The organism is Rhodococcus sp. P-2, assembly GCF_016598535.1.
Lineage (GTDB): Bacteria > Actinomycetota > Actinomycetes > Mycobacteriales > Mycobacteriaceae > Rhodococcus_F > Rhodococcus_F baikonurensis.
Genome location: NZ_CP066779.1, coordinates 1 through 57,671 on the forward strand (window position 1 = coordinate 1; position 57,671 = coordinate 57,671).

General features: G+C 61.8%; 52 protein-coding genes and 1 pseudogene. 20 read left to right on the forward strand and 33 right to left on the reverse strand.

Features of this window, described 5'->3' with window-relative positions:
* Positions 1 to 2: 2 nt before the first annotated feature.
* The 3 genes and pseudogenes from I7X09_RS00010 to I7X09_RS00020 form a co-directional block, all read left to right on the forward strand.
* Positions 3 to 665: pseudogene (locus I7X09_RS00010) on the forward strand (AAA family ATPase); the annotation flags it as partial.
* On the forward strand, positions 665 to 1,456 hold the full coding sequence (locus I7X09_RS00015) for an ABC transporter permease (RefSeq protein WP_095973611.1): 792 nt from the start codon (positions 665 to 667) through the stop codon (positions 1,454 to 1,456). The pseudogene I7X09_RS00010 and the gene I7X09_RS00015, both read left to right, overlap by 1 nt.
* Positions 1,457 to 1,590: 134 nt before the next feature.
* Positions 1,591 to 2,391 carry an alpha/beta fold hydrolase gene (locus I7X09_RS00020; RefSeq protein ID WP_200314953.1) on the forward strand — a complete coding sequence of 267 codons (801 nt, stop codon included), beginning with the start codon at positions 1,591 to 1,593 and terminating at the stop codon, positions 2,389 to 2,391.
* A gap of 9 nt (positions 2,392 to 2,400) precedes the next feature.
* Here the strand turns inward: I7X09_RS00020 and otsB are convergent, their stop codons facing one another.
* A complete protein-coding gene (otsB, locus tag I7X09_RS00025; RefSeq protein WP_234036753.1) occupies positions 2,401 to 3,189 on the reverse strand; it encodes a trehalose-phosphatase in 789 nt (262 codons plus the stop codon).
* 174 nt (positions 3,190 to 3,363) lie between these two features.
* Between otsB and I7X09_RS00030 the strand changes: the two genes are divergently transcribed.
* Positions 3,364 to 3,693, forward strand: coding sequence for a type VII secretion target (locus I7X09_RS00030; protein WP_200314964.1), 330 nt, complete (start codon positions 3,364 to 3,366; stop codon positions 3,691 to 3,693).
* Positions 3,690 to 4,919 (forward strand): hypothetical protein, encoded by a 1,230-nt coding sequence (locus I7X09_RS00035; RefSeq protein WP_234036754.1) that lies wholly within the window; start codon positions 3,690 to 3,692, stop codon positions 4,917 to 4,919. The genes I7X09_RS00030 and I7X09_RS00035 overlap by 4 nt, the downstream gene beginning before the upstream one ends.
* A 33-nt stretch (positions 4,920 to 4,952) precedes the next feature.
* On the opposite strand, the gene I7X09_RS00040 is transcribed toward I7X09_RS00035, so the two are convergent.
* From I7X09_RS00040 to I7X09_RS00055, 4 genes are all read right to left on the reverse strand, one after another.
* Positions 4,953 to 5,939: a malate dehydrogenase gene (locus tag I7X09_RS00040; RefSeq protein ID WP_200314966.1), complete on the reverse strand. Its 987-nt coding sequence runs from the start codon at positions 5,937 to 5,939 to the stop codon at positions 4,953 to 4,955.
* 66 nt (positions 5,940 to 6,005) lie between these two features.
* Entirely contained in the window at positions 6,006 to 6,635 is a 630-nt protein-coding gene (locus I7X09_RS00045) for a hypothetical protein (protein ID WP_200314968.1), read from the reverse strand.
* On the reverse strand, positions 6,625 to 7,896 hold the full coding sequence (gene hisS / locus I7X09_RS00050) for a histidine--tRNA ligase (protein WP_124569685.1): 1,272 nt from the start codon (positions 7,894 to 7,896) through the stop codon (positions 6,625 to 6,627). Before hisS ends, I7X09_RS00045 begins: the two co-directional genes overlap by 11 nt.
* Positions 7,897 to 7,911: 15 nt before the next feature.
* Positions 7,912 to 8,592: an MBL fold metallo-hydrolase gene (locus I7X09_RS00055; RefSeq protein WP_095973604.1), complete on the reverse strand. Its 681-nt coding sequence runs from the start codon at positions 8,590 to 8,592 to the stop codon at positions 7,912 to 7,914.
* Between the two features lie 194 nt (positions 8,593 to 8,786).
* Here I7X09_RS00055 and I7X09_RS00060 point away from each other — a divergent pair, with 194 nt between their 5' ends.
* A complete protein-coding gene (locus I7X09_RS00060) occupies positions 8,787 to 9,668 on the forward strand; it encodes a peptidylprolyl isomerase (protein WP_124569687.1) in 882 nt (293 codons plus the stop codon).
* The gene (locus tag I7X09_RS00065) at positions 9,668 to 10,480 is read left to right on the forward strand and encodes a peptidylprolyl isomerase (protein ID WP_435054181.1); all 813 of its coding nucleotides are present in this window, start codon (positions 9,668 to 9,670) and stop codon (positions 10,478 to 10,480) included. The genes I7X09_RS00060 and I7X09_RS00065 overlap by 1 nt, the downstream gene beginning before the upstream one ends.
* Positions 10,481 to 10,531: 51 nt before the next feature.
* Here the strand turns inward: I7X09_RS00065 and I7X09_RS00070 are convergent, their stop codons facing one another.
* The 10 genes from I7X09_RS00070 to I7X09_RS00115 form a co-directional block, all read right to left on the reverse strand.
* Entirely contained in the window at positions 10,532 to 12,943 is a 2,412-nt protein-coding gene (locus I7X09_RS00070; protein ID WP_124569688.1) for a RelA/SpoT family protein, read from the reverse strand.
* Between the two features lie 98 nt (positions 12,944 to 13,041).
* Complete coding sequence (locus tag I7X09_RS00075) at positions 13,042 to 13,620, reverse strand: adenine phosphoribosyltransferase (RefSeq protein ID WP_124569776.1); 579 nt, start codon at positions 13,618 to 13,620, stop codon at positions 13,042 to 13,044.
* Positions 13,617 to 15,347 carry an ABC transporter substrate-binding protein gene (locus tag I7X09_RS00080; RefSeq protein WP_200314970.1) on the reverse strand — a complete coding sequence of 577 codons (1,731 nt, stop codon included), beginning with the start codon at positions 15,345 to 15,347 and terminating at the stop codon, positions 13,617 to 13,619. Before I7X09_RS00080 ends, I7X09_RS00075 begins: the two co-directional genes overlap by 4 nt.
* Positions 15,348 to 15,349: 2 nt before the next feature.
* Positions 15,350 to 16,549, reverse strand: coding sequence for a protein translocase subunit SecF (gene secF, locus I7X09_RS00085; RefSeq protein WP_166809790.1), 1,200 nt, complete (start codon positions 16,547 to 16,549; stop codon positions 15,350 to 15,352).
* 20 nt (positions 16,550 to 16,569) lie between these two features.
* Positions 16,570 to 18,291: a protein translocase subunit SecD gene (gene secD, locus I7X09_RS00090; protein WP_095973599.1), complete on the reverse strand. Its 1,722-nt coding sequence runs from the start codon at positions 18,289 to 18,291 to the stop codon at positions 16,570 to 16,572.
* Positions 18,292 to 18,528: 237 nt separating this feature from the next.
* Positions 18,529 to 18,876 (reverse strand): preprotein translocase subunit YajC, encoded by a 348-nt coding sequence (gene yajC / locus I7X09_RS00095; protein ID WP_200314974.1) that lies wholly within the window; start codon positions 18,874 to 18,876, stop codon positions 18,529 to 18,531.
* A 138-nt stretch (positions 18,877 to 19,014) separates the two neighbouring features.
* The gene (gene ruvB / locus I7X09_RS00100) at positions 19,015 to 20,112 is read right to left on the reverse strand and encodes a Holliday junction branch migration DNA helicase RuvB (RefSeq protein WP_095973598.1); all 1,098 of its coding nucleotides are present in this window, start codon (positions 20,110 to 20,112) and stop codon (positions 19,015 to 19,017) included.
* A complete protein-coding gene (gene ruvA / locus I7X09_RS00105; protein WP_003943318.1) occupies positions 20,109 to 20,708 on the reverse strand; it encodes a Holliday junction branch migration protein RuvA in 600 nt (199 codons plus the stop codon). The genes ruvB and ruvA overlap by 4 nt, the downstream gene beginning before the upstream one ends.
* Positions 20,705 to 21,274, reverse strand: a complete 570-nt coding sequence (gene ruvC, locus I7X09_RS00110) for a crossover junction endodeoxyribonuclease RuvC (protein WP_003943325.1) — start codon at positions 21,272 to 21,274, stop codon at positions 20,705 to 20,707. Before ruvC ends, ruvA begins: the two co-directional genes overlap by 4 nt.
* Before the next feature lie 125 nt (positions 21,275 to 21,399).
* A complete protein-coding gene (locus I7X09_RS00115; RefSeq protein WP_007732951.1) occupies positions 21,400 to 22,152 on the reverse strand; it encodes a YebC/PmpR family DNA-binding transcriptional regulator in 753 nt (250 codons plus the stop codon).
* Between the two features lie 145 nt (positions 22,153 to 22,297).
* Here I7X09_RS00115 and I7X09_RS00120 point away from each other — a divergent pair, with 145 nt between their 5' ends.
* Positions 22,298 to 22,654 (forward strand): GntR family transcriptional regulator, encoded by a 357-nt coding sequence (locus I7X09_RS00120; RefSeq protein WP_030536855.1) that lies wholly within the window; start codon positions 22,298 to 22,300, stop codon positions 22,652 to 22,654.
* Positions 22,651 to 23,571 (forward strand): hypothetical protein, encoded by a 921-nt coding sequence (locus I7X09_RS00125; protein WP_200314976.1) that lies wholly within the window; start codon positions 22,651 to 22,653, stop codon positions 23,569 to 23,571. The genes I7X09_RS00120 and I7X09_RS00125 overlap by 4 nt, the downstream gene beginning before the upstream one ends.
* Positions 23,572 to 23,584: 13 nt before the next feature.
* Here I7X09_RS00125 and I7X09_RS00130 read toward each other — a convergent pair whose 3' ends face one another.
* Together I7X09_RS00130 and I7X09_RS00135 are read right to left on the reverse strand one after the other, a co-directional pair.
* Entirely contained in the window at positions 23,585 to 24,286 is a 702-nt protein-coding gene (locus I7X09_RS00130; protein ID WP_200314978.1) for a GAP family protein, read from the reverse strand.
* A gap of 1 nt (position 24,287) precedes the next feature.
* Entirely contained in the window at positions 24,288 to 24,488 is a 201-nt protein-coding gene (locus I7X09_RS00135) for a hypothetical protein (protein WP_003943331.1), read from the reverse strand.
* A 111-nt stretch (positions 24,489 to 24,599) separates the two neighbouring features.
* Between I7X09_RS00135 and I7X09_RS00140 the strand changes: the two genes are divergently transcribed.
* Together I7X09_RS00140 and I7X09_RS00145 are read left to right on the forward strand one after the other, a co-directional pair.
* Positions 24,600 to 25,826: a sensor histidine kinase gene (locus I7X09_RS00140; protein ID WP_234036755.1), complete on the forward strand. Its 1,227-nt coding sequence runs from the start codon at positions 24,600 to 24,602 to the stop codon at positions 25,824 to 25,826.
* Positions 25,781 to 26,458 (forward strand): response regulator, encoded by a 678-nt coding sequence (locus I7X09_RS00145; protein ID WP_200314981.1) that lies wholly within the window; start codon positions 25,781 to 25,783, stop codon positions 26,456 to 26,458. Before I7X09_RS00140 ends, I7X09_RS00145 begins: the two co-directional genes overlap by 46 nt.
* A gap of 26 nt (positions 26,459 to 26,484) precedes the next feature.
* Here the strand turns inward: I7X09_RS00145 and pdxT are convergent, their stop codons facing one another.
* Together pdxT and tesB are read right to left on the reverse strand one after the other, a co-directional pair.
* Positions 26,485 to 27,090, reverse strand: a complete 606-nt coding sequence (gene pdxT / locus I7X09_RS00150; RefSeq protein WP_200314983.1) for a pyridoxal 5'-phosphate synthase glutaminase subunit PdxT — start codon at positions 27,088 to 27,090, stop codon at positions 26,485 to 26,487.
* Entirely contained in the window at positions 27,090 to 27,959 is an 870-nt protein-coding gene (gene tesB / locus I7X09_RS00155) for an acyl-CoA thioesterase II (protein WP_007732935.1), read from the reverse strand. Before tesB ends, pdxT begins: the two co-directional genes overlap by 1 nt.
* Positions 27,960 to 27,996: 37 nt before the next feature.
* Here tesB and I7X09_RS00160 point away from each other — a divergent pair, with 37 nt between their 5' ends.
* Positions 27,997 to 28,662 (forward strand): hypothetical protein, encoded by a 666-nt coding sequence (locus I7X09_RS00160; RefSeq protein ID WP_234036756.1) that lies wholly within the window; start codon positions 27,997 to 27,999, stop codon positions 28,660 to 28,662.
* A 36-nt stretch (positions 28,663 to 28,698) separates the two neighbouring features.
* On the opposite strand, the gene I7X09_RS00165 is transcribed toward I7X09_RS00160, so the two are convergent.
* The 3 genes from I7X09_RS00165 to I7X09_RS00175 form a co-directional block, all read right to left on the reverse strand.
* Positions 28,699 to 29,520 (reverse strand): acyl-CoA thioesterase, encoded by an 822-nt coding sequence (locus I7X09_RS00165; RefSeq protein ID WP_019748291.1) that lies wholly within the window; start codon positions 29,518 to 29,520, stop codon positions 28,699 to 28,701.
* 113 nt (positions 29,521 to 29,633) lie between these two features.
* Positions 29,634 to 31,145 (reverse strand): HNH endonuclease signature motif containing protein, encoded by a 1,512-nt coding sequence (locus I7X09_RS00170; RefSeq protein ID WP_200314985.1) that lies wholly within the window; start codon positions 31,143 to 31,145, stop codon positions 29,634 to 29,636.
* A gap of 129 nt (positions 31,146 to 31,274) precedes the next feature.
* Entirely contained in the window at positions 31,275 to 31,697 is a 423-nt protein-coding gene (locus tag I7X09_RS00175; RefSeq protein ID WP_200314987.1) for an NUDIX domain-containing protein, read from the reverse strand.
* 162 nt (positions 31,698 to 31,859) lie between these two features.
* On the opposite strand from I7X09_RS00175, the gene I7X09_RS00180 reads away from it, so the two are divergent.
* Positions 31,860 to 32,336 (forward strand): RidA family protein, encoded by a 477-nt coding sequence (locus I7X09_RS00180; RefSeq protein ID WP_200314989.1) that lies wholly within the window; start codon positions 31,860 to 31,862, stop codon positions 32,334 to 32,336.
* Between the two features lie 102 nt (positions 32,337 to 32,438).
* Here I7X09_RS00180 and pdxS read toward each other — a convergent pair whose 3' ends face one another.
* The 8 genes from pdxS to I7X09_RS00220 form a co-directional block, all read right to left on the reverse strand.
* The gene (gene pdxS / locus I7X09_RS00185) at positions 32,439 to 33,347 is read right to left on the reverse strand and encodes a pyridoxal 5'-phosphate synthase lyase subunit PdxS (protein ID WP_124569700.1); all 909 of its coding nucleotides are present in this window, start codon (positions 33,345 to 33,347) and stop codon (positions 32,439 to 32,441) included.
* Positions 33,348 to 33,518: 171 nt separating this feature from the next.
* A complete protein-coding gene (locus tag I7X09_RS00190) occupies positions 33,519 to 34,541 on the reverse strand; it encodes an NUDIX hydrolase (protein WP_042951805.1) in 1,023 nt (340 codons plus the stop codon).
* Positions 34,538 to 35,665: a glycosyltransferase family 4 protein gene (locus tag I7X09_RS00195; protein WP_095970498.1), complete on the reverse strand. Its 1,128-nt coding sequence runs from the start codon at positions 35,663 to 35,665 to the stop codon at positions 34,538 to 34,540. Before I7X09_RS00195 ends, I7X09_RS00190 begins: the two co-directional genes overlap by 4 nt.
* Positions 35,662 to 36,564 (reverse strand): phosphatidylinositol mannoside acyltransferase, encoded by a 903-nt coding sequence (locus I7X09_RS00200; RefSeq protein ID WP_200314991.1) that lies wholly within the window; start codon positions 36,562 to 36,564, stop codon positions 35,662 to 35,664. Before I7X09_RS00200 ends, I7X09_RS00195 begins: the two co-directional genes overlap by 4 nt.
* Positions 36,561 to 37,256 (reverse strand): phosphatidylinositol phosphate synthase, encoded by a 696-nt coding sequence (gene pgsA / locus I7X09_RS00205; protein WP_325100596.1) that lies wholly within the window; start codon positions 37,254 to 37,256, stop codon positions 36,561 to 36,563. The genes I7X09_RS00200 and pgsA overlap by 4 nt, the downstream gene beginning before the upstream one ends.
* Before the next feature lie 81 nt (positions 37,257 to 37,337).
* Entirely contained in the window at positions 37,338 to 37,892 is a 555-nt protein-coding gene (locus I7X09_RS00210; RefSeq protein ID WP_095970499.1) for an HIT family protein, read from the reverse strand.
* Positions 37,889 to 39,946, reverse strand: a complete 2,058-nt coding sequence (gene thrS, locus I7X09_RS00215; protein ID WP_200314993.1) for a threonine--tRNA ligase — start codon at positions 39,944 to 39,946, stop codon at positions 37,889 to 37,891. Before thrS ends, I7X09_RS00210 begins: the two co-directional genes overlap by 4 nt.
* A gap of 131 nt (positions 39,947 to 40,077) precedes the next feature.
* Positions 40,078 to 40,530 carry a TIGR02611 family protein gene (locus tag I7X09_RS00220; protein ID WP_442800583.1) on the reverse strand — a complete coding sequence of 151 codons (453 nt, stop codon included), beginning with the start codon at positions 40,528 to 40,530 and terminating at the stop codon, positions 40,078 to 40,080.
* Between the two features lie 328 nt (positions 40,531 to 40,858).
* Here I7X09_RS00220 and I7X09_RS00225 point away from each other — a divergent pair, with 328 nt between their 5' ends.
* The 7 genes from I7X09_RS00225 to I7X09_RS00255 all read left to right on the forward strand — a co-directional run bounded on the left by I7X09_RS00225 (position 40,859) and on the right by I7X09_RS00255 (position 54,738).
* Positions 40,859 to 42,022 carry a tyrosine-type recombinase/integrase gene (locus I7X09_RS00225; RefSeq protein ID WP_200314995.1) on the forward strand — a complete coding sequence of 388 codons (1,164 nt, stop codon included), beginning with the start codon at positions 40,859 to 40,861 and terminating at the stop codon, positions 42,020 to 42,022.
* Positions 42,023 to 42,412: 390 nt separating this feature from the next.
* Positions 42,413 to 43,618, forward strand: coding sequence for a sigma-70 family RNA polymerase sigma factor (locus I7X09_RS00230; RefSeq protein WP_200314997.1), 1,206 nt, complete (start codon positions 42,413 to 42,415; stop codon positions 43,616 to 43,618).
* A gap of 293 nt (positions 43,619 to 43,911) precedes the next feature.
* Positions 43,912 to 44,598, forward strand: a complete 687-nt coding sequence (locus I7X09_RS00235; RefSeq protein ID WP_200314999.1) for a hypothetical protein — start codon at positions 43,912 to 43,914, stop codon at positions 44,596 to 44,598.
* 95 nt (positions 44,599 to 44,693) lie between these two features.
* On the forward strand, positions 44,694 to 45,707 hold the full coding sequence (locus I7X09_RS00240) for an ImmA/IrrE family metallo-endopeptidase (RefSeq protein ID WP_234036757.1): 1,014 nt from the start codon (positions 44,694 to 44,696) through the stop codon (positions 45,705 to 45,707).
* A gap of 1,228 nt (positions 45,708 to 46,935) precedes the next feature.
* Positions 46,936 to 50,082 (forward strand): Eco57I restriction-modification methylase domain-containing protein, encoded by a 3,147-nt coding sequence (locus I7X09_RS00245; RefSeq protein ID WP_200315003.1) that lies wholly within the window; start codon positions 46,936 to 46,938, stop codon positions 50,080 to 50,082.
* Between the two features lie 83 nt (positions 50,083 to 50,165).
* Entirely contained in the window at positions 50,166 to 53,684 is a 3,519-nt protein-coding gene (locus I7X09_RS00250; protein WP_234036987.1) for a helicase-related protein, read from the forward strand.
* Between the two features lie 67 nt (positions 53,685 to 53,751).
* Positions 53,752 to 54,738 carry a 5'-nucleotidase gene (locus tag I7X09_RS00255; protein ID WP_200315007.1) on the forward strand — a complete coding sequence of 329 codons (987 nt, stop codon included), beginning with the start codon at positions 53,752 to 53,754 and terminating at the stop codon, positions 54,736 to 54,738.
* Between the two features lie 428 nt (positions 54,739 to 55,166).
* On the opposite strand, the gene I7X09_RS00260 is transcribed toward I7X09_RS00255, so the two are convergent.
* From I7X09_RS00260 to I7X09_RS00270, 3 genes are all read right to left on the reverse strand, one after another.
* On the reverse strand, positions 55,167 to 56,129 hold the full coding sequence (locus I7X09_RS00260; RefSeq protein ID WP_200315009.1) for a hypothetical protein: 963 nt from the start codon (positions 56,127 to 56,129) through the stop codon (positions 55,167 to 55,169).
* 53 nt (positions 56,130 to 56,182) lie between these two features.
* Positions 56,183 to 56,683 carry a hypothetical protein gene (locus I7X09_RS00265; protein ID WP_200315011.1) on the reverse strand — a complete coding sequence of 167 codons (501 nt, stop codon included), beginning with the start codon at positions 56,681 to 56,683 and terminating at the stop codon, positions 56,183 to 56,185.
* A gap of 275 nt (positions 56,684 to 56,958) precedes the next feature.
* Positions 56,959 to 57,228: an LppP/LprE family lipoprotein gene (locus I7X09_RS00270; RefSeq protein ID WP_200315013.1), complete on the reverse strand. Its 270-nt coding sequence runs from the start codon at positions 57,226 to 57,228 to the stop codon at positions 56,959 to 56,961.
* Positions 57,229 to 57,671: the final 443 nt, after the last annotated feature.

Sequence of the window (57,671 nt, forward strand, 5' to 3'; positions counted from 1 at the left end):
CGAAGTCCCGGGTGGACGAGGTGCTCGGGTTGGTCGGGTTGTCCGAGGTGGCGGGCAAGAAGGCCGGCGGGTTCTCGTTGGGTATGTCGCAGCGTCTCGGGTTGGCGGGTGCGTTGTTGGGGGATCCGAAGGTGTTGTTGTTCGACGAGCCGGTCAACGGTCTCGATCCGGAGGGCATCGTCTGGATTCGTAAGTTCATGCAGCGGTTGGCGGCTGAGGGCCGCACAGTGTTGGTGTCGAGTCATCTTCTGTCGGAGATGGCGTTGACGGCGGAGCAGTTGGTGGTGATCGGTCGGGGTCGGTTGATTTCGGATTCGACGGTGGCGGAGTTCGTGGATCGTTCGTCGGAGTCGACGGTGCGCGTGCGTAGCCCACAACTCGACGCTCTCCATGCCGCATTGACTGCCCACGGACTGACTGTCCGCGAGGAGCATTCAGGATCGGAGCCGGTGTTGGTGGTCGTGGATTCGACCACCGATGTGATCGGTGGTCTGGCTGGCTCGCAGGGAATCGTGTTGCACGAGTTGGCGTCCCAGCAGGGATCGCTCGAGGACGCGTTCATGAAGTTGACCGGAGACGATGTCCAGTACCACGCATCCGGTGTCGATCCGGGTGCCGGAGCCCACCACGCAAACACACAGCACGCTATGGGAGGTGCACTGTAATGGCTGTTCTCAGTGCTGAACGAATCAAGATCACCACGACCAAGTCCCCGCTGTGGTGCACGATCACCATCATCGTCCTGGGGTTGGGCGTCGCCTGGATGATCGGGCGTTCGTCGAGTTCGAGCATTCAGGCGTACAACGACGAAGCCGCATCAGGAACTCCTGATTTCGAGAAATTCCTCCCCACGTTCAACGACGCGGGGCTTGGAGTTTCCGGCTTCGGCGTCATGGTCCTGATGATCATGGCGGCGCTCGCGATCACCAGCGAGTACCGCTTCGGCATCATCCGCACGACCTTCCAAGCCATCCCGAGTCGGGCGTCGGTTCTGATCGCGAAAGCCGGCCTGATCGGAGCCTTCGGAGCGGTGCTGTCCTTTGTCCTCATGCTCGGCGCAGTCTTCATCACCAAAGCTGCTGCAGGCACTGAAGGTTCCACCAACCTGGCACTCGACAACGCCGATGCCTGGCGCGCCGTCTACGGCGTACCGATCTTCGCGTTCCTTTGCGTCGTCCTCGCTATCGCCGTCGGAGCACTCCTCCGTCAATCTGCCGGAGCTATTGCACTACTGCTGCTGTGGCCGCTGCTCATCGAGAGCCTGTTCGGCATGTTCGGATCCTTCGGTAGAAACGTCACACCGTTCCTCCCGTTCGCCAACGCCGACCACTTCCTCTCTTCGGGTTCGAGCACCAATTTTCATTGGGGCCCTTGGGGAAGCCTGTTCTACTTCGCCGCATTTGTTCTGGTGGTTTTCGGAATCAGCATCGCCGTCGTCAACAAGCGCGACGCCTGACCGAACACCACGACTGGCCGCACCGGAGATGGTTCCGGTACGGCCAGTTTCTCGTTGCCACAACCGAAGTTCACATAACTTAGGATAGGCTCACTTCTATTCGATTCGGCAACGAACTGAGGCAACGGACAGCGATGCAGACTCTGACAACCCAGACGATTTCCACTCCGGGCACCGAGATGCGTGTGTGGCGCACGTCGGCGCTCGACCGGAAATGCGTGGTCTTCCTGCATGGCGCCGGAGTTGATCATCGAATGTTCGACGACCAGGTCGCGGAACTCGCGGGGGCCTATTCCCTGGTGCTACCCGATTTACGCGGTCAAGGGCTGTCCATCCTGAAGGAAGGCCACCGCGCCACTCTCGACACTGTGATCGACGACGTGAAGGTCATGTTCGACTCGCTCGGAATCGATCGGGCAAGCATCGTCGGACACTCGTTCGGCGGAAACATTGCGCAGGAGTTCACCCACCGCTATCCGGATCGAGTCGACAAGCTCGTCATGATCGGCAGCCCTGGACAGCACCGGGAAATGAGTGCCGCCGCTGCCTCGGCGATCAAGATCGGCACACATCTGTATCGACGAATTCCGTGGGGCCCCTTTGCCTTTTACAGTGGTCGGTGGTCGAGTCGAAATCCCGCAACTCGCAGATACGTTGCCGACTGCATGCTGGCCGCCGGACGGCAGACGTGGCTGGATTTGGGAACAAGCGGGTTCGCGTCACTCTGCCCGGTGGATACGGCACCCCGAAAGGAGACCCTCCTGATGCGGGGAGAGGTAGACATGGCGCGCCAACTCGATCGCATCTACGACGCGCTGAGTGAACAACTCCCCGACCTGACTCGCCGGGTGGTGATCAGCGGTGTCGGACATCAATGCACACAGGACAACCCGGAAGAGGTCAACCGCGCGCTGGCCGAGTTCCTGGCAGACTGACCCTACGTGTCAGCGTTCCAGTTGCGCGGCAAGCTCTTTCATCCACTCCAGAAACGCCTGCGGGCCGTCGAACTGGACGCCGTCGACAGCAGCCACCTCCGGTGCAATGTCATCGCCCTTGACCACCAACGCTTCTCCACCCGAGGCAAGGACAGCAGCAAAGGCGGGTAGGTCACCCCGGTCGTCGCCCGCATACGCGACGACGTCGACCCCTGCGGCTGCGATCGCGCGAAGGAGGCCTGTTCCCTTGTCCTCCTCAACGGGTGGGCGCAATTCCTCGACCAACTTGCCGGGCTCACGACGCAACCCGGTCCGGCTCGCGATTCCTGTTGTCGCCGCTTCCACCAGGCGCTGCGCGGCCACTCGATCCGCGGCCCGACGCCAATGCACTGCTACCGCAAGGCCTTTGCTCTCGACATGGATGCCAGGAACTGCCTGAGAGTCGAACAAGCGGCGCAGTTCGGCTTCTGCTTCGGTGACAGCATCGCTGAACGCCGCGACTGCCGGAAGCACTTGGATTCCGTCGTCCGTCCAGGTCTCGACGCCGTAGGAACCCATGAGCACAACGGAATTCAAGCTGAGCCGCTCTCGCAAGAACGACACCGGCCGTCCCGAGAGCAAGCCGACCACACAGAGGTGCTGCGCCAGGGTCGCGAGCACGTCTTCGGCGCCGGGCAGGAGTGCACTCGCCGACGGATCGTCGACGATGGGTGCAAGCACTCCGTCGAAATCCATCACCAGTCCCGCACGAGCTGGATCGGACGTGAGTCGGAGGATGACGTCCGAAGCGGTTCGCATGGTTCGAGTGTGCCAAATCGATCGCACTCGCAATACCAACACCGGAGCCGAATGTAATCTCTGCCACTTCGTCCAGGTTGTCCGGAACCGCTGAGTAGGTCGCGTCCTCTCCCTGCACATCCCCACATTGGTCCGCTAAAGTTCTCACGACGCTTACCAAACTGGGGGGTAATGATGAGCGAATTGACTGTCGTCACTGACGGCATCCGAAAGTACGGCTCGACGTCGACCGAAGCGGCAGGACGCATCGCGCAGGCCGCCGCCGTCGATCTGGGTGCAAACATCGCTGCAGTCGCACCGGCCGTGGGCCCCGCCGGGATCGAATTTCTCGAAGCATTCGCGCGCGCTCAGGCCACACACACCAAAGATGTTGCAGCACTCGCCACGTTCTACGCCGGCAACGCCGCAACGGCCGGTGCAGCCGCGCAGGCCTACGACACCACAGATCAAGCAATCGCAACAGATCTGACCGCTGCGGCTGGATCGACGGGCGCGACCGCGTGAGCACCGAAGACGACTCGACGACCGTCATCGAATTCCTTCACGGTGGTGCTCCGGCCCCGGTACTGCCGAACAACGCGGTCGAATCGATGCTCGCCGGCATACCGGTACCGGCGCTACCCGGAATCGAAGATCTGTTCGCGCCCTTGATCGAACTCGGGAAGAGTCTCGGCACAGGCACTTTTGCGGGCATCGATCCCGTCGGCATCTTCGATCAGGCGTCCACTCTCATCGACCACGCCATGGGACTGTCCCAAAGCGCGGTCGCCGAGGTGGGCCAGACCTGGAACAGCACCGGTAGTGAAGCCGCGACCGAACTGTCGCGATCCGCCCAGAACAGCGGCGCCGAATTGAGCGAACGCGGAACCGCGATATCGAAAACTGCTGCCGCCGCCGCGGAATCGGTGCAGCGAGGCAACGCGAATCTCGCGGCAATCGCGCAGTCCTTCGCCACCACGGTTGCAGCTGCTGCGCCGATCGCGTGGACACCGCCAGGACAGGCGATGTTGCTTGCCTCGGCAGCTGAACACATGCAGGCAGCCGTCGCGTCGGTGACTCGGACTCGTGGGGAGATGCTCGGGCACACCGCAGCCATGAACGCCCTTGCCGGGTCGATCCCAGTTCCGACTCCACCGACCAGTGAGGCACTGTCCAACCTGGTCACTCCGGAGGCAATCAACAACGCCGCCCGTCAGATCGCCCAACCTCTGTCTGCCTCAACCGATGCCGGTGACGCGTACTCCACCCACCAGGACTCCACTCAGCCAGGCACCGACGCAGTCCGGACCTCGGCGGCGCAGGCAGGCGCCGGACTTGCGACCGGCGTCGACAAGTTGTGGGGCGCGGGCAATTCGTCGACGTCACTCACAGCTGGCGGGTCGCCGTCACCCAGTGCGACGACGAGCTCCGGTGGAGCATGGGTGGGTGGAAGCGGCACTATCGGTGGAATTGCAAGGGGCGCAGCGGGAGTTACTGCGGCTCAACCGGTCCCGATAGCAACGCCCGGCCTGGGTGCACCATCGTCGGCGGCCGCCAGTGCTGGCATGTCGCCGGGCGGCATGTTGGGCGGTGGACCCCGCGGATCTCGGGACGACGAGTCGTCACGCACTACCCCGGGGTATCTCGTGACTGCCGGCGACGAGAATTCGATGGTCGACGACCTACCGATGGTGTCACCGCCCGTGCTCGGTGCCGAGAATCCCGATCAGTATCTGTTCCGAGATCTTTGATCGGGACTTCCCGGCCGGGGCGGCATTACAACCTCAGACGAAGCCCAACTCCCGTACCGCCGCGCGCTCCTGCTCCAATTCGCTGACGGACAGGTCAATCCGTTCGCGCGAGAAGTCGTCGATCGCGAGGTCGGGAACGATAGTGAATTCACCATCGGCGCAGGTCACCGGGAAAGACGAGATCAATCCTTCGGGCACTCCGTAGGAACCGTCCGAACACACGGCCATGGACACCCAGTCCTCGGCCGTTCCGATCACCCAGTCGCGGACGTGGTCGATAGACGCGCTGGCCGCACTTGCCGCCGAGGACGATCCACGCGCAGCGATGATGGCGGTGCCTCGTACCTGCACAGTCGGGATGAAATCGTTCTCCACCCAGTCGCGGTCGTTGATCACCGCGAGCGCAGGCTCACCCGCGACGGTCGCGTGGGACAGGTCCGGGTACTGCGTCGCCGAATGGTTTCCCCAGACGGACACCTTGCGCACCGACGACGCACGAACGCCGGTCTTCTTCACCACCTGCGCAATCGCTCGGTTGTGGTCGAGACGCGTCAACGCACTGAACCGAGTATCGGGTACATCCGGCGCGTTGTTCATCGCGATGAGAGCGTTGGTGTTGGCCGGGTTGCCGACGACCAGCACCTTGACGTCCGAGGCGGCGTTGTTGTTGATCGCCTTCCCGTGCGCTGTGAAAATCGCGCCGTTCGCGCTCAGCAAGTCGGCGCGCTCCATGCCCTTGCTCCGCGGACGCGCACCGACCAGCATGCCGACGTTCGCACCGGAGAAGGCAACATCGGGATCGTCGGTGATGTCGATGGAGCTCAGCAACGGAAATGCGCCGTCTTCGAGTTCCATCGCAACGCCTTCGGCAGCGGACACGGCGGCGGGAATCTCAAGCAGTCGAAGTTTGATCGGTACGTCAGCGCCGAGCATCTCCCCCGCAGCTATGCGGAAAAGCATTCCGTATGCGATCTGACCCGACGCTCCGGTCACCGTGACGGTTACGGGCGCAATACTCATTGCCGACTCCTCACCTGCCGTTTTCACGACTGTCCGTTCTACAACGCTGTAAGAACGGTTTCCACGCTAGTCGAGTAATCCGGCCACTTCGTGGTCTGTCAGTGTGGTTCTCGGCACTCGTCCCGCCGCCGTCACGAGTTCGACGGCGCGGTACAGCGGACGCTCGTCCAGCCCGGCGCCGCGGGCTTCGGCACGCAACTGTTCGATCAGGACCGAAGACAACGCGGCCGCCGGTACCAACTCGCTGGCTGCCAGGGCGTCGGCGAGTTTGCGGAGCGCAAGGATCTCCAACTCGCGCCCGCCACCCGCGGTATACAACGCGAGCGGGATTCGCACGGTGGACCGCCCGTCGCCGAGCGTCAGGCTGACCTCGCTGATCCGGCCGGATCGCACCGTCAGCGCCGCTGTGAGTACCTCGGCGACGTCGACGTCGTTGGTTCGGAAGCCGGCTTGAGCCCGAATCCTGTTGCCGTACAGGGTGATGTGTCGGCGCAACGTCATCAGAATGGCCAGCGACGTCGGCACCGCGATGACGGCACCGACGATCGCTCCCACGGTCGCCGTCGAGAAAACACTGACGATCAACCCGACGACAACACCGAACACCACCACGACGACAGCGAACTTCTTCAGCCGCGGCGCGATCAACGCCACGGGAACCAGATCGAGCGAAACCGGTTCGGCCTCAGTGCTCAACGAGATCCCCGAGCTTGTCGACGACCTGGTCGAGTGCCACCGACTCCTGCTCACCTGTCGCCAACTGTTTGACGACGATCACGCCTTCTTCGAGTTCACGCTCGCCGAGAACCAACGCGATTGCGGCACCCGAGCGGTCGGCCGCTTTCATCGAGCCCTTCACACCACGATTTCCGTAGGCGATGTCAACTCGAATTCCGTTGGCACGCAGCTGGTGAGCAATCTTCACCAGCGCTGCCTTCGCTTCGGTACCCATCGGCACACAGAACACATCGACACGTGCCGGTGGTGCTACCGACTTACCCTCGGCCTCGAGCGCGAGAACAGTGCGGTCGACGCCGATTCCGAATCCGATCCCCGAGAGCGGCTGTCCGCCCAGTTGTTCCATCAGACCGTCGTAGCGACCACCGCCACCGATTCCGGACTGCGCGCCCAGTCCGTCGTGCACGAACTCGAAGGTCGTCTTGGTGTAGTAGTCGAGGCCGCGAACCATGCGCGGGTTGACGACATAGGGAACACCCAAGGCGTCCAGGTGCGCGAGTACCTCGTCGAAGTGTGCCTTGCAGCTCTCCGACAGGTGATCGAGCATGAGCGGTGCGCCCGCAGTCATCTCACGCACATCCGGGCGCTTGTCGTCGAGCACGCGAAGCGGGTTGATCTCGGCGCGTCGACGCGTGTCCTCGTCGAGCGGGAGTGCAAAGAGAAACTCCTGCAGCAGTTCGCGGTACTGCGGTCGGCAGGTGTCGTCGCCGAGCGAGGTGATTTCGAGGCGGAAGCCGTCGAGCCCCAATGACCGGAATCCGGCGTCGGCGATCGCGATGACCTCTGCGTCGAGTGCGGGGTCGTCGATCCCGATGGCCTCGACGCCGACCTGCTGCAACTGGCGGTAACGACCGGCCTGCGGACGCTCGTAGCGGAAGAACGGGCCCGCGTAGCTGACCTTGACCGGCAGCTGTCCACGATCGAGGCTGTGCTCGATGACCGCACGCATCACACCGGCGGTTCCCTCGGGACGCAACGTCACCGAACGGTCGCCACGGTCGGCGAACGTGTACATCTCTTTGCTCACGACGTCGGTCGACTCGCCGACGCCGCGCGCGAACAATCCGGTGTCCTCGAAGATCGGCAATTCGATGTGGCCGTATCCGGCCAATCTGGCGGCGCGCGTCAAACCGTCACGAACGGCGACGAATTCGGCTGACTGCGGCGGAACGTAGTCCGGAATACCCTTGGGTGCAGAGAAGGTGCTGGCTTTACTCACGAGAGGTACTTTTCCTTATTCTTGTGCGCTGAGTCCAACGAGAAACGGGTTCGAGCTTCGCTCGGCGCCGATCGAACTGTTACCACCGTGCCCGGGCAGGACCACTGTCTCGTCGCCGAGTACCAGTAGCTTGCGGGCGATCGAGGCGAGCAACTGCTCGTGATTTCCGCCGGGCAGGTCGCTGCGTCCGATCGAACCCTGGAACAGCGTGTCACCGGTGAACGCCAAGTCCACGGGTCCGGTCTCCGTGTTCGCCTGGGTTCGGAACACCACGGATCCCTGCGTGTGCCCGGGTGTGTGGTCCACGAAAAAAGACATTCCGGCCTCGGTGATCTTGTCTCCATCGGCCAGTTCGATCACCTCGTCCGGCTCCACGAACGTCATACCCTGGATGAATTCCTTCATTGTCGGGCCGATTCCCCGTGCCGGATCACTGAGCATGTAGCGATCCTCGGGATGGATGTACGCGGGTACGGAGTACCGCTCACAGACCTCGCGGGCCGACCACACGTGATCGAGATGGCCGTGTGTCAACAGGACCGCGTTGACCGTCATGTCTTTGGAGTCGAGATATTCGAAGAGCGGCTCGGCCGCGTCCTGCCCTGGATCGACGACCACACATTCGCACGCGTCGTCCTGGGCGAGTATGTAGCAGTTGGTTTGGAACATCCCGGCCGGAAAACCAGTGACGAGCACGGGGGCAACTCCTCTTCGAAGGGTGGAAACGAACAACACGGTGTCGGTTACAGCCTAAGCTGCTGCCCCGCCAGTAAGTTCTCAGGTTGCAATGGGAGACTCTGACGACGAGTAGAGCCGCTTGCCGAAGCCGACCCCAGGGTGTCGCTCGGCCGGCCGACCACGATCCACCCGCGATACGGAGGACTACAGCAGTGCCGAGTAACGAGCAACGCCGCGAGGCGGCGAAACGCAAGCTCGAGCGTCAGCTCGAACGCCGCGCAGAACGTGCCCGCAAGCGCAAGCAGATGACGATCGCCGGAACTGCGCTCGGCGTGGTTGTCGTGGTCGGTGTCGTCGGTGGACTCATCTGGCTGAGCAACCGCAGTGACGACGACGCGAACACCACCAACACTGCTGCCGACGACTCGAGCCTCACGCCACAGACTGCGGGTGCCATGCCTGCCGGACTGTCGACGCCGCTCGCCGACACGGTGTCCTGCTCGTACCCGGCTGACGGCGCTACCGCGTCCAAGGCCAACAATCCGCCTCGTACCGACGGAATCCCCACCACCGCGCCCGACGCGACGCCGAGCATCAGCGTCGAGACCTCGCAGGGAAACATCGGGCTCACGCTCGACGGAACGAAGTCGCCGTGCACGGTCAACAGCTTCGTGAGCTTGGCGCAGCAGGACTACTTCAACGACACCACCTGCCACCGTATGACGACGAGCCCCTCGCTCCAGGTTCTGCAGTGCGGTGACCCGTCGGGCACCGGCACCGGCGGACCGGGCTACGGATTCGACAACGAGTTCCCCACCACGGCCTACGCCACCACCGACCCGGCAGCGCAAGAGCCCGTCACCTACGCGCGCGGCACGGTTGCGATGGCCAACACCGGGGCACCCGGTAGCAACGGCAGCCAGTTCTTCCTCGTCTACGGCGACTCACAACTCCCGCCGCAGTACACGGTTTTCGGCACGATCGACGAAACCGGGCTCGCCACTTTGGACAAGGTCGCGGCCGGCGGATCGACGCCAGAGGGCGACGGCAAGCCGAATCTGACCACCGACATCAAGACAGTAAGGCTCGACTGATGCGACGTAATCCCGTGATGCGCTTTCCTGTAGTCATTGCCGCTGCAAGCGCCGCCGCGCTGCTTCTGGCTGGTTGTTCCAGTGATTCCGGTAGCTCGGACTCGCCGTCCAGTACCTCCAAGGCGAAGACGACAACGGCTGCCATGCCGCCGCTCGACATGTCACAGTTCGACGCACTCCCGCCTGTCCCGACTCCGGCGTCGGCGACCGTCGACTGCTCGTACCCGAGCGCGGCGGGTGCAGCCAAAACCGTCAATCCGCCGAACTCCACGGGTGTGTCCACCGAGGGAACCGTCAACGTCGCGCTCACGACTACGGCCGGCCCGATCGGGATGGAACTGAACCGCGCAGCAGCCCCCTGCACTGTCAACAGCATCGAGAGCCTGACCGAGCAGAAATTCTTCGACGACACCCCGTGCCATCGACTTTCGACGATGCCAGGTCTGCAGATTCTCCAATGCGGCGACCCGTCGGGTAAGGGCACCGGTGGACCGGGGTACCAGTTTGCAAATGAGTACCCCACGACCACATACGCTGGGAACGACCCGGCGCTGTCGCTGCCGGTCGTCTACCCCCGCGGCACTCTGGCGATGGCTCATTCGTCCGTACCTGACAGCAACGGCAGCCAGTTCTTCCTCGTCTACGAGGATTCGATGCTGCCGCCTGACTACACGGTTTTCGGAAAGATCGACGACGCCGGCCTGGCGACGATCGAGAAAATCGCAGCCGACGGCGACGACGGTGGCATGGGCGCAACCGGCGGCGGTGCACCCAACACCCCGATCACCATCGAGACTGCAGTAGTCGCCTGACCCACTGTGCGCCTTTATTAACCGCCCGCGGTTAATAAAGGCGCACAGCAGTTACGAAGCAGAGGTCACGCGGTAGACGTCGTAAACGCCTTCCACATTGCGAACCACATTCAGCACATGACCCAGATGCTTCGGGTCGCCCATCTCGAAGGTGAACTTGCTGATTGCCACTCGGTCGCCGGACGTGGTGACCGAGGCGGACAGGATGTTCACCTTCTCGTCGGCCAACGCCTTGGTGACGTCGGAAAGCAACCGATGACGATCGAGCGCCTCGATCTGGATCGCGACCAGGAACACCGACGTCGCTGACGGTGCCCATTCGACGTCGATGATTCGCTCCGACTGATCGTGGAGCGAGTTGGCGTTGGTGCAGTCGGTACGGTGCACGCTGACCGCTCCGCCGCGCGTGACGAAGCCCAGAATCGAATCACCCGGAACCGGCGTGCAACACTTTGCCAGTTTGGCCACCGTGCCCGGCGCTCCGGGAACAAGAATTCCGGAGTCGCCCGTACTGCGGGTGCGTACCGGCATGGTCGACGGCGTCGAACGCTCGGCCAATTCCTCCTCGACGGCGCCGACGCCGCCCAGATGAGCAACGAGACGCTGCACGACGTGGTGCGCCGACACCTGGCTCTCGCCTACCGCCGTGTACAACGCCGAGACGTCGGGATAGCGAAGTTCGTGCGCGATCGTGCTCATCGATTCGGCATTCATCAACCGCTGCAACGGAAGTCCCACACGGCGGACTTCCTTCGCGATCTGATCCTTGCCGGACTCGAGCGCCTCTTCGCGGCGTTCCTTCGCGAACCACTGACGGATCTTCGCCTTGGCGCGCGGCGAGACGACGAACGTCTGCCAATCTCGGCTCGGCCCGGCGGTGGCAGCCTTCGACGTGAAGACCTCCACGACTTCGCCGTTCTCGAGAGTTCGTTCCAGTGCGACCAGTCGGCCGTTGACCCTGGCACCAATGCATCGGTGGCCGACCTCGGTATGCACCGCATACGCGAAATCAACGGGAGTCGATCCGGCAGGCAACGTGATGACGTCACCCTTCGGCGTGAAGACGAAGATCTCCTTGACGGCGAGGTCGTAACGCAACGATTCGAGGAACTCCCCCGGATCGGCCGCTTCACGTTGCCAGTCGAGTAGCTGACGCATCCACGCCATGTCGTCGACCTCGGCGATGTCGCCGGCGTGCTTGCCCTTGGTCTCCTTGTACCGCCAGTGCGCGGCGATACCGAACTCCGCGGTCCGGTGCATGTCCTGGGTCCGGATCTGGACCTCAAGGGGCTTGCCTTCCGGTCCCACGACGGTGGTGTGCAGCGACTGGTAGACGCCGTAGCGCGGCTGCGCGATGTAGTCCTTGAAGCGTCCGGCCATCGGCTGCCACAGCGAGTGGACAACGCCGACCGCGGCGTAACAGTCACGCACTTCTTCACACAGAATGCGCACGCCGACCAGATCGTGGATGTCGTCGAAATCGCGGCCCTTGACGATCATCTTCTGATAGATCGACCAGTAATGCTTGGGCCGGCCCTCGACGATGGCATTGATCCGCGAGGCGGACAGAGTCGAGTTGATCTCGGCGCGAACCTTGGCCAGATAGGTGTCTCGAGAAGGCGCGCGGTCAGCGACCAGTCGAACGATCTCGTCGTACTTCTTCGGGTGCAGGATTGCGAACGAGAGGTCCTCGAGTTCCCACTTGACGGTCGCCATTCCGAGCCGATGCGCAAGTGGCGCAATGACTTCGAGAGTCTCTCTGGCCTTACGTGCCTGCTTTTCGGGCGGAAGGAATCGCATCGTGCGCATGTTGTGCAGACGATCCGCAACCTTGATCACGAGCACGCGTGGGTCCCGCGCCATCGCGATGATCATCTTGCGGATGGTTTCGCCCTCGGCTGCGGTGCCCAGAACGACCTTGTCGAGTTTGGTGACTCCGTCGACGAGGTGAGCGACCTCGTCACCGAAGTCCTTGGTCAACTCTTCGAGCGAATAACCGGTGTCCTCGACGGTGTCGTGCAGAAGGGCTGCGACGAGGGTGGTGGTGTCCATACCCAACTCGGCCAAAATGCTCGCGACGGCCAACGGATGCGTGATGTACGGATCGCCGGACTTGCGCCGCTGGCTCGAATGTCTGTCCTCGGCGACGTCGTACGCACGCTGGAGCAGCGCGAGGTCGGCCTTCGGATACAGCTCACGGTGGAGGCTGACCAACGGCTCGAGTACCGGGCGGATGGTGGCATTGCGCTGACCGGTGATGCGCCGCGCAAGCCGGGCACGCACCCTACGGGAGGCCGAAGCGGGCACGGCCAGATTCTGCCCACCCCGATTGCCGGGAGTTTGCGCTGATCCCGAAACGTCAGGAACCGCGGACTTCGATGGTGTCGTCTCCGGAGCGGGAACTGCACCCGTCTCCTGCGACACTGCACCCGAGTTCTGTGATCGATCAAGATTCGACGTCATGTCGCCACCTCCTACCACCGAGTTGGATGAGGCAACCGCCCTGCATCGGGTAATTGCCCTGGAGGTCTAACTCGACCCCCAGGAGACAACTTTAATACTCAGACCTTCACCAGGGATGTCAGTGGGTACTTCAAGAAGCGATCACGGCCGCGCAATTCCTCGATCTCGAGCACCACTGCGACGCCGACGACGTTAGCTCCACCCAACTCAACCAACTGTACAGCCGCCTCGAGTGTCCCTCCGGTAGCCAGAACGTCGTCGATCACCAGAACATTCCGTCCGGTGAGATCGAAGCCGTTTGCCGGGATCTCGAGTGTCGACGATCCGTACTCGAGGCTGTACGAACGAGACAGCACGGGCGGCGGCAGTTTGCCGACCTTCCGCACGGCAACTACTCCCGCGCCCATCTTCGCGGCCGCGCCGGCACCGAGCAGGAAACCGCGAGCATCGACGGCGGCGATCGTGTCGGCGTCCGGAGCGCAGGCGACAAGGGCGTCGAGCACGGCTCCGAATCCCTCGGCGTCGGCGAACACCGGAGTCAGATCGGCGAACCGAACCCCGGGACCGGGAAAGTTGTCCGCCCAGCGGGTCAACCGAACAACGGCGTCTCCGGCAGCCCGGCGGATTGCGATCAATTCTTCAGTCGTGTGCAAGGCAACACCGTTCGAGACGCTCATCTGCGTAGTACCCATCTGTCCATGTTCCAGCCGGTAGCGGCCCGAGTCGGATTGACCAACACTGCCGACATGCCTGGGGCTACAGCGACAGTTCGTAGTTGATTGAACAGTGGAATCGTAGGCACCTGGGTCCACAGGATGTTCTCCGCCTCCACCGAGAGTCCCAATTGCGCACTGGTGCTCGCATCCACGTTCAACTGATCGATGATCTGATCGATCCTTGCGTTTCCGTACGTTCCGAGGTTTGCGCCGTTGCCCGATCGCAATGCTCCACGCGCGTCGATCATGCTCGCTGTGCCGCCTGCACCGACTTTGCCTGCCATGCCGGAAAGCACAGCGTCGACTCCCCCGGACTGCAGACTCGCCGGATCGAAGCTGTCGCTACTCGCGTCCTCGATCGTGATTCCCGCCGGAGCACACGCGGCTTTCGCCTCGGAGACGATCTGCGCCCGCACCGGGTCCGGTGCGAGGTACCCGACCCGGACGGTCAACTGATCGAGGTCGGCTTCCGACAACGACGTCTTCGCGGCCTCGACGTCGGCATTGGCGTACCGATCACCGTCGACCGCGGCGGCGTCGCCGTAGACCAGTGAATCCGGCGCCATCAGTCGTGAATCAACCACGCCGGAACCCAGACCGGCCTGCGGCGCATTCTCCGTCTGTCCGAACTTCTCGAAAAGTGTTGTCCGCGGAACACAATGCGCGAAGGCACGGCGCGCGGCCTCGTCCCCCAGCGCGCCCGAAGTCGCGAGAACGAACTGCTCGATCGACCGCGACGGAATCTGCTGGACATCGAACCCGGACGGAGTGCCGAGTTCGCCTGCCGACCCGGAAGCGACGTCGACGACCTCGATCGAGTTCTTGTCGAGGTCCTCGGTCAGATTCACACCACGTGGCCAGACGACGATGCGATCGGTCGCCGGCTTGTTACCCCACCACCGCTCGTTCGCGACCAGCACCAGACCGTCATCGGCACTGTACGAGTCGATTCGATACGGACCAGCGGAAGGCAGTACGGAGGTGTCCACTTGCCCGGGAGTCAGGTTCCACCCGGTGTTCCAGAAGTCCGCGATCTTCGACAACGCTTCGGTGTCACCGGCATTCACCGCACTCACGACGTCGCCGACGCCGGCGCGCTGCGTCACGATGTGTGAAGGCATCAATGCAGTCGCACCGAACAAAGATCGCCAATCGGTGAACGACCGCCCGGGTTTGAAGAAGACAGTCGCGTCCTTCGACCCGCTCTGGCAGTCGATCCGGTCGATGTCCGCATATCCGAGATTGTTCGCCGTGTCGAACATGGGCTTCACGACCCCATCGACGTCTTTGGTGAACTTGCCACTCGACGCCGCCCAGGTGAGGACCAGATCGTCACAGGACATCGGAATTCCGTCGGAGTACACGGACGCCGGATTGAGCTTGTACGAGACCGTGAGGACGTCACCGGGCAACTCCGACGCCGTTCCGATGTCGGTGTCCGACACCGGTGCCCCGGCCGGGCCCGTGAACGTGAAGCCGGGAAGCACCCGGCCGAACGCGGCCATCGCCCCGGACACCGATCCGGCTGTCGTCTTGGCGTTGTACGTGGAGATGGAGTTGTCGATGGCGTATCCGATGGAGGGAACCTGCTCGGAGCTTTCCGAGCAGGCCGCCAACGAACCCGCAGCCACCGCAGTGGCTGCAACGAACGTCATCGATCGAACCAGTGTGCGTGTCCTTGGGAGCATGTTCAGTGCCCCTTCTTGTTTCGCTTTCCGGTCGGCCGCGCACCCGGCTGCGGAGCAACCGGCGCACGACGTGCAACTGGTGCGCCGACGGCAACCGCCTGCGTACCCTTCTCGGCCAGCGTAGCCCGGCGAGCGAGCACCTTACGAGTGTGTGCGGCGACGGGTCCCCAGCGTTCCTTCATCGACACCAGGAGCGGCGTCGCGAAGAAGATCGAGGAGTACGCACCGACGATGATGCCGACGAGCTGAACGAGCGCAAGGTCCTTGAGCGTGCCGACGCCGAGCATCCATACCGCGACAACCATCAGCGCGATCACCGGAAGCACACTGATGACGGTCGTGTTGATCGATCGCATCAAGGTCTGATTCACCGCGAGGTTGGCCTGCTCGCCGTACGTACGACGCGTCAGATGCAGAACACCGCGGGTGTTCTCTTCGACCTTGTCGAACACCACCACTGTGTCGTACAGCGAGAAGCCGAGAATGGTGAGCAAACCGATCACCGTCGCGGGCGTCACCTCGAAACCGACAAGCGAATAGACGCCGGCAGTGACGATGATGTCGAAGAACAACGCGACGATGGCTGCTACCGCCATGTCGCGCTCGAAGCGGATGGCGATGTAGATACTCACGATCACCAGGAACACAATCAGCGCGATCAGCGCCTTCTTGGTGATCTGGCCGCCCCAGGTTTCACTCACGTCCGCGAAACTGATGGCTTGCGCCGACGGGTTCCCGTTCTTGTCCTTGGGCTGGAACTCGTCGAAGAGAGCAGACTGAAGATCGTTGATCTGCGTCGCGTTCAACGTCTCCGACCGGATCTGCACGGTGGCGCTGGCACCCGAGCCGACCGTCTGCACGCTGACGGGCTCGAAGCCGAGTGTGTCGGAGTACACGGTTTCCACCGCCGACGTCTCGACTCCACCCTCGGCCGGGAACTGAATGCGCGATCCGCCTTCGAAGTCGATACCGAAGGTGAAGCCGCGCAAAATGATGCTCAGCAACGCGATCGCGACCAGAGCGCCGGTCAGTCCGTAGTAGAAGCGACGCTTGCCGACGACCTCGAACGCACCCGTTCCGGTGTACAGACGCGAGAGCCAGCTGTGCTTGGGCATCGCGCCCTGGTCGACGCCGGAGTCGGTGATCTCCGATCGGGCTGCGGCATCGGAGGACGCGGCCGAGGAACTGTTGTCGGACCCCATCGGGGAGTTGTTGGACTCGCTCATGCTCGTGTCTCCTTAGCCGACGCAGCGGCGGCAACCTTACGTTCGCGGGCAACCTCTTGCACTGCGCCGAGACCGTTGACGCTGGGCTTGGACCAGAACGCCGAACGGGACGCCATGCTGACCAGTGGCCACGTCACGAGGAACACGACAATCACGTCGAGGATGGTGGTAAGACCCAAGGTGAAGGCGAATCCTCGCACCTGTCCGACCGCCAGTACGTACAGAACTGCAGCGGCGATGAAGCTCACCGCGTTGCCCGAAAGAATGGTTCGGCGCGCTCGCGCCCAACCGCGTGGCACCGCCGAGCGGAAGCTACGTCCCTCACGCATTTCGTCCTTGATGCGTTCGAAGAACACGACGAAGGAGTCGGCGGTCATACCGATACCGATGATCAGACCGGCCATGCCGGCCAAGTCGAGTGTGAAGCCTATGTATCTGCCGAGCAGAACCATGATCGCGTAGACCATGACTCCGGAGAGAATCAGCGACAACGCCGTCAGAACGCCGAGCATGCGGTAGTAGACGAGGCAGTACAGCAGCACGAGTACGAGACCGACTGCTCCGGCGATCAATGCCGCCTGCAGTGAGGCCAGGCCGAGCGTGGCCGAGACCGTCTCGGCTTCCGAGGCGGCGAACGAGAGCGGAAGCGAACCGTACTTCAGTGTATTGGCCAGCTCCTTGGCGCTTTCTGCAGTGAAGCTGCCGGTGATCGAAGTGGCGCTACCCGCAGGCGTTGCGCCTTGAATCGTGGGAGCGCTGACGACCTTCGAGTCGAGCGTGAACGCTGCCTGCTTGCCGATGTTGGCTGAGGTGAACTCGGCCCAGGTGTTGCTGCCGGTCGTCTTGAACGAGAGGCTGATCTCGTGGCGCGACTGCTGTGAGTTGAAGACCGACGACGCGTCGGCAATCTCCTGGCCGTCGATGATCGAGGGACCCAGAAGGTAGATGTTCAGTCCGTCTTGCGAGCACGCGACCAGCGGCAGGGTCGGGTCGTCGTTGCCACGAAGTGGATCTGCAACCGAGCAGTCGAGGTTGGCCAGTGCCTGCTGCTGCACGGTTTGGTCGGTGCTCTGTCGAAGGGCGCGCGCTGCGGCGATTTCCGCTGCGGCTGCGTCGCCTTCGTCGGTGCCGTCGCTCGGCGCGTCTCCGGTGGGAGCCGGCGTTGTCGTCTCCGGCGCCGGGGTGGCCTCCGGGGTAGTCGGGTCCTGAGCCAGGAACGGACGGTTCTGCGGAGTCTGGGTCCCGTCAGCGGGCGCTTCGGGAGCCGGAGCATCGGTGGCCGGAGTTTCGGCCGCCGGCGCCTCGGGCGTAGCTGTCCGATTCGCGTCACGGGTGGCGACATCGATCGAACCCGTCACCGGGCGGATGTACAGACGCGCGGTCTGGCCGAGCGAGCGAGCCTGCGCACTGTCGTCGCCGGGAACGGTGATGACGAGGTTGTCACCGTCGACGACGACCTCGGAGCCGGAAACGCCGAGACCGTTGACGCGGGTCTCGATGATTTCCTGAGCCTGCTTCAGACTGTCCTGACTGGGAGCGCTGCCGTCCGGGGTACGAGCGGTCAACGTGACGCGCGTTCCACCCTGCAGGTCGATACCGAGCTTCGGCGTAGTCGACTTGTCGCCAGTGAAGAACACCAGGGCATACAGTGCCACCACCAGGACCCCGAAAAGGGCCAGGTAGCGGACCGGATGCACCGTTCCGGTGGAAGGTGCCACGATCTTTAAGTCTCCTCAGTAGGTGCAGAGCTTCAGTAAATGCAGGGCTCGGGCGGTCGACAACCACCCGAGCTGCGGTGTTCGAACTGCAACGATTGATCAACGGGATGAACTGAGCTGCTGGTCAAAGAACGGCTCTGACGAAAGAACCATTCTCACGAAAGAACTACCACGGACAAACTGATCTGGACGTGTGTCCGAGTTCACAACTCTAGAACACGTACCAGGTCGACGAAGTCAGGACTCCTTGGTGAGCCGGATTTCGGTGTCGGCAGCAGACTCTTCGATCTCCGAAATCGAGTCGTCGTCGTACTCGTCGGTCTCGGCCGTCTCGACCACGCGCTCACGGATGACCAGACGCGACCAGGTGGTGATGACGCCGTCGGCGATCTCGAGGTCCACGGTGTCGTCGTCCAGAGAAGCAATCGTGGCATAGAGCCCGGCCGTGGTCTGCACTCGATCGCCGACCTGCAGCGAGTCCTGCATCTCGGAAGTGGCAGCCAAAGCCTTCTTCTGCTTGCGCATGCCCAGGAACATGGGCACCAGCAGTGCGAGGATCAAGAGTGGGAAAAGCAAACTCGACATGTGTTGATCAACCTCGGTTGTGTTGCACGTTTTACGCCGCGATGGTCCCGGATGGACCTACGCAATACACCAGTGTGCCATTAGTTGCTGAGGATTCCTGACAGATCGGCCGTTCAAGTAGGCCTTTCCAGTCGAAATTCACTCTCCGTTCGGATCGAACAACGTGGCCTGCGGTTCGTTGACACGAACCTCGATACCGCCCGCTGCGGCATCCGGCGGCGGTGTCATTCCGAGTTGTGTCCAGGCAGCGGCGGTAGCCACACGTCCTCGCGGCGTCCGGGCGATCATCCCGGCACGGACCAGGAACGGCTCGCACACTTCTTCCACCGTCGACGGTTCCTCGCCGACGGCCACCGCAAGCGTCGACACGCCGACAGGCCCGCCGCCGAACGACCGCACCAACGCACTCAGAACGGATCGGTCGAGACGGTCCAAGCCCAACTGGTCCACGTCGTAGACGGCCAAGGCTGCCTGAGCGACGTCCATGGTGACGATTCCGTCGGCGCGGACCTCGGCGAAGTCACGAACCCGGCGCAGCAAGCGGTTCGCGATACGCGGCGTCCCGCGCGAGCGTCGCGCGATTTCGGCCCCGGCGTCAACTTCGAGATTGACGCCCAGAATTCCGGCCGACCTCATCAGAATCTGTTGCAGCTCTTCGGGTTCGTAGAAATCCATGTGCGCGGTGAATCCGAAACGATCGCGCAACGGACCGGTCAGCGCACCGGATCGGGTAGTCGCACCGACCAGCGTGAACGGTGCAACCTCCAGTGGAATCGACGTGGCGCCCGGCCCCTTGCCGACGACGACGTCGACACGGAAGTCCTCCATCGCCAGGTACAACATCTCCTCCGCCGGACGCGCGATGCGGTGAATCTCGTCGATGAACAACACGTCGCCTTCGACGAGATTGCTCAGCATCGCGGCCAAGTCTCCAGCGCGTTCGAGTGCGGGCCCGGACGTCAGCCGCAGTGAAGAGCCCAACTCCCCCGCGATGATCATCGCCATCGACGTCTTACCCAGCCCGGGCGGACCGGACATCAGGATGTGATCAGGCGTGCTGCCACGAAGTTTTGCACCGGTGAGCACCAGCTGCAATTGCTCGCGAACACGAGGTTGCCCGATGAAGTCGTCGAGACTCTTGGGACGCAAACTCGCTTCGACGTCGCCGTCCCCTGCCACCAATTCGGCGGAGACCTGCGACTCGTCCTCGAAATCGTCGATCGGGTCGAAGTTCATCGAGTCTTACCGAGCAACGACAGTGCAGAACGCAGCGCGACCGACGTGGTGGCCTCGGGTGATTCCGCCAGAACCGAGTCCGTGGCCTGCTCGGCCTGCTTGATCGGGAAGCCCAGACCTTCCAGAGCCTCGACGATCTGATCGCGGATCGAACTGCCGGCGACCACACCGGAAGCCGCGCCGGCCGTCGTCGCGACCGCGTCGACCTTGTCGCGCAGTTCGACGACCATGCGCTCAGCGCCGCGTTTTCCGATACCGGGGACCCTCGTCAACGCCGTCAGGTTGCCTTCCGAAAGTGCCCGCCGCAATGCGTCGGGTTCGAGAACTGCGAGAGTTGCCATCGCCAGGCGCGGCCCGACACCCGAGACCGTTTGCAAAAGGCTGAACAGATCCTTCGACTCGGTATCGGAAAAGCCGTACAACGTCATCGAGTCTTCGCGAACGATCATCGTCGTGAACAGTCGTGCTTCGCTTCCCCGATGCAGCGCACCGAGGGTCACCGGGGTGGCATTGACCCGATAGCCGACGCCCGACGCTTCGATGACCGCATGGTCGAGCGCAATATCGAGTACCTCGCCGCGTACCGACGCGATCATCGTGAACCTGCCTTCTTCGTCTCGGCCAATTTTGCCTGATACTTACGCATTTGTTCAGCGGCCATCGCCTCGGCGCGGGCCATTCTCTCGATCATGGGAGCTCGCCAGCAGTGACAGATCGCCAGCGCCAGCGCGTCGGCGGCATCAGCAGGTTTCGGCGCAGTCTTCAAATTCAGGATTCGAGTCACCATCGCGGTGACCTGCGCCTTGTCTGCGTTACCGCTACCGGTGACGGCAGCCTTCACCTCACTGGGCGTGTGGAAACACACCGGGATTCCGCGCCTGGCTGCCGCGAGTGCCACAACACCGCCCGCTTGCGCCGTTCCCATCGCGGTACTGACGTTGTGCTGCGCGAACACTCGCTCGATCGCAACCACCTCGGGCTTGTACTGCTCGATCCACAGTTCGGCCGCATCGGAAATCCGCAGGAGCCGAGAACCGAGGTCCATCTCTGCCGGGGTCCGCACCACGTCGACTGCAATCGGGCGCACTTTCCTGCCGTTGCTCCCGTCGACCACGCCCAACCCGCAGCGAGTCAGCCCTGGGTCCACTCCGAGCACGCGCACTTTGTCACACCTCTCCATACCGAACAGCTGTTCGATAGCTTAGCGGTGTGCGGTACTACTACCCCGCATCAACACGCAACCCGGCCCAGACGCGGACGTCCGGGCCGGGTTGAGTTGAAAAGCAATCAGTCTTCGAGAGCCGCGAGAACCTCGTCGGACAGATCGATGTTGGTGTAGACGTTCTGCACGTCGTCGGAGTCCTCGAGCGCGTCGACGAGCTTGAAGATCTTGCGTGCGCCGTCGACATCCAGGGGAACCTCGACGGAAGCGCGGAAATCAGCTTCGGCTGAGTCGTAGTCGATGCCGGCTTCCTGCAGCGCCGAACGCACTGCAACCAGATCCTGTGGCTCACTGACGATTTCGAAGGTTTCACCGAGATCGGTGACCTCTTCGGCGCCGGCGTCGAGCACAGCCATCAGGACGTCGTCCTCCGACTGGCCGTTCTTCTCGAGCGTGACGACGCCCTTGCGAGCGAACAGGTAGGACACCGAACCCGGGTCTGCGAGGTTTCCACCGTTGCGGGTCATCGCGGTGCGAACTTCACCGGCTGCGCGGTTGCGGTTGTCAGTGAGGCACTCGATCAGAACGGCGACGCCGTTGGGTCCGTAACCCTCGTACATGATGGTCTGCCAGTCTGCGCCGCCCGCTTCTTCACCGGCGCCGCGCTTGCGCGCACGCTCGATGTTGTCATTGGGAACTGACGTCTTCTTCGCCTTCTGGATGGCGTCGTACAAGGTGGGGTTGCCCGTGGGATCGCCACCGCCGGTTCGTGCCGCCACCTCGATGTTCTTGATCAGCTTCGCGAAGGATTTGCCACGACGTGCGTCGATCACAGCCTTCTTGTGCTTGGTGGTGGCCCATTTTGAGTGGCCGCTCATGCGATTCAAGCCCCTTTCCTGCTGCGTTGCGCACGCCGAATGCGCGTCTTTCAGCTCTGCCGATGTTACCCGTCCCACGTCACAACTCGCTGCATCCCCCGACACGAATTAGTCAAACCTGGCATTGTTTGCATAGAATGCAAACATGTTGGTCCGAATAGATCACGCCTCCACAACTCCACTCGCGGAGCAGATTGCAGCCGGGGTTCGTGGCTCGGTCATCCGCGGTGAGATCGGTCCAGGTGACCGCCTGCCGTCCGCTCGCGCCCTTGCCGAGTCGATCGACGTCAATCTCCATACGGTTCTTCGTGCGTACGCAACACTGCGCGACGAAGGCCTGCTCGACCTCCGACGCGGACGTGGCGCCGTCATTCGCGCCGAATTCGACTCGGGAAGAACAGCTCTCAACGAATCTGCGCGCGAGTTCGTACGGCAAGCCCGAAATCTCGGACTCGACACCGCGCACATGCTCGACCTCATCAAGGAGACCAGCACACAATGACGACCAGCAAGATCCGACTCTGGACAGCAGCTTCGCTGACTCTGATCCCGACCCTGATCCTGGTTCTCGCACGCTTCGCGTGGGGTGACCGCCTACCCGAGACCGTCGCGAGCCATTGGTCCGGGTCGAACCCGGACGGGTTCAGCACCACGACGACCTTTTTCTCCATCGCGCTGGCGATATCACTGGTGGCAGTCGTTATCGCGTGTGTTGTCGCGGCCCGTTCGAGTGACAACGCCCCCCTGTTTCTCGCCGTCACCTCGATCTCGAGCGCAACGCTGGCGACGATCTGGATTCTGAGCGTTGCCCTGACGCTCGATGCCGGAACGCCGGCAGACGCACGTATCGGCTGGTGGATTCTTGCGCCGATCGCGGCGGTACTCGTGGGAGTTCTGGCATACGCGCTGCCTGACCAGCAACGAAACGGCCCGAAGTCGCCCCTGCCGACTCCGACGCTCGACACTCCACTGACGTCATCCGAACGTGCAGTGTGGATCGGGCAGGTCCGCAGCGTCTGGCCGTGGATCGCTACCGCCGGCCTCGTAGTTCTCGTGATCGCGACTGCCGCGTATTCGGATTGGTGGGTTGCCGTGATCCTGGGTGTATCCACCCTCGCCGTCACAGCATTCGCGTCGGTCACCGTGCGCGTCGACCGTCACGGTGTCGGCATCAGTTCCTGGGGCGTTCGATGGAAGAAGATCCCCATTTCGAAGGTGAAGTCCGCGTCGGTCGACGCGATACGTCCGGCCGAATGGGGTGGATGGGGGTACCGGATCACACCTCGTGGAACAGCCGTCACGCTCCGCTCGGGCGAGGCCATCGTGGTCACTCTCGAGAACGGACGACTGTTCGCCGTGACCGTCGATCACCCGGAAGACGGTGTGAAGCTGATCAATTCGCTGGTTCAGGCCGGTTGATTCACGAACGACGTCAATTTACGAACAACACGGCAGCGGCATTGCCGGCGAGGTAGAAGCCGGCAATGCCGAACACCCAACCCATTGCGCTGTCGCCGTGGTGAGAGATGAACGAATCCACTCGGCGCAGCGGCTTGTCGAGGCGGTGGCCGGCCACGACCCGCCCGAACAGAAGAAGGACCGCTGGCGCGGCCATGATCAGACAGTAACCGGCAAGTATCGACGCAGACGTGACTGCGGACAACCCAGCAGCGGTGATCATCGCGATTGCCGCCAAGTAAGGCAGCATCGTCACCAATTCAGCAGTCCCGGCAGCAATCGCCAGAAGTACAACACTTCTCGCGGAACTCGCCGAGCCCAGCACCCGCTCTCGCCAAACATGAGTTCGATCGGCCTGACCGGATGTGCGCCTCCTCTCGGAATCGAATCGAAAGCTCCACGCGAACAACGCGATACCGAGAATCAACTGCGCACCGCGGGCTGCGGGGGTTTCGAGCAGCGGGGCGACGACAGGCATGCCTGCCCGTGCCGTCGTCCAGACTGCCACCCCGACAACAAAATAGAACGTCGTGATGACCACCAGATAGATCAGCAGCCTGCGAACGTGCGGTCGTCCCGGCATCAACAACATCCAGACCGGGACGACCAACGTTCCGATGCTCGTACTGTCCAGCAGGGCGAGTCCGCCCAGGGTCACGAGTAGGACGAGGTCCACGTCAGTCGTTTCGGCGCTCGGGTATCGCCGTCTCCCTCGTTCGGACTGCATTCACGATGTCGAAAGCACCGATGATCGCGAGGATCACGCCGAGTGGCCCGCCGCGAAACCAGAAGAACTCGGCGTCACGCGCGAACAGCCACAGGCAGCCGCCACCGACGACCAAGAGAATGCCGATCATCAACTCGAATCGAATTTTCATGCCTCCAGCGTGTCTTCTCTCTCGAATCCGCACATCAGTCATCGGAACAACGCCGATCTCATCATTTGGTATGACAAGTCGAGCGCCCCGATGTGCTCTGATAAGTCTGTGGTGACCAGAAGTCGGAGTGTCGGCAAGTGGAACGATCCGCTCATCGCCTTCGGCTTGTTCGCGATCGGGGCGCTCCTCTACCTCGTCGGCTTGTACGAAATGTGGACCGATGTCGGAGCTGTCGCCGACGTCCCCGTCGGAGTCCGGATCGGGATGCTGGCTCTGCTGTGTGCAATCGACTCGTTCCGGCGGGTGCGCCCGGCCACGGCCCTGGCGGCGGGGACCGTCATCGTCGCGGTCGACGCCGCCCTTGGCCCCACTCTGCCGATGTGGCTGGTTCTCTCGGATCTCACCTACGCCGCAGTTCTGTACGGGACGGCTCGGCTGGGCCGCGTGGTGTGTTCTCTGACCGCGGTGACGGTTGCCGCGCTCGCCGCCCTCGTCTATCTGTCCACCCAGGACGTCCGCGCTGCAGCCGGGGCAGGCGTCGTGACCGCTCTGTTCTTCGGTACGCCGGTGTGGTGGGCACTGGTCATCCGTCGACAGGTCGAACTGACCGAGGCCGAACGTGAGCGTTCCCGAGTCCACGAAGCACTCGCCGTTCTGGACCGCGAGGCCGCAGTCGCTCACGAACGCGCGACCATGGCGCGCGATCTGCACGACGTGATCGCGAGCCACCTCTCCGCCATCGCAATCCACTCGGAGGCCGCACTGTCCACCGCAGCTCTCTCCGCTGAACGGGGTGAACCCGACGATGAACGACAAACTGGCTTGCGGGAGATGATCGGGGCGATCAGATCGAGCAGTCTCGCGGGCCTTTCCGAGATGCGGTCGATGATCGAACTGCTCCACGCCGGAGACGACGAGACCCCGGACCCGCGTTCCTCTCCCCCGAGGCTGACCGAGTTGCCCGTCGTCCTGGACGCAGTTCGGGCAGCCGGCGGCACTGTGCACGTTGCGATCGACATCGATGCTGCCGATCTGCCGAGCGTGGTCGATCATACGGCGTATCGAATCACCCAGGAGGCGTTGACCAATGCACTCAAGCATGCGCCCGGAGCGCCGATCTCGATGTCGATCTCTCTCCAGCACAATGCATTACAGATCGAGATCCGAAACCCCGTCGGTCACGACACATCCAATCCGCGGGTAGGAACGCATGGACTTGCAAACATGCGTCACCGCGCCGAGCTGCTGGGCGGTTCACTCGACGCACTTCCGGTCGACGGAGAATGGACGGTATGCGCGCAACTACCGGTCCCCGCACCGAGCGGAACGGATCGGTGATCACTGTCGCTCTGGTCGACGACCACGCCGCGATCCGTTCCGGCGTGTCGATGATCCTGCGGCAGCACGACGACATCGAAGTCGTCGCGGAGGCCGGTGACGGAGCGTCGGCGATCACGGTCACTCGGACACATCAACCCGACGTCGTGCTGATGGACATCCGGATGCCGGGCACCGACGGCATCGAAGCGACACGCCAGATCGTCGGAACTACCCGAAGCCACGTACTGGTGTTGACCACCTTCGATCTCGACGAATACGTCTTCGCGGCCCTGCGCGCTGGTGCGTCGGGATTCCTGGTCAAGACTGCGACCGCAGACGAGCTGACCAGTGCTATCCGCAATGTCGCAGCCGGAGATGCAGTGCTCGCTCCTCGCGCGGCGCGTGCACTGATCGGCGAGTTCGTCCAGCGTGCACCCAAACCCACCGAACCGATGGGATTGAGCGAGCTCACCGACCGTGAACGTGAGGTGCTCGCGCTGCTGGGGACCGGTCTGTCGAATGCCGAACTGTCGCGGGAACTCGGTGTCGGTGCTCCGACGGTGAAGTCGCATGTGTCGCGAGTTCTGTCGAAGTTGCACCTCACCTCACGCGTCCAGGCGGCGATCCTTGCCCGCGAACTGGAGCTGTAGGTTCGGCCGAGGCTGAGTGTGCATCGTTATCCGCGCACCAGATCGACGAACATCTCGTGCACCCGACGGTCACCGGTCACCTCGGGATGGAATGACGTGGCGATCACCGAGCCCTGCCGAACCGCGACGATCCGGCCCGCGGCCTCCCCCGCAGCGGCGGGAACCTGCGCAAGGACCTGAACGCCCGGACCGACTCGCTCCACCCACGGGGCGCGGATGAAGACGGCGCGGATGGGATCACCGATGATGCCCTCGAACTCCAGGTCGGACTCGAAAGAATCGACCTGCCTGCCGAAAGCGTTGCGGCGCACCGTCATGTCGATGGCGCCGAGATGTTCGGCGTCCGGCCGGGTGTCGAGTACCTCGCTGGCGAGCAGAATCATGCCGGCACACGAACCGTAGGCCGGCAGCCCGCCGCGGAGTCGCTCACGAAGCGGTTCCAACAGTTCGAACACCTGCAGAAGCCGGCTCATGGTGGTGGATTCGCCACCCGGAATCACGATTCCGTCTACCTTGTCCAACTCCTCCGGCCGACGGACACCCACGGCATCGGCACCCGAATCATCAAGTGCGGCAAGGTGCTCGCGAACATCACCCTGGAGAGCGAGTACACCGATCAAAGGACGCGTCATCACACAGTTCCTGTCTTGTTCTCACGGCTGTTCTTGCTCTCATGGCTGTCGGGTTCGCGTTCCAGACGCGTCAAACCCTCCTGAACCACCGCTGCCACCATGTTGCCATCGCGATCGTAGATACGCCCCTGAGTGAGCGCGCGACCGAAACCTGCCGACGGTGACGTCTGGTCGTAGAGCAACCACTCGTCCGCCCGGAACGGACGCAGGAACCACATCGCATGATCGAGCGAAGCAGTCTGCGTCTTCACGCCCCGGTGCGGGACTTTCGAAGTTCCGAGCAGGGTCATGTCACTGAGGTACGCAAGCGTGCAGATGTGCAGCAGCGGACGATCCGGCAGAGCCTCGCGGTAGCGCATCCACACGCGTTGTTGCGCGGCGAGATCCGGCGCTGACGCGCTCTGCTCAGCGGGCACAATTCTGATGTCCCAGTTCTTCCACTCCTGGTAGAACTGCGATTCAGCCAATTTGGGAACAGTCTGCGCGTCCGGCAAATCCTCCGGCGCCGGAACGGAGGGCATCCGATCCTGGTGCTCGATACCTTCGTCGTCGACGTGGAACGAGGCCGACATCGTGAAGATCGTCTTGCCGTCCTGGACTGCGTTCACCCGGCGGGTGCAGAACGAGCGTCCGTCGCGGATGCGGTCCACCAGGTAGACCGTCGGAATCTTCGGGTTGCCCGGACGCAGAAAGTATCCGTGCAACGAGTGCACGTGGTAGCTCTCGTCAACGGTGCTCACGGCAGAAACCAACGACTGCCCGGCAACCTGCCCGCCGAACGTCCGTTGAAGCGCGGTGGGATGGACCGCACCACGGAAGATGTCCTTCTCCAGGTGTTCGAGCGCGAGGATCTCCTCGATACCAACCATGAGTCCTCCGAAAACATAGACCGCCACACTGGGCGCGATGACGGTTCACAATATCGCCTCGGCGAGCGGGCACGGCACCATGGTGGGCGTGAGTACATTCATCCCGTCCACTCCCCTCGCCCTGGCCGAGCAGATTGCAAGGCTGAGCGGATCCCTTCCGTCGGTGGCGGTAGTAGCGATCGACGGACCTGATTGTGCGCAGCCGTCTCGGCTCGCGGAACTGGTCGGCGCCGCGGTCGAGTCGCACAACAGACCGAGTGCTGTTGTGTCACTGCACGACTACGTGCGACCGGCCTCGCTGCGATACGAGTTCGGCCACGAGGATGGGTTGAGTTACCGCACCATCTGGTTCGACTATCCGGCACTCGATCGCGAAGTGATCACCGCGGCCCGCACCAAACGAACGCTGTTGCCGAAACTCTGGGACGAACCCACCGATCGATCGGCTCGCTCGATCCGTATCCCCGTCCATGAGCGCGCGGTCATCGTGATCGCCGGTCCGATGTTGCTCGGGCGTGGGCTGGAGTTCGACGTCAGCGTCCGCCTGGACATGAGCGAGGCTGCCATGCGGCGGCACACACCGGAGGCGGATCTGTGGACCGTCGACGCACTCCTCGAACACCGATCAGAGGTGTACGAGGAGGTCGATTTCGAGGTCAGGTACGACCATCCAGCTCGGCCTGCGGTGCGGTCTCGCCCCTGAAGGGTCTCACTGCGATGGGTCTCACTTCAGGCGACGTCACTTCGGCCGATAGAGCCTGGTCAGGCCTTCCTGGACGACTGCAGCAACCATATTTCCTCGGCTGTCGAAGATTCGTCCCTGCGTCAGTGCGCGACCGAAGCCCGCTGACGGCGACGTCTGGTCGTACAACAGCCACTCGTCGGCCCGGAACGGACGCAGGAACCACATGGCGTGATCGAGCGACGCGCTTTGCATGGCGACGTCCATGTGAGGGCCGCGGGAAGATCCGAGCAGCGTCATGTCGCTCATGTACGCAAGCGTGCACACGTGAAATACCGGGTCGTCCGGGAGAGCCTCGCGGGAACGGAACCACACTTGCTGCTGCGCGGCAGCGCCTGGACGTTTGTTGATATCGGCCTTCGGCACCATTCGCAGGTCCCAGTCGGACCACTCGCGCGCCAACCACGCAGTTTCTGGGTCTTCCGAATCCTGGGCGATGGCCAAGGTCTCGGGGTCGGGGACCGGTGGCATCTCGTCCTGGTGCTCGATGCCTTCGTCCTGGACGTGGAAGGATGCCGACATCGTGAAAATGGCTTGTCCGTCTTGGATTCCGGTGACGAGTCGGGTCGCGAACGATCGACCGTCTCGAACTCGATCCACCAGAAAGACCGTCGGTTCCATCGGATTGCCCGGACGCAGGAAGTACCCGTGCAGCGAATGTACCGAGTAGGCCGGATCGACTGTGCGTACCGCCGATACCAATGCCTGTCCGGCGACCTGGCCGCCGAAAGTGCGGGTCAGGGTGGTCTCCGCGATGATTCCTCGAAAGATGTCCCGCTCGAGGCGTTCCAACTCCAGAATTTCTTCGATCCTCGCCATCGATGCTCCACATCTTCCCGTGTACCGACGTCTACCGACCTTCACACAATGCCTGACGCACCCCCCGCCACCAAAGTGGGCATCCAAAATCAAGGAGTGACACGCCGATCTACTCAGAATGGTGGTGGATCGTCTCCGTGATCGACGGTCTTCCGTCGGCCCCTCTTCTTCATTCGCAGGTGCATTCGTAACCGCTGCCGCCGGCGTTCACCTTTGACGCGCACAGCCTTGTTTTCCAGACGTGTGCGCCGACGCCGACCGCCCTCGGGCGGTACTGGCTCGAGCATTCCCGACATCAGACCTGACGGCCTCGTTCGGTAGCAATGTCCGGTCGGCGAGGTCAGCATGACGCTGCGGTCCGGGTTCGAGGTGTGCATCCACTGACCGGAATGCTTGAGGCGGTGATGGTTTCGACAGTAAGCACTCATATTCGACGCCACGGTCTTTCCACCACGAGTGGGATCACGATGATCAAAAGGTTCAGTGTGATCGAGATCTGAATTCCATGCCGCGACATCGCAGTGCAACCACTGGCAGCTTCCTGCGATCACCCGCAACCAGGTGTCGAGGAACGCGCCCGGGCGGTACACGAACGCCGAAGGGGTTACGGGCGAAGGTGCTTGCTCGCTCGCACCGGCAGACTCACGCTCCGCGTCGGCTGGAACCTTCACCTTCCGAATCACCGCACCCGCAGCGATGTCACGCGCATGCTCCGCACTGATCACTCCGTACCCGTCGAGGTGAGCGGGTTCGTCTGCGCCTGGTGCTTCACCACCTTGAAGCGCGGACTCAAGCACGACCACATGAACCAACGGCCGACGCACCACAACAATCCCGCTTCGACGTTGTGGGCAGTCGGCCCGGCCGCAATCACACGGCAGAATCGTCGACCCGGCTACCAACGCTCCCAATGCGTCGGCTCGTCGCTGCTCGTACTTACGGGAATCATGTCGACACACTGACAGTGCCAACTCCCGCAACCGACCGTCGAAAGCCCGTGCGTTCTCCGCCGGAATACTCCCCAAGATCCGGGCCATTCCGTCCTCGGCAGCGCTCACACCCACAAACCGATCGGCCAGGGCGCGGCGTCGACGTTCCCTCATTCCCTCGGGATCCACCACGGCGACGATCCGGTCGATAGCCGCCGTCAATCGGCGACCGGTCAGGCCCGTACCGCCGTGAATCGGTGGGGCCGAAATCTTCTCGAGGAGTTGCCGTTCCACCTCGTCGATCACATCGTCGGCGACGTTGGCCGTTGCGGAGTCGATCAAGCCCACTCGATAGAGATCGAGTTCTCCACGCGCCATAGCGGCACGCGTGCGGTGGAGGCGAGTCTTGAGAGAAAAGCCGAGACCGATCAACTTTCCCGCCGCGGCACGACCCATGGTCAACGCCGCGCCGAGCTCTGCCTCAGCCAGTTCGTGAGCGGTGGACGACCACGCGCCGGCATCGGAGTGGTCAGCGCTGCGACGCTCGAAGAACTCGGCAATGGCGGCGAGTTTCCGTTCCACGAGCATCGATTCACGCGCATGCAGGTCGGCGATGAGATCGATGAGGGCGCAGTCGGATTCGGCACCGGGCAGCTGCGCTGCGGTACCTGAACTTCCTACTCCGTCATCGAACATTCCTCAACCATATTCGAAACTCTGTTCGAATCGCTATGGTTTCCGGAAATCAGTCCGAAGAATCCCGATTGACCGAAAATTGTTGCGGAGCAACATTTGCGGCCACTCTTGTTTCGGCAACGGATTCCACTACTGAATCAGGGCGTCGATAATGCGAGCGACTCCGGCCGGGTAGATGGGGCGGTCGGACACACCTGTCAGTACCCAGTGGACTGGACTACCTTCGTCGAGGACTCGGAGTTGCACGTCGAGCGGAATCGCATCGATGTCAGCCGAGTCGACTGCAAAGACATGGACAATCTCATGCCCAAGTCGCCCCTCGAACTCGAAGATGTTCTCGACGACCTCGAGCAACTCGGCGCTCCCCAACGTGACGCCGAGTTCCTCCGCGAACTCGCGTCGCAGCGCTGCCTCGGCCGTCTCACCGAACTCGATACCGCCACCGATCAATCGATGGAAGTTCTCCCCCGTGACAGAGTCCGTGCCGTCGAGCATGAGTACGTGACCGGAACGGACAGGTAGCCCCAGCGAGATGTTGCGAATTGACGACATACAACAAAGCTTAGGTGGCCGAATCGAACACCATTTTGAATCCGACGACAGTGAGTATCACCAAAAGTGATGGGGTGGGCGCAAATACGACTTGGACTTGCAGACACCGCCGATGACAGACTCGAACACCATTCCCGGACAAAAGACCCCATTGAGGAACCGATGAACGACGCAAGTACCTGGACCGCACGACTCGCCGCGCTCGACCTGACCCTCCCGCCGGTTGCCGCCCCCGCAGGTTCTTATCTCCCTGCCGTTCAGACGGGGTCATACGTTTACACGTCGGGGCAATTGCCTCTCGTCGACGGCACCACGACGTGCATCGGCAAGTTGGGCGAAGGCGTGTCCGTCGAAGACGCAGCCCTGGCGACGCGGTTGTGCACTCTGAACGGACTCGCAGCCGTCGATGCATTGGTCGGGCTCGACCGCATCGTTCGCGTCGTCAAAGTCGTTGGATTTGTCGCTTCGGGATCAGGATTCTCGCAGCAGCCCCAGGTGATCAACGGCGCATCCGACCTGTTGGCCGAGATCTTCGGTACGGCCGGACAACATGCCCGCTCTGCGATCGGTGTGGCCGAACTCCCCCGAAACAGTGCCGTCGAGGTCGAGTTCGTGTTCGAGGTATCGGACAGCATCTGACCCGGTCTGCCATACGCCGAAGGGGCGGCGGTTGCCAATGCAACCGCCGCCCCTTCGTCTGTGAAGACCTTCAGGCGTTGAGCCCGGTCATCGAGCCTGGTGTCACCAGCCGCGCTCTGCGAGGCGATGCCCGACGGGCAGGTCGTCGACGTTGATGCCGACCATTGCCTCACCGAGTCCGCGTGAGACCTTGGCGAGCACGTCCGGGTCGTCGTAGAACGTGGTGGCCTTGACGATGGCCTCGGCGCGCTGCTTCGGGTTGCCGGACTTGAAGATGCCCGATCCGACGAACACGCCTTCGGCGCCGAGCTGCATCATCATCGCAGCATCTGCCGGGGTGGCGATGCCGCCGGCGGTGAACATGGTGACAGGCAGCTTGCCGGCCTTGGCGACCTCGACGACCAGTTCGTACGGGGCCTGCAGTTCCTTGGCGGCCACGTACAGTTCGTCCTCGCTGAGCGAGGTCAACCGGCGGATCTCGCCGCGGATAGTGCGCATATGGGTGGTGGCGTTGGAGACGTCGCCGGTGCCGGCTTCACCCTTCGAGCGGATCATGGCCGCGCCTTCGTTGATGCGACGCAGCGCTTCGCCGAGGTTGGTGGCGCCACAGACGAAGGGAGCGGTGAACTTCCACTTGTCGATGTGGTTGGCGTAGTCGGCCGGGGTCAGGACCTCGGACTCGTCGATGTAGTCCACGCCGAGGCTCTGCAGGATCTGCGCTTCGACGAAGTGACCGATGCGTGCCTTCGCCATGACGGGGATGCTGACGGTGGAGATGATGCTGTCGATCATGTCCGGGTCGCTCATGCGGGAGACGCCGCCCTGCGCGCGAATGTCCGCGGGGACCCGCTCGAGTGCCATGACGGCGACGGCGCCTGCGTCTTCGGCGATCTTGGCCTGCTCAGCGGTGACCACATCCATGATCACACCGCCCTTGAGCATTTCAGCCATGCCGCGCTTGACGCGTGCGGTGCCGACGGCGGTGGTGGGGGCAGAGTCGGGGGTGCTCACAGCAAACTCCTGCAGTAGTGGCGTGACAAAAGAAACGAGGCACGGCGAACACACGAGTTCGTTCGCTCGGAGGCCTCTGGCCAGAACTCTAGGACTAACCGGCCTTCGATTCCGTATCCAATTTGGCATTGCTGGCCTTAAACGGCCGCGACCGCTGAACGGCCGACCGGTTCAACGGATGGAACGCACTTCCGGATCCTCGGAACCGTCCGCGATCGTCGCCGCCTCCACCAGGAGGTTTGCCAGATCCAACGGGTAGACGGGCTCACCGGACTTGGCCAGTCGGCGGATCTCGTCGGCGCTGCACCAGCGATGGCCGGTGATCGCGCGCTGCTCCAATTCCGTGTGGCCTTGGAAGACCGGCTCGAAGCCGTGAGTGCGTGTGGCGAAGAACAGCTCTTCCGAACGGATCAGCTCACCGTCGAACGGGAAAATCGCCACGCGACGCCAGAGCGGACCTCGCAGGTTCTCCGGCGCTACCTTGAACCCCGTTTCCTCCTCGATCTCACGAACCGCGGCCGCTCGCAGATGTTCGCCGCGTTCGAGCCCGCCACCGACGGTGAACCAGAAGTAAGTGTTCGGGATCTTGGGATCGTGGCCGCGCAACAGCAGCACCCGATCCTCCTCGTCCAGCATGACCACGCGGGCGGAGGTCCGCGAGGTGTCGACGGTGATGCCCTCGGGCACCGCCGCCGCGGTCGTGCGCTCCGATATCTCGAAATACTGAGGCAGCGGTGCTGTTCCCCCGAGGTGCAGCCAGCGCACAAGTCGACGCGTACGCAACGCGAGAGTGTCGCGCACCGCGTCGTTGTGGAACCGCCGAGCGATCAGCACCCTCGCCTCTGCATCGGCCAACTCGGCCACCAGTTGAGGTCGCAGCGACGTCGTGCCATAGGCGGCAAGAGCGTTGGAGAGCCTGTTTTCGGCCAGTTCGCGATCCTGACGATCCGCTCGTTCGGCAGCGTCCGCCAAGGTGACGAATCTGCGGGCGTCGTCGGCGCTCATGTCCACCGCCGCAGCGCGGACAACCGCGGCACGACGGGACAGTGCCGCATCGAGCGCCAGCCACGACTGATCCGAACGTACATGCAGCCGATCGAGTCGGTTCGCCGTCCCGTACGCCCACAGTCCGACGACCAGGACGACGGCAGCGACGAGCCCGAGAATGAAGATCGTCAGAGCGGAGAAGGTCATGAACCCACCACGCGTACGCCGGTGCCGCCAACCGTGACGGTCTCGTAGACACGCAGGATCTGTTCGGCCACCACCGGCCAGTCGTATTCGGCAACAACACTTGTCGCGGTGTTGACCAGCGCGCGTCGTCGATCCGGGTCACCGAGAACGGAATCGATTGCCTCGGCCAAGGCATCGGAGTTCCCGATGGGGACCAGCAAGCCTGCCTGACCGTCGCGAAGAACACGGCGGAAAGCGTCCAACTCACTCGCCACGACGGCAGTGCCCGCCGCCATGGCCTCGACCAGCACGATCCCGAAGCTCTCACCACCGAGATTGGGCGCGCAGTAGACGTCCGCACTGCGAAGCGCCGACGCTTTCTCCTCATCGCTGACCTGCCCGAGCAGGCGGAGATGCTTGAAGTACTTGCCCGCCTCTTTGCGGAGTTTTTCCTCGTCGCCGCGTCCGACCACGATCACTTCGAGATCCGGATGACGCTCGACCAACTCCGGCAGCGCACCGAGGAGGACAGCCATCCCCTTCCGCGGTTCGTCGTAGCGACCGAGGAACAGAATGGTTCCACCTTCGCGCGGGTAACCGGGCAACATGTCGGCCTCGGCAAACGCTGAGACGTCGACGCCGTTGGGAATTTCGACCGCGTCGGATCCGAGGGACTCGACCTGCCAACGACGCGCCAACTCCGAGACTGCGATCCGGCCGCTGATCTTCTCGAGATACGGAGCCAAGACACCCTGAAAAGTGCTCAGCACCAAGGACTTCGTGGTCGACGTGTGGAAGGTGGCGACGATCGGGCCTTCCGCGATACGCAACGCGAGCATGGACAGACTCGGCGCATTGGGTTCGTGGATATGCAGAACGTCGAAGTCACCTTCCGCGATGAACTTGCGGAGGCGGGCGTTCGCCGTCGGGCCGAAGGACAACCGCGCAACAGAACCGTTGTAGGGAATCGCGACGGCTTTACCGGCGGAAACCACAAAATCCGGCAACTCGTCGTCGTCGGACGACGGCGCCAGCACACTCACTTTGTGGCCACGTTCGATCAGCACCTCGGCCAGATCCACCACGTGCGCCTGCACGCCGCCGGGGACGTCGAAGGAGTACGGGCAGATCATGCCGATTTTCATTCACCCTCCATGCGGGCGAGCCGCGATTCGGAGAGGTCCGAGCGCCACAGAGGTTGAAGCATGTGCCAGTCAGCGGGGTGCGCTGCGATGTTGACCGCGAAACGGTCGGCGAGTGCCTGTGTGGCCGGGCCGACGCCGCCGGAAACGTCGATCGGTGGGTCGATCTTGAAACCCCATCCGTCGGGAGTGAACCAGCAGTGAACCGGTAGCAGCGGCGCGCCGGTGTCGATCGCGAGCTTCGCCGGGCCGGCGGGCATGCGAGTCGGTTCTCCGAAGAACGTGACCGGTACACCCTTCTTCGCCAGATCGCGCTCCCCCAACAGGCACACGATCTTGTTCTCTCGCAGGTGCTTGGAGAGTTCGACGAACGGAGGATGCTCCCCGCCGCTGAGCGGGAAAATCTCGAAGCCGAGACTCTCGCGATAGTCGACGAACCGTTCGTAGAGGGATTCGGGCTTGAGCCGCTCGGCAACGGAGGTCAACCCACCCCATTGCTGAACACACCACACCCCGGCCATGTCCCAGTTGCCACTGTGCGGCAACGCCAGCACTGCGCCATGACCTGCCGCCATCGCTTTTTCCAGATGTTCCTGGCCTTCGACCAGTGCATGCAGCGCTTTACCGGTGGCGACCAGGTCCATCGACGGAAGTCGGAACGCCTCACGCCAGTACCGGGCGTACGAGCGCATCGAATCCTTGATCAACTGATCCGGAACTTGCTCCGGTGTCGTGCCCAGAACTCTCGCGAGGTTCTTCCTGAGTTGTTCGGGACCGCCTTTGCGTGCCGCGAAATCCGCTCCGGCGTCGAACAGCTTGACCGCCACCGATTCCGGCAGGCTTCGCACCAGACGCCAACCCGCGGCGTATCCCAGATCGGTTGCACGCTCGGCAAAGCTCATTTCTCTGCCTCGCCGTCCGTTTTAGGCTCGCCGTCGGTGTTCGGCGTGCCTTCGACCGTCGATGCGGCCGGGGCGATCGGCAGAAGCTCCCGGGCGCCAGGGGAATTGCGCACCGCGAGCACTCGCTGGAAGACCGTCACGATGCTTCCGGCGGCAAGTACCCACATCGCGATGTGGATCGCCCACGGTAGACCCATACCCGTCAGGCCAGATCCGACCAGCACGATGATCAGTCGGTCCGGGCGCTCGATCCACCCGCCGTCCGCAGTCAGCCCGCTCGCCTCCGCGCGCGCCTTCGCGTACGAGATGACCTGCGAGGTGACGAGGCAGATGAGCGTCGCGACGAGCAGCCACTTGCTGTTCTCGTGGTAGACCGCCCACCAGGCGAGGCCGGCAAAAATCGCGCCGTCGGCCACGCGGTCGCAGGTCGCGTCCAGTACCGCCCCGTACCGCGTTCCGCCGCCGCGAGCACGAGCCATTGCGCCGTCGAGCATGTCGAACATGACGAAGAACCAGATGAACATGGTTCCCCAGAACAGATGTCCGGACGGAAACAGCGTCACCGCACCGGCGACGCTTGCCACCGTGCCGATCACTGTCACCGAGTCCGGCGTCAGACCGGTCTTGACCAGCGCTTTCCCCATAGGTGCCGTCACCTTGGACACCGATGCGCGCCCGAAGAAGCTCAACACCGCAGGAACCCTCCCCGTCGTGAGTTCCGGTTCGGAACTCGTTGCAGCAATGCATCCTGCCATGAAGCCGGATGCGTCAACCTATTGTTGCCAGGCACCGGCGAGTAGTCCCCTGGTCTCCCGCAGCAATTGCGGCATCACCTTGACCCCACCGAGCACGGTGATGAAGTTGGCGTCGCCGCCCCAACGTGGCACTACGTGTTGGTGAAGGTGCTCGGACAGCGAACCGCCCGCAGCCGCACCGAGATTCAGGCCCACGTTGAATCCGTGAGGATTCGACACGCTCTTGATCACCCGCAACGCCTGCTGGGTGAACGCCATCAACTCGGCGCTCTCCTCCGGCGTCAGGTCTTCGAGCGCCGCGACCTTGCGGTACGGAACCACCATCAGGTGCCCCGGGTTGTACGGGTACAGGTTCAGAACCGCATAGACATGCTCACCGCGCGCAACGATGAGCCCTTCTTCGTCCGACATCTTCGGAATGTCGATGAACGGTTCACCCGTCGTACCCGGGGTGTTGGGCGCCTCGGTGATGTACGACATCCGATGCGGCGACCAGATGCGCTGCAAATGGTCAGGGTCGCCGACACCGTGGTCGATCAGCGAACCTGGACCCTCGTCACCGGGGGCGCTCACTGCGCCACACTTGGCTGCACCAGTTCGGCTGTCGGCGAGGCGTTCTCGCGGCGGCCGATCCACTCGGTGATGATCCGGACGGCGTCGTCGACGGGAATTCCGTTGATCTGCGTGCCGTCACGGAAACGGAAGCTGACCGCGCCGGCCTCCACGTCACGCTCGCCCGCGAGGAGCATGAAGGGGACCTTCTGCGTGGTGTGGTTACGGATCTTCTTCTGCATACGGTCGTCGCTGAAGTCGACTTCGGCACGCACACCGGCTGCCTTGAGCTTCTTCGTGACGTCGAACAGGTGATCGGCGAACGCCTCGGCCACCGGAATTCCGACGACCTGCACCGGTGCCAGCCACGCTGGGAAAGCTCCGGCGTAGTGCTCGGTCAGCACACCGAAGAACCGTTCGATCGAGCCGAACAGCGCGCGGTGGATCATGACCGGACGAGTCTTGACGCCGTCGCTGCCGGTGTACTCGAGTTCGAACCGTTCCGGCAGGTTGAAGTCGAGTTGGATGGTCGACATCTGCCAGGTGCGGCCGAGGGCGTCCTTGACCTGAACGGAGATCTTGGGACCGTAGAACGCGGCTCCGCCCGGATCCGGAACCAGGGTCAGACCCGAAGCTTCGCCGACCTCGGCGAGCGTCGCGGTCGCCTCTTCCCAGACGTCTTCGCTACCGACGAACTTGTCCGGGTTCTTGGTGGACAGCTCGAGGTAGAAGTCGTCGAGGCCGTAGTCCTTGAGTAGGTTCAGCACGAACTGCAGCGTGGTGGTCAGCTCGTCGCGCATCTGCTCACGGGTGCAGTAGATGTGAGCATCGTCCTGAGTCATGCCACGCACACGGGTCAGCCCGTGGATGACGCCGGACTTCTCGTAGCGGTAGACCGAGCCGAACTCGAAGAGCCGCAACGGCAATTCACGGTACGAACGTCCGCGAGCACGGAAGATCAGGTTGTGCATCGGGCAGTTCATCGGCTTGAGGTAGTAGTCCTGGCCCGGCTTGCGCACGGTGCCGTCCTCGTTGAGCTCCTCGTCGACGTGCATCGCCGGGAACATGCCGTCGCGGTACCAGTCGAGGTGACCGGAGACCTCGTACAGATGCCCCTTGGTGATGTGCGGAGTGTTGACGAACTCGTAACCCGCCTCGATGTGGCGGCTGCGCGAGTAGTTCTCCATCTCCGTGCGGATGATGCCGCCCTTGGGATGGAACACCGGCAGACCCGAACCGAGCTCGTCGGGGAAGCTGAAGAGGTCCAGTTCCGTACCGAGCTTGCGGTGATCACGACGCTCTGCCTCGGCAAGCAGTTCGAGGTACTCGTCCTGAGCCTCGGTGGACTCCCACGCGGTGCCGTAGACACGCTGAAGATCGGCGTTGTCCTGGTTGCCACGCCAGTAGGCGGCGGAGCTTCGGGTCAACTTGAAGGCCGGGATGTGCTTGGTGGTCGGAATATGCGGGCCGCGGCACAGATCGGACCAGATCTTGTCGCCGGTACGAGGATCGAGATTGTCGTAGATGGTCAGCTCGTTGCCACCCACCTCCATGATCTCGGGATCGTCGATACCGGACTTGTCGTCGATGAGTTCGAGCTTGAAAGGTTCGTCGGCCAACTCGACCCGAGCGTCCTCGATCGAATCGACCACTCGACGCGAGAAACGCTGCGATCCCTTGATGATCTGCTTCATACGCTTTTCGAGCTTGGCCAGATCCTCCGGAGTGAACGGACGATCCACCGCGAAGTCGTAGTAGAAGCCGTCCTTGATCGGCGGACCGATCCCGAGCTTCGCGTCGGGGAATTCTTTCTGGACCGCCTGCGCCAGGACGTGGGCCGCGGAGTGCCGGATGACGCTGCGTCCGTCTTCGGTGGAAGCCGCCACCGGCTCGACGTCGACATCGACCTCAGGTGTCCACGACAGATCCTTGAGCGTTCCCTCGCCATCCCGGACAACGACGATCACGTCGGGCCCCTTCGTGGGGTATCCGGCTTCACGCACTGCAGTCCCGGCGGTCGTCCCCGCGGGCACCCGGAGTGGGGCGGCTGAGTGCTCTGGCGCGGGACTGGTCACGGCGATGTGCTCCTAAGGTATTGCGACAAGTAAGACAGGCGTCGTACCCACTGCGAGCACGCGCACGATCATGTTATCGGCCCTACCGACATGTCGAGACAACCGAGTGAAGGAAACCGGCCTCGTTCAGCTCACAGTGGCGATTCGAGCCACGAGTAGTCCAGGCCCACCCGTGTCCCGATCAGGCCGAAGGTGCCGAGCACCCACAAAGTCGCCAGGACGATCACTGTGGTGAACAGAACGCCCAATCCTTTGACGAACAACGACTGCTTGCCGAACCATTCCATGAACCGGTCGTATCGAGCCTTCGCGAAATGAAGGAGTCGATGTGCCCACGCGAACTCCGACGCCAGGATGCCGAGGCCGGCGAAGACGATGAGCCAACCGGGCCCCGGGTACGGAATAGCCACGATGCCGGCGGCGAACACGATCGCGCCCACGACTCCGACGCCGATGCGGTACGCAAGATTGAGTGTGGGCCGCGCGGCGATTCCAGCACGCCACCGCTCCCAACGGGACTCTGCCTCTTGAAAGACGGACAGGTCTGAATCGTCGACGGAAGAATCGACCTTTTCGGTACTCAAGTCAGTCACCTTTTCGGTCGCGAAATGTCTCTTCGACCAGGCTACCGAAATCATCGCCCGGCGACCTGCGACGACGGTCTGCATGCCGAAACAACCGGGCCCTCGAACAGCTGTGCTCTCAAACGACTGAAGGCGTCCCCGATAATCGGGAACGCCTTCAGTATTTTTCTGTGGTCCCGGCTGGGATCGAACCAGATGTGATATATCTGCTCGGAGCAGCTAACTATATGGTCAGAGGCACCACGGAGTGCCACGCCGTGCCAAGATATGCCAACTTCTGACACTCTAGGGCCCACGTAGGGCCCACGAAATCAAGGAAAACAGCTGAATGGCCAGAAAAGTATTCGGACGCATTGAAAAGTTGCCGTCAGGCCGGTACCGAGCCCGCCACCCCGACCCCACTCCGGGGAGCACGGAGCGCATCCCGGCACCCAGCACGTTTAGCACCAAGGGCGCTGCACAGACCTGGCTGAACACGCAGCAGGACGCAATCGCCGGGGGCACCTGGGTACACCCAGATGACGCTGCCGTGGCACAGCAAGCCACCAAGGCCGAGAAGGCACGTAAAGCTGTCGCGTTCGGTGTGTACGCCGAGAAATGGGTCGCCACCAGGACCAATAGCAAGGGTGAGCCGCTACGCCCCCGCACCCGCAAGGAATACGAGCGGATGCTTGGCACAACCGGATCGCTATTCCATTGGGCGGCAACACCTATCAACGAAATACGTGCCGATGCAGTGCGCGAGTGGCGATCTGAACTACTCGCATCCGGCAAGGCCACAGCCACCGCGAGGGCCTACGACTTAATGAAGTCGATATTGAAAACAGCCGTAGAAGACGGCCTGATCAGCGCAAACCCGTGCAAAATCAAGGGTGGCTCGCTGACTACCACGGGGAAGTCCACAACGCCGCCGACCGAGGTCGAACTGGACATCGTCATCGAAAAGATCGTGCCGAAGTACAAACCATTCGTGATCATCGCCGCCGCCGGCGGCCTACGATTCGGCGAAGTCATCGGCCTGACTAGCGACGATGTGGCCGTTGAGCGCGATGGCGACGGCGATGTGGATGCGGTGCGGATCGCTGTCGTGCGCAGCATCGTCGAAGGCAATGGCATCGCCAAGGTAGCCGGACCTCCGAAGAGCGCCGCAGGGCGACGAATCATCGCAATTTTCGGCCACGACGCCCGGATCGTGGCCGCCCACGTCGAATCCGTGAAACCGGGCGCACTGCTGTGGACAGACCGTAGCGGTGGTTATGTGTCACAAAGCACAGTGAATAACCACTGGCGAAAGGCTCGGGCAGCAGCAGGCCGCTCCGACTTGGCGTTTCACTCGCTGCGCCACTATGCGGGAACTCGCTACGCGCAAACCGGCGCAACGGTGGCCGAAACTATGGCGCGGCTGGGACACAGCAGCGTGAAAGCCGCAATGCGCTATCAACATGCCGGTACCCGTGACGACGAGCTCGCCAGGCGCGCTTCGCGCCGGTGACACCGGCCACCACCCCGTATGGGGTTCTCAAGACAAAAGCAATGGAGGATCGTGCCCAGATGACCGATCATGAATTGTCGAAAACACTATGCCGCACGTGCAATCCGACGTAGAATTTCGACTCGGGTTATCGACAGCTCCAACCTGTGATCAACTTGCGTAAATGCGGTGGTCGCTCGAGCCTCGTAAACCGATCTAATTTCGACACACAGTTCGGGTGACAGTAATACTGGCTCGCCACCAGTGCTCATTACGCTGGCAAGGTTCAACTCCCTATCGACCAGCGTGAACGCGGACCAACAATAGCCGAGCCGAATTGAGAACGAATCGGACGACTCTTGTCGTGGTGTAAGTATGAAACAAATTTGCGACGACACATTGGATCAAGACGTGACCGAAGACCGTGAGCCGACCGCAGCTGAGATCGAGGCTTGGCAGCGTGAAGAGCTGTTCATACCTGCAGATGAGACGACTGTTGGTACCTATCCCCGGATCTCGAATATGTCAGCCGGATTCATCTACAACGGCATCATCAGACCGGAACAGCCGGAAACCCCGGAATACGTCACAATCCCGATGAAATCCAGCTCAGTGGAACTGGACGTCGCGGTCAGCCGCTGGAACATGTTGTGGGAGTCTGCTCAGTTCCGCCGCCGGTTCTTCGACTCCGACGAGCTTCCAGGCAAGTTGGGTGAACTCGCCGAACTTGGCGATGTCAATCTGCTCTTGGTGCCCCGTACTGCAACCCGATACTTCGAGTACGCGCCGCTCCTGCACCTTCTATCGAGACGGACTCTCGAGCATTTCGGACTCCCACTTCTCCGAATGGGACAGTGGCCGTTCCTTATCGAACGGGCGAATATCGACAAGTACCTACCCCATGACTTTGAGCGGCGCTTATCCCGTGCGTGGGCGTGGGAGGTTTGGCCACACCTGAACTCTGGATCCGGGTTGCGTGCCTTCTCGGAGGATGATCCGATCCGGCTTCTTGCCCATAATCTCGATTTCTGGGTACCTCCGGTCACTTCTATCATCCAGGGCATTCTGCGCGAGTTTCCTGAAGTCGACAAAGGCGTACTTCCAGGACCAGTCCCGTTGATAGACGGCGGATTCCTCGAAGGCGCGGTCACTGGGAATCCACGCATGGGCGGGGACATCTGGTGCGGTGAGCGGGAAGCTGCTGACGTACTCAAACAGACTGTGAATGAAGGCGATTCGACAGGTCGATTGCGCGAAATTCTCGATGCCGTCCGTTCGAACCGACTCGAAGACGATTTCTCAGATCGGTGGTCCTACGCACGCGAGGATTTCGAACGCAAGCTTTACAACAAGCGCGCGAAAGTATCGGTTCGGTTCGTCGAGCTGACCGACACGATTCCGGTGCAAGGACCCGAGAGTGAGGTGCTCGGCAACATGGTGACCAATGATTTCCTCGCTCTGCTCGATGAGCAGCAGCGCCAGGTCGTCATCCTGCTCAACAGTGGATGGACCAAGCAAAAGGAGATCGCCGAGCGTCTCGGCTATGCCAACCACAGCCCGATTTCGAAGCGTCTGACCGACATTAGGAAGACAGCAGAAAAGTTCTTCGGCGAGTGAAGAGTCCAGCGCGCATACAGAGCAATACGTCGACCACATCAACGATTCCGGTGCCCAACCCCAGAAAGGCTCTTATGCGCAAGTCGGGTACCTCACTAGACACTTTGCGAGGCACTTCTAACCTCATTCACACCGTGCAATCGCTTTTCTGGGGCCATCCCTTCGGTGGCGCCGACGATGTAGAGCCCAAACCAGTTGGCAATCAAACTCGGAGTGATCGGCTGATCGCTCGTGCTACGGCGTTCGACATACCACCGATGTCCATATTTACTACCTCAAATGAGGTACGGTAAGTGGACACCCTGAAGGAAGGTAGCCAAATGGAGGCCCTACGGCTTGCTGGACTGCCGGAATCCGACGCCCGTCTCGCACAGTTCGATCTCTCTGTGGCCGAGATCCACAATCAAGTCATTTTCCCTGCGCTGCAGTCGGCTGCCAATGTCAGTCCGCTCGCGCCCAAGGGTGCAAGCGGAAGAAGTATGTACGACACCGGCGTTCAATCGCTCCGCTCGCTGTTGCTGCCCAAAGGGTGGTCAATTGCCGAGGCGGACAACGTCGCTCGCACCGTCCAACGCGATCGCGGAATTGCGATCGTGTTTTCGAAGGGTAATGCGTCTACGGGCCTTCACGGACTGACAGGCAGCTTGACGACCGGATGGCCGAAGGGTTCGGCCGCGTTCTCGAACGCTCGCGCTACCCCTCCAAGTGGGCTCGAGTCGGTCGATCCTTCTGGCTTCAACTGGTTCCCCAAGAAGGGCGACCGGGACGAATGGGACTTGTGGTACTTGATGTACTACCCAACCGAGTCCGAGATCCGGCTGGAGCTCAGTGCGCCAACATGGCAGGACAACACCGGGTATCCACGGGGATGGAACGACAACGACCGCATTCTCCTCCCACCCATTCCGACAAATCCGAACTCCGAGATCGACGACGAGGAAGACTCCCCCATCCCAGACGTTCCCGTCGAGGAATTGTGACCGCACACGTCAAGTCCGAGTTCCTACCGTCGCGGCTCGAATTCGCGCGCCGGCGACGGGGACTCCCTCGAACCAAGTTGGCCCAACAGGTCGACGTGGCATCAAAGACACTTCAGAGGTGGGAATGCGGCGACGTCGAGCCGAGCCCAGAGCAACAGGACGCACTGGCGCGCACACTCGGTGTGCTCCCGAGCTTCTTTCACGCGGACGAGATCGACCCACTGCCTGATGGGTCGGTGAGTTTTCGTGCATTAAGCAAGATGACCGCGGGTGAACGTGGAAGCGCAACCGCGGCAGGCCGACTTGGCGTCGAATTTATGCAGTGGATTGAGACCCGATTCAAGCTGCCAGGAAATGGCGTGCCGATTCTTACCGGTTTGGATCCAGAGACTGCGGCCGAAGGTGTGCGCGCACAATGGGGTCTGGGTGCCAAGCCTATTGCTCAGCTGGTACCGACACTCGAGATGCACGGCATCCGGGTACTGAGCTTGGCGCCGGACTACCGAAATGTGGACGCATTCAGTTTCTATCGCGATGGCACTCCTTATGTGTTCCTCGATACAAGCAAAACCGCGGAACGTCTGCGATTTGATGCGGCCCACGAACTTGGTCATCTGGTGTTGCACGGTGAACACGTTCATCCGCAAGGCAGGGAAGTCGAATCGGAAGCGAACCAGTTCGCGAGCTCTTTCCTCATGCCGAAGGACAGCATTTTGGCGGCCAACTTGTATGGTGCGAACGCCGACCAAATCATTCGAGCCAAGCGGAAGTGGCGTGTATCTGCAATGGCGCTTGCGCACCGATTGAACGGGTTGAACCTATTGTCCGAGTGGGGATATCGATCCGTCTGTGTCGATCTCAGCAAACGAGGCTTTCGTCGCAGCGAGCCAGGATCTGACATGGTCCGAGAGTCTTCTCAGCTGCTCAGCAAGGTTATGAATGTGCTTCGTAACCGTGGCATGTCTCACAAGGAGATCGCGAAACAGCTCGGACTCCCCCCGGAAGAGCTTGCCAGCTATCTGTTCGGGCTAACCGTAACCCCCCTCCCCGGCGAAAGCCAAGGAGGAGGAAACCGGTCAATGGCAGCACTGACGCTGGTTCGAGAGTGACAACGAGCAAACCAAGAGCGCCTCATCAGCGAACTTCAATGACCGGCCCGCGGATCTCCAACTGCCTATCCGTGATTGTGGGAGACGTCGTGACCCAAACCGATCAACTAACTACCTAACCGTTCTGCCATCGCAGACCAGGCTCATTCTGGGGAACCAGCGCAGCAGCCAACTCCACGCCAGCATGACCCGCAGAGAATGAGGAACTACACAGATGCCAATCGCCAGCGCGGACGGTAACGCCAACAACTTGGTGCCAGAGTGGGACGACTGGTTGAAGTGGGAACGTAAGTCCGGACCGATCATCGCGACAAAGGTTCTGCGCGGGAGTGTGGAGACTAACCTCGCAGTCATCCTCGCATCTGCTCCGTCGATTCCGACGAAGTCCGATCTCCAATTCATGTGGCGGGACAGGTCACATGGCGGGGTCAACCCGGTATTGGTCACGGTCACCTACGAAGCCCAGAAAGTCCCGCTGGTCGCCTTGCTCGGCCTCGATGATGACGCGGTACCAGTGATGGGCCTCGCACCCGAACTAGCTGATCAACTAGTTCGGGATGCGTTGGAGATGTCCAGTCTCAGTGCACTCCACAGCGAGGTCCGTCGCCGGCTGGGTACCCTCGCCGCCGGGGTCGCCTCTGGGGTCAGGAACGAAGGCCTGTTCGCCTCGCACGTGCTCGAACAACAACCACAAACCGCCGCCTGGATAGGTCTGTGCGAATCGGCGAAACCTCTGCTCGCCAAGCGAGGCGAGGGCCTTCTGAACGGTCTCGGTTACACGGTGGAACCCGTGCCGGAAGGTCGCGTACTGCGCGATACGAGCGGATCGGTACGCAGTGCAGCTGCGGTACTGCTTGCCGATGGGGAGTCCTTCGATAATCCGCTTGGTCGATTACATGGCAGCAATGCCGTAAGTCATGGGCTCGCTCTCGCTCGACGAGAGCACCTGGATTGGCTGGTCGTACTCGGTGGTTCGGTTATCCGCCTGTATCCGGTCGATCCGGACGTGGGTGTCGGCCGCAAGGGGCAGACACAGACCTTCGTCGAACTGGACCTGTCGTTTCTCACTGCCGGCCAGGCAGGCTTCCTGACACTGTTGCTTTCTCCGGACTCTCTTCGGGACAAAGGCACGATCACGCAGTTGCTCAGCGACTCGGTCCGGTTTGCTGCCGGACTCTCTGAACGGCTTCGCGATCGCATCTACAGCGACGTCATCCCGCCGCTCGCTGTGGCCGTCGCGGCCAAGCTCGGTGTTGCTGATCTGCCGCAGGATGAACAGAAGTCTGCCCTTGACGAGGCATACCACCAGTCGATGATCATCCTATTCCGCCTGCTGTTCGTCGCGTACGCCGAGGACAGGAAACTGCTGCCCTACGAGGTCAGTGATCGATACACGCGCAATGCGCTCAAGACGCTCGCGTTGGATATCCTCACCGACCCAGAACAGCTGTTCGACAAAAACTCGACCACTCTCTGGGATGATCTGACCCAGGTATGGAAGGTTATCGACACTGGTGACCTGCACGGTTGGGGTGTCCCTGCGTACAACGGGGGACTCTTCACTCACGACAAGGTCAAGAACCCTGCCGGCGCATCGACCTATGAACTAGAGCTAACAAACAGCACGATCGGGCCCGTCCTGCGCGGTCTCCTCATCGACGACACCCGCGATGGCACCCTCGGCGCAGTCGACTTCCGGTCGCTATCAGTTCGCGAATTCGGCACCATCTACGAAGGACTCCTCGAATCCGGTCTCGGCATCGCAGAAGCCGACCTCACCCTCGACGAGAACGACACCTATGTCCCTGCCCAGAGCGGCAACAGGGCAGTCGTGTCGGCGGGCGAAGTGTATTTTCACTCTCGTAGCGGATCCCGCAAAGCAACAGGCTCCTACTTCACTAAGCCTTTCGCAGTCGAACATCTCCTTGATACGGCATTGGAGCCGGCACTAGACACCCACCTCGACCGCATTGCGGGTCTCCTCACGGCAGGCGCAACCAAATCCGCGGCCGAGGCGTTATTCGACTTCCGCGTCGCCGACCTCGCGATGGGCTCAGCGCACTTTCTGGTCGCCGCTGTCGACCGCATCGAAGCTCGATTCTCAGCGTTCCTTATCGAAAACCCACTGCCGGAGGTTGCCGTCGAGCTCCACACCCTCCGTACTGTCGCAGCAAAGCAGCTCGGACTCGATCCGGCTGAATCCGGGATCGACGATGGAGTGCTGCTGCGTCGCCAGATCGCCCGCCGTTGCATTTACGGCCTCGACATAAACGAGATTGCGGTCGAGTTGGCCCGACTCGGGCTCTGGATCCACACATTTGTACCGGGTCTACCACTTTCATTTCTCAACCACGGTCTGATCTGGGGTAACAGCCTCACCGGTGTTGGCACACTGGCCGAAATTAGTGAAGCGCTCACGGAAGCAGAAAAACGCGAACTGAAGAAGGGACACGCAATCCAATCGAGCACTCTCGACGACGCGCTACTCGAATTCATGGACCGTTCAAGCGCCCATCTCGCCGCACTCGGGTCCTTGGCCGACGCCAGCGTGGGCGATGTCGCCCACGCTGGCAAGGTCCAATCCGACCTCCTGGCAGCACTCGCGCCACTTTCGGCGCTGTGCGACCTCATCACTGCTGAGCGAGCAACCCGGCACCTCGGCAACGAGAGCATTGAGGTCGTTGTCGACCCAGGGTTCGGGCAGCCGAAAAAGACGAAAAAGAAGTCGGTCCCGCATCCGGACAGGGTCCTGTTGACCGCAAATCCGGGGCTATTCACGGCGCTGAATGCTGAGACTCTCGAGATCGCGATCATCGCGCACCCTGATCTTCCCAGGGCACGCAGGATCGCAGCCTCGCTTCATGCCGCGCACATGCCGGTTCAATTTCCTGAGGTGTTCCGCCGCGAGAGTCCTGGATTCGATTGTCTCCTCGGAAATCCCCCCTGGGACAAGGTTCGCCATGAGCCTCAACAGTTTTGGGTGACTCGAGATCCAGGCCTCAACGCGCTCAGTACGCCAGGGCGAAACAAGCGCATCAGCTTCCTCCGCGACAACAAGCCCGAGGACGCCGAGGACGAGCGAAGGGAACAAGACCTCCGGGAGACCATCCAAGCGATTGCATCGAACGGTTACACCTTACTGGGTGGAGGGCATTTCGATTTCGCAAAGATGTTCTGCGAGAGGTTTGTTCGGCTGGTTCGAGTCGACGGTACGATCGGGGTCGTACTTCCGCAGGCTGCCATGCTCCTGTCCGGTTGGTCGAAGCTGAGGGCGCAGTTAGTTTCCAATGGTCGCGTAGTCGCCGCGGAATGCAGGAATGCAGGAGGTTGGCTGTTCGAGAATGTTCATCACAGCACCGCGGTTGTTCTGATGTCACGGACTTCGAATGATGGCGGCGTCACGATCCTTCCCGGGCTGACATCACGCGCAGCATTCGATAGACGGTGGGAAGTCGGTATCGACCTCACGAGCTCAGAAGTTTCGGAACTTTCGGACACCCACGTACTGCCGTGGTTCAACACACCTGCCGATTCTCGCCCATTCAATCTCATGCGCTCACATCCGAAGCTGAGTAGCGGAGATGGATGGATCACCGGGACAAGCGATTCTGGCAGGTGGGATTTCAGCGGAAGCGGAGCTCACAGCGATTACGCACTGCCGACTCCCCTGGAAGATGGCAATTGGTTGATACTCAAGACCAGACACGTCGATGCATTCACGATCACCAACGACCCGTACGACAAACAGATCGATCCGTTTGAACTTGAACCGCTCGGCCGCGGGATCGTGACCTCTGAAGGCGTAGCACGACTAGATAGCTCACACCCGATGATTACGTACCGGTTCCCGAGCCGGAACGATGACAGTCGCACACTCATCGCCACCGCACTGCCAGAAGCTGGCTATCTGTTCAGCACGGGATATGCCCATGGAGTCAAGCATCCGACAGGGACAGAGATCGCTCCGATCCTCGCGCTGCTCGGGTATATGAACTCGATTGTGGCGGACTGGTGGTCACGCAGATTCGTCGATCGTCACGTAGGCGCACGCATAATCAACGGCCTGGTTCTCCCGCAGTGGAGTACGGATCAGATCGAGGAGGCCGCTGCATGCACTCGTGATCTTCTGATCGCCGGAGGAACAACGCGCGTTGCAGAGGGCATCTCACTTTCCGCGGTTGCTCCAAATGTTGTGGTAAACGGCGACCCAAGAGTTCGGCTCGATGCGTTGGCGATCAGAGGAATTGGCATGACAAGTGAGGACGTGCAGGTCTTGTTGTCGGACTTCAAGATAACCGCCGCTGCCGTGCCAGCTCGGCATCGAGCTGACTTGGTGGCATCGCTTTCGGCATACGAAGCGGGAGGCACCCAATGACATCGTGGAGGTGGGAGGGTCGACCCGACTTCGCAACGAACGATCCGACGCAGCCGGTGTCGGTGGCCGACGCGGTGAACGAAATGCTGGAGTTCACACTCCCGAATGAGTCACAGGACCGGTCTGTGGCGATCGCATCCGCTTACTTCAATGTAGGTGGGTGGCAATTACTTTCGGACGAGTTGAAGCAAGTCGGAAAAGTACGACTGATGTTGGGCGCCGAACCGCAGCGCGACACGAACCCTGTAGTGCTTCGTCCCGGAACCACCCCGCGGCGTCGTGCCGCGGAAGCGAACCTTGCTGAAGCGCTGAACGCACAGCAGAACGCCCTCGCACTCGAACGCAACCTCGGCGACTTCACCTCTCTAGCGCGCTCACAGGTCGAGGACATGATCTCTTGGCTCCGAGCGGGCAAGGTTGAGGTCCGCAGGTACACAAAGGAGTTCCTGCACGGCAAGGCGTATCTGATCGACAACCCCGCGCTGGGGGTGATCGCCGGGTCCAGCAACTTCACATATGCAGGGCTGGCGAAGAACCGGGAACTGAACTTGGGCCAGTACAACCAGTCGACGATCGTCGCGGTCAGAGACTGGTTTGACGAACTGTGGGCCGAGGCAGACACGTTCGATCTGGCCGGATTTTACGCGCAGCAGGTGATCCCGGATGAGCCGTGGATCGTCTTCCTACGGATGCTGTGGGAGTCCTACGGCAGCCAGATCGAGGGGGACGAGCAATCTCTTGCGGCGGACCCATCGATGCGGGATTTGCTGCCCTTCCAGAAGGACGGCGTCGGCAGGGCACGGCGCATCCTGGAAAAGCACACCGGCGTCCTGATCGCCGATGAGGTCGGGCTGGGCAAAACATACGTCGGCGGCGCGCTGGTCAAGGACACGGTACGAGCCCGACAGCGAGTTCTGATCGTCGCCCCTAAGATCATCCGGGATTCCGTGTGGAAACCGTACGTCGATGTCAACAATCTGGGCGGATGGGTCGACGTCGTCTCCTATGACGACCTGATGAAGGTCGACCAGGACGACAACCCCACCTACGGACTACCTGCCGGCCGTGACCCGGACGAATTCGCTCTGGTGCTACTCGACGAGGCGCACACGGTCCGCAACACCGACACCCGCCGCGCCAAGCAGCTGGTCGGGATCTTGAAGGGCAACCCACGTAAACGGGTAGTGCTCCTTACCGCAACCCCGGTCAACAACGCGCTCGGGGACCTACACAGCCTGTTGTCGTACTTCATCGTGCACGATGACGAGTTCGCAGAGATCGGCATCCCGAGCCTGGCCGGGCACTTCAAAGCCGCCGACAAAATGAACCCAGACGACCTGTCTCCAGAGCATCTGTTCGACATCCTCGATGCCGTCGCGGTCCGGCGCACCCGCCGATTCGTCCGCAACCATTACGTCGGTCAGAAAATCGACAAGACCGGCGCGACGTTGGTATTCCCCGAACCGAAGGTGCGCCGCGTCGACTACGACCTCACAACCGTATTGGAAGGTTTCTTCGACACGTTCGCTCACGCACTCGGTGCTGACCGGGACGAGAACGAACCAGACCCGTTTTACGCCGGTGAGATCCCCGACGAAGGCCTGGCCAGCATCGACGGGAACAGGCTCACGCTCGCCGGCTACACACCGTCGAGGTATCGGTACGACAAAAACTACAGGCCGTACGAAGTGCAGGTTGCGGGACTGTTGCGTTCCGGTCTACTCAAGAGATTTGAGTCATCAGGATACGCCTTCATTTCGACGTGTCGCAAGATGGCCGAAACCCTGGGCGGGGTCGTCGATCTGATCGAACAAGAACAACTCGTGGCATCGGGCGACTCCTTACGGGAATGGATGCGCATCGACCTGGATGACCCTGCAACCCTTGATGAGTGGCGCCAAACAGCAGACTACGAACCTGTCGGCGACTACCGCGCCGCCCCATTGGCTGCAGACATCCGCAACGATATTCTTCTACTTGGGAAGATGGCGACCACTGTCGAGGACAGCATCAAGCCGGGCGCCGATCCGAAGTTGGCGGCACTGACCGAAACCCTGGTGAAGGTGGTCGCCGAGGCGGACCGCGACGCCGGTTTACGCGCAGCTTCCCTGCTCGACATCGACCCGGCCGAGAAGAAGTCTCGCGACCGCGACGACCTCAAGATTGTCGTCTTCTCCTACTTCGCCGACACCATTCACTATTTGCAGGACAACATCAATCAGATCCTGAACGACTCCCGACTGGCCGCATACAAAGACCGGTTCGCATTCGTGACTGGAAGCATGAGGAAGACCGTGGGGCACGGCGCCGGAGCAGGAACCGTCAACCAGGAACAAGCGGTAGAGGGGTTCGCCCCCAAAACCGGTGGCCCCCAAGACCGTGACGGCAACCCGACCGCCACAGACCGGTACGACCTACTCTTCGCCACAGATGTTCTCGCCGAAGGCGTGAACCTTCAGCAGGCCCGCAACATCGTCAACTACGACCTGCCATGGAACCCGATGCGACTGGTGCAACGGCATGGCCGCGTGGACCGAATCGGCAGCGACCACCCGTACGTGTACCTGTGGTGTTTCTTCCCCGACCAGGCGCTAGATCGACTGCTGAAACTGGAAGCAATTCTGCACCGCAAACTTGCGAAGGCCGCGAAATCCATCGGCACCGGACAAGTCCTCCCGGGTATCGCAGCCGGCGACGACGTCGTATTTAACGCCCGACGTGACCAGATCACCGCCATCGCAGACGGCGACAACGCACTCTTCCTCGGGACCAGCGGAGGGCTCATCTCCGGCGAAGAGTTCCGCGCGACGCTCCGCACGGCCATCGACGACGACTCCCTCGCTAACCGCCTCGAAGCGCTGCCTTGGGGGATCGGATCCGGTTTCACCGCCTCGGATCGGGCAGCAGGCTTTGTCTTCTGCGCTCGGATCCTCGACAGGGACGGCGAACCCGCGTACCGGTTCATCGCGCTACCACCAGCCCTCCTGCCGCATCCGGAAGAAGGGGAACTCCAGGTCCCAGTAGAAGAACTGTCCGCGGAAGATCTGCTCGAATCGGGTGTCGCAGAGCAAGGAGGACGACCCAACATCGACGGCACACCCGTCGATGTCATTCGCGACACCCTCTCTGCTCTTACCGTCGCCCGCCCTTCGAGTCCACACACGCCTGCGGTGCTACCGGAGTCGTGGCGTGAGCTCGCGTACAAGGCATGGGCCGTCGCACAGCAAGACATTGCTGACATGTGGAACGACAGCCTCGACACCACCGGCCAATCCGGTCCGGTCCCGCCGACCATCCGCGAAGCCGTTAAACACCTGTCACAGCACGGTGAACACCGCAACCGCGATGACGTGGACCTGGCGATGAAAGTCTATTCCCGTGGACAAGCCTCCCGTGTCACCAGCGTCGTCCGGTCCGTCATGCACGACGAAAACCTGACTGATCAGAACCAGACGGACAGGCTCATCGAACTAGTCGATGAACTCGGACTATCCGCGCCGGAGAACAAACCGAAACGGTTCGCCATCGAGTCGAGCGATATTCATCTCATCGCGTGGATGGCAGTCCAGCCGGAGTTCCCTATCGAAGCGGTAAAGGAATAGCGCATGGACTATTTCGTCATGGGATTCGCTTGCAACATTGCTGAGGCCAGAGACAGGTGGTGCGGATATGTCGGTCAGTCTGGATGATCAGCTGGTCATTGGTGTTGCGTCCAGCGCATTGTTCGACCTCAAGGAATCGCATGACGTATTCCTTCGGGAAGGCGAGGAAGGGTATCGGAAGTTCCAGGAGGAGCATCTCGACGATCCGCTTCGTCCTGGGGCGGCCTTCGCGTTCATCAAGCGACTTCTGTCTCTCAATGACCGCGCCCCAGAGGATGATTCACCGTTCGTCGAAGTGATCGTCCTATCCCGTAACGATCCTGACACGGGGTTACGAGTGATGCGCTCGATCCAGCATCATGGTCTTTCCATCACTCGAGCAGTCTTTCGTCAAGGGCGTTCACCACACAAGTTCATGCCAGCGTTCAACATGTCCTTATTCCTTTCCGGAAACGAGGAAGATGTCCGTCAAGCCGTCGCAGCAGGCCACCCAGCTCGGCTGGTGCTCGGAGATGCAGTGGAAGATGCTGATAACAACGCCGATCTGCGAATTGCATTCGACTTCGACGGCGTACTTGCCTCGGACGAATCTGAACGCGTGATGCAGCAAAGCGGATTGGATGACTTCCACCTCAATGAGGTCGAGAAAGTTTCCGAACCATTGAAGCCAGGTCCCTTGCGGGACTTACTCGCCGCTGTAAACCGCATCCAGAAAGTTGAAGAAAAGCGCCGCTTGGCCGACCCTGCGTATCGGATTCGGGTACATGTCGCGATCGTCACCGCACGAAACGCCCCTTCGCACGAACGTGCAGTCCGTAGCCTCAAAAGCTGGGGCGTCACCGTAAATGATGCCTTCTTTCTCGGCGGGGTATCGAAGGCAAAAGTCCTTGAGATCCTCAAACCGCACATCTTCTTCGACGACCAGACCAAGCATCTTCTACCAGCGTCCAAGGTCACCCCGTGTGTACATGTTCCTTTCGGGATCACCAATACAGACGTATCTCGACAGCAGCAGTCAGAGAGCAAGAATGAAGCAGTGGAGGTCTCTTCGTGAGGGTTACGGGAGGAGACGGGCCTTCCACGGAGTGCTATCGAACGGCAATCTGGTGCCGAGACTATGCCTCCGGCAGCGTGGATTTACTACGACCGACACGCCATCGTCGTAGTTGTAAATCCTCCTCGTAAAACGAACTTGGTCTCAACAGGTCAAGAACGATTCCGAGGCATGCAAAGATGTGACATCGTCGTCGGTGCCATCCTGACCCTCCGTGACGGCATGCCGAAACCCCGGGCGCGGAATTTCAGACATGGTCTTCCCCCTCTGTGATCTTGCGCACAACGCGTTTGACGCATGACCCTCGACATCTCGGGTTCCTCGCCCGTGGCGGTCGATCTATTTCCTGGTGTTGGATTCAATCAAGCTTTATGTCGGTGAGCTGGAGAACAGCCGCTACTGTCAGCACACCCCGGCCGAGTCGAGGTTCAGAAGTGACGTTCGAGCGCGGCGAGGGTGGCCGCGTCCATCGCCCCGGTCAGCTGCGTGTCGTCGAGGTCGACGGGGATCAGCTTGCCGACAGCAAGGTGACCTGAATGTTCCCGAAGGTGAGCGATGTGACCAACAGTTCTCCCTGGCCCGACCGAGATGAAGACGAGTGTCGGGTTGGCAGGGTACTCACTCGCATCGTCGGCTGCACCGTTCGGCAGGACGCGTTGAATACCACCGCGAATCGCGGTGAGATGCGAGTAATGTTCGCCGGCCGCCACCGCACTCATGTACTCGGACAGATTGCGAGAGTCCACGACATGCGTTGGCATCAACGATTCTTCAAGGACGGCACCGTCTTTGGTGCCGAACAGTATCGCTGTCCGCGCAAAGGTTGCCGCGTCGGTGAGCGCAGTATCGGCGGCGAGTGTGCAGACGGTCTCGTGCACGGTATCGATCACACGCTGGAAGTCGGCTTCGGCGTGGGCTACCTGTTCGGCGGCGGGAATCCGCGAATCGAGGGACTCCGACCAGAACTGCAGTATCCGATTCCGAGCAAGTTGATGCGTGTCGTGAACTCGATCGCTCAGCTTGGGTGGCGCGAAGGTTTCGGTCTGCAGATGCGGCGGTGTCAACGGATTCGACAACGAGATCGTCCAACCATGTCGCCCCGATGGAAAGATCATCCCGGCCCCTTGACCGAGAAGGTCGAGGACGATTTCGCTTCCTACCTCAGCGTCGTTGAGGTGACTCGGATCCAGTGGTGAGAATTCCTCGAACGCCAACTCTTGATCACGCAGGTAGCGCGTGATGCGGACGCGTTCACTCGGATCAACATTCGTCCGGGCTTGCTGAGCTGCGACCTGCGCCTTACCGAGGTCGGTAGTGTCGAGAACGTGTGTGGCCGTTCCCGATCGAGATGAACTGACGACGTAACGGTTTCTGCGTAGCTTCGCAAACATGAGGCCAGTGTAGGTATTGCCGTCGACAGTGTTTGCGACAGCTCGAGTCCAGCTCACCAGGTGAGGTAATCGGTCGAGGAGATGTGGAAACCGTGTCTTGCTCCAGGTTCGAGGAGACAGGTCAGCCTACTCGGCCGGGAACCACAGGTGACCGACGTTTTATCTGCAATGGAGAGCAGGATCGTCATCTTCGTGCCGTATTCGAAGACCGCGGAGGAGGCGGCATAGTCCGGACCGACACCGCTTGTGCCTTGCCGCGCACAGTGTGCCGGCGCCTGGGTGTACGGGGCGGGAGGGTTGCCCCAACCGATGAGGTTGGAATCAGAGACCAGGTCGTTGCGGTTGACCGCGCACCAGTCTCCGCTGCGCCATTCCGGCGGATCGACCACGTAGCAAGTGCCCTGCGTTGGAGTGAAATTGCAGCCGACGGTGCTGTCGAGCGCACTGAAATGAGTACCAAGCCCATTCCCGGTGTACGGCAGGGCAGAGACCTCGGTCAGGTCCGACATGTCGGCGAGCTGGGTGGGACTGAGAACGAGAGGTGTCGATGTCACCGAAGATGAGGTAGGGCTAGATGCACTTGTGCTTGTGCCGGTTCCGGCGGTGATCGGTACCTGTGTCGTTGAGAACCTGGTCTCGGAAGTGGGTGATGCGCTGCCGGTGGTATCGGATGAGCATCCTGCGAGAAGGCCGGCGAACGCCGCGATCGCGGCGGCTGTCGCCAGGTACCTGCGTGAGCTGTTGCGAAGCATGATGATTTCCCCCGGTTTTTCGTTCGAATGAAACTTACGTCGAGCCCACGACATGAGGTCGTGCCTGTCCGCCTGGTCTACAGAGTGCAAACCATCGACTCGGGGAGATGGGCAGGCATGGTGCCAACTTTGCTGACCTTCCCGCTATCCCAGGTGAGGGTGTAGTTCGCCCGGCCGGTCATACCGGGATTGCTGTCACCGAGTTCGGGATAGCGGTATGTCACCGCGACTGTGTTCTCGCCTGCAGCTTCGACGGCGGAGATGGTGACGTAGCACGTCGATGCCGGACCCACGAATGCACCGTCGTGGAGGAGCGGAATGGCAACCGGGCTGGAATTGGTGGCCATTGCGACCGTGGTCGTTGCGAAACTCAGTGCCGCGCAGGGTCCAGCGACGATGTGTCGGCGGTGCTCTCCCCCGACCCGATGCTCGGAGCGACGGGGTGGGATTCACCCCGCAGCTTGCTCTCCTGTTCATTCGCAATGACTCCAAGGCCCCGCAGGATGCCGCTCAGCGCCTCAAACGTGCTCTTGGGCGCTCACCACCCCGTGCATCCGGGTCCATGATGCTCACTGCTCGCTGACGGATGGCGCCGTCGGGCCTCCCAAGCATCCGCAGGCGTGCATACGGCTTTGCCGACACCATTGCGTCCAGGAATAGGTACACAGCAACACTGGAGGCCATCTGGCAGCCTTCGCCGCGTCCTGGCACGCCGCAGACACACCCAGGTCTTACCCACGCCCCACTGCTAGGAAGAACACGCAGCCGACCTCGAGTAGCGGGCCGTCGA

Excerpts from the sequence above, each read along its gene's own strand:
- I7X09_RS00015 (WP_095973611.1), top strand. The coding sequence starts at position 665 with ATGGCTGTTCTCAGTGCTGAACGAATCAAGATCACCACGACCAAGTCC.
- I7X09_RS00020 (WP_200314953.1), top strand. The coding sequence starts at position 1,591 with ATGCAGACTCTGACAACCCAGACGATTTCCACTCCGGGCACCGAGATG.
- otsB (WP_234036753.1), bottom strand. The coding sequence starts at position 3,189 with ATGCGAACCGCTTCGGACGTCATCCTCCGACTCACGTCCGATCCAGCT.
- I7X09_RS00030 (WP_200314964.1), top strand. The coding sequence starts at position 3,364 with ATGAGCGAATTGACTGTCGTCACTGACGGCATCCGAAAGTACGGCTCG.
- I7X09_RS00040 (WP_200314966.1), bottom strand. The coding sequence starts at position 5,939 with ATGAGTATTGCGCCCGTAACCGTCACGGTGACCGGAGCGTCGGGTCAG.
- I7X09_RS00065 (WP_435054181.1), top strand. The coding sequence starts at position 9,668 with ATGCGACGTAATCCCGTGATGCGCTTTCCTGTAGTCATTGCCGCTGCA.
- I7X09_RS00070 (WP_124569688.1), bottom strand. The coding sequence starts at position 12,943 with ATGACGTCGAATCTTGATCGATCACAGAACTCGGGTGCAGTGTCGCAG.
- I7X09_RS00075 (WP_124569776.1), bottom strand. The coding sequence starts at position 13,620 with ATGAGCGTCTCGAACGGTGTTGCCTTGCACACGACTGAAGAATTGATC.
- I7X09_RS00080 (WP_200314970.1), bottom strand. The coding sequence starts at position 15,347 with ATGCTCCCAAGGACACGCACACTGGTTCGATCGATGACGTTCGTTGCA.
- secF (WP_166809790.1), bottom strand. The coding sequence starts at position 16,549 with ATGGGGTCCGACAACAGTTCCTCGGCCGCGTCCTCCGATGCCGCAGCC.
- yajC (WP_200314974.1), bottom strand. The coding sequence starts at position 18,876 with ATGTCGAGTTTGCTTTTCCCACTCTTGATCCTCGCACTGCTGGTGCCC.
- ruvB (WP_095973598.1), bottom strand. The coding sequence starts at position 20,112 with ATGAACTTCGACCCGATCGACGATTTCGAGGACGAGTCGCAGGTCTCC.
- ruvA (WP_003943318.1), bottom strand. The coding sequence starts at position 20,708 with ATGATCGCGTCGGTACGCGGCGAGGTACTCGATATTGCGCTCGACCAT.
- I7X09_RS00115 (WP_007732951.1), bottom strand. The coding sequence starts at position 22,152 with ATGAGCGGCCACTCAAAATGGGCCACCACCAAGCACAAGAAGGCTGTG.
- I7X09_RS00120 (WP_030536855.1), top strand. The coding sequence starts at position 22,298 with ATGTTGGTCCGAATAGATCACGCCTCCACAACTCCACTCGCGGAGCAG.
- I7X09_RS00125 (WP_200314976.1), top strand. The coding sequence starts at position 22,651 with ATGACGACCAGCAAGATCCGACTCTGGACAGCAGCTTCGCTGACTCTG.
- I7X09_RS00135 (WP_003943331.1), bottom strand. The coding sequence starts at position 24,488 with ATGAAAATTCGATTCGAGTTGATGATCGGCATTCTCTTGGTCGTCGGT.
- I7X09_RS00145 (WP_200314981.1), top strand. The coding sequence starts at position 25,781 with ATGCGCGCAACTACCGGTCCCCGCACCGAGCGGAACGGATCGGTGATC.
- pdxT (WP_200314983.1), bottom strand. The coding sequence starts at position 27,090 with ATGACGCGTCCTTTGATCGGTGTACTCGCTCTCCAGGGTGATGTTCGC.
- tesB (WP_007732935.1), bottom strand. The coding sequence starts at position 27,959 with ATGGTTGGTATCGAGGAGATCCTCGCGCTCGAACACCTGGAGAAGGAC.
- I7X09_RS00160 (WP_234036756.1), top strand. The coding sequence starts at position 27,997 with ATGACGGTTCACAATATCGCCTCGGCGAGCGGGCACGGCACCATGGTG.
- I7X09_RS00165 (WP_019748291.1), bottom strand. The coding sequence starts at position 29,520 with ATGGCGAGGATCGAAGAAATTCTGGAGTTGGAACGCCTCGAGCGGGAC.
- I7X09_RS00170 (WP_200314985.1), bottom strand. The coding sequence starts at position 31,145 with ATGTTCGATGACGGAGTAGGAAGTTCAGGTACCGCAGCGCAGCTGCCC.
- I7X09_RS00175 (WP_200314987.1), bottom strand. The coding sequence starts at position 31,697 with ATGTCGTCAATTCGCAACATCTCGCTGGGGCTACCTGTCCGTTCCGGT.
- I7X09_RS00180 (WP_200314989.1), top strand. The coding sequence starts at position 31,860 with ATGAACGACGCAAGTACCTGGACCGCACGACTCGCCGCGCTCGACCTG.
- I7X09_RS00190 (WP_042951805.1), bottom strand. The coding sequence starts at position 34,541 with ATGACCTTCTCCGCTCTGACGATCTTCATTCTCGGGCTCGTCGCTGCC.
- I7X09_RS00195 (WP_095970498.1), bottom strand. The coding sequence starts at position 35,665 with ATGAAAATCGGCATGATCTGCCCGTACTCCTTCGACGTCCCCGGCGGC.
- I7X09_RS00200 (WP_200314991.1), bottom strand. The coding sequence starts at position 36,564 with ATGAGCTTTGCCGAGCGTGCAACCGATCTGGGATACGCCGCGGGTTGG.
- I7X09_RS00225 (WP_200314995.1), top strand. The coding sequence starts at position 40,859 with ATGGCCAGAAAAGTATTCGGACGCATTGAAAAGTTGCCGTCAGGCCGG.
- I7X09_RS00250 (WP_234036987.1), top strand. The coding sequence starts at position 50,166 with ATGCTGGAGTTCACACTCCCGAATGAGTCACAGGACCGGTCTGTGGCG.
- I7X09_RS00255 (WP_200315007.1), top strand. The coding sequence starts at position 53,752 with ATGTCGGTCAGTCTGGATGATCAGCTGGTCATTGGTGTTGCGTCCAGC.
- I7X09_RS00260 (WP_200315009.1), bottom strand. The coding sequence starts at position 56,129 with ATGTTTGCGAAGCTACGCAGAAACCGTTACGTCGTCAGTTCATCTCGA.
- I7X09_RS00270 (WP_200315013.1), bottom strand. The coding sequence starts at position 57,228 with ATGGCCACCAATTCCAGCCCGGTTGCCATTCCGCTCCTCCACGACGGT.